The organism is Rhodanobacter sp. LX-99 (assembly GCF_018599185.1).
GTDB lineage: Bacteria > Pseudomonadota > Gammaproteobacteria > Xanthomonadales > Rhodanobacteraceae > Rhodanobacter.
In genome coordinates this window covers 1,803,607-1,858,789 of record NZ_JAHFVL010000001.1, presented here as the reverse complement: position 1 = coordinate 1,858,789, position 55,183 = coordinate 1,803,607, and the positions used below count along the sequence as shown (strand labels likewise).

The 55,183-nt window shown below is 68.8% G+C and carries 53 protein-coding genes and 2 pseudogenes (2 of these 55 running past the window's edge); 28 read left to right on the top strand and 27 right to left on the bottom strand.

All coding sequences use genetic code 11. From position 1 onward, the window contains the following. The 4 genes from KK131_RS08525 to KK131_RS08510 form a co-directional block, all read right to left on the bottom strand. Positions 1-148, bottom strand: partial view of an AHH domain-containing protein gene (locus tag KK131_RS08525; RefSeq protein WP_214556228.1) — the beginning only. Its footprint begins 446 nt before the window's first position; the window shows 148 of its 594 coding nt (coding positions 1-148); the start codon lies at positions 146-148; its stop codon lies off the left edge, out of view. Between the two features lie 239 nt (positions 149-387). Continuing rightward, complete coding sequence (locus tag KK131_RS08520) at positions 388-1,143, bottom strand: LytTR family transcriptional regulator DNA-binding domain-containing protein (protein ID WP_214556227.1); 756 nt, start codon at positions 1,141-1,143, stop codon at positions 388-390. Beyond that, complete coding sequence (locus KK131_RS08515) at positions 1,140-2,225, bottom strand: histidine kinase (protein ID WP_214556226.1); 1,086 nt, start codon at positions 2,223-2,225, stop codon at positions 1,140-1,142. The genes KK131_RS08520 and KK131_RS08515 overlap by 4 nt, the downstream gene beginning before the upstream one ends. A gap of 107 nt (positions 2,226-2,332) precedes the next feature. Then, positions 2,333-3,226 carry a PD40 domain-containing protein gene (locus tag KK131_RS08510; RefSeq protein WP_214556225.1) on the bottom strand — a complete coding sequence of 298 codons (894 nt, stop codon included), beginning with the start codon at positions 3,224-3,226 and terminating at the stop codon, positions 2,333-2,335. A 296-nt stretch (positions 3,227-3,522) separates the two neighbouring features. Here KK131_RS08510 and KK131_RS08505 point away from each other — a divergent pair, with 296 nt between their 5' ends. Continuing rightward, positions 3,523-4,023, top strand: coding sequence for a nuclear transport factor 2 family protein (locus KK131_RS08505; protein ID WP_214556224.1), 501 nt, complete (start codon positions 3,523-3,525; stop codon positions 4,021-4,023). A 40-nt stretch (positions 4,024-4,063) separates the two neighbouring features. Here the strand turns inward: KK131_RS08505 and KK131_RS08500 are convergent, their stop codons facing one another. From KK131_RS08500 to KK131_RS08485, 4 genes are all read right to left on the bottom strand, one after another. Next, the gene (locus KK131_RS08500) at positions 4,064-4,798 is read right to left on the bottom strand and encodes an SDR family oxidoreductase (RefSeq protein ID WP_214556223.1); all 735 of its coding nucleotides are present in this window, start codon (positions 4,796-4,798) and stop codon (positions 4,064-4,066) included. Next, the gene (locus KK131_RS08495) at positions 4,795-6,240 is read right to left on the bottom strand and encodes an efflux transporter outer membrane subunit (RefSeq protein WP_214556222.1); all 1,446 of its coding nucleotides are present in this window, start codon (positions 6,238-6,240) and stop codon (positions 4,795-4,797) included. The genes KK131_RS08500 and KK131_RS08495 overlap by 4 nt, the downstream gene beginning before the upstream one ends. 140 nt (positions 6,241-6,380) lie before the next feature. Next, entirely contained in the window at positions 6,381-9,572 is a 3,192-nt protein-coding gene (locus KK131_RS08490; protein ID WP_214556221.1) for an efflux RND transporter permease subunit, read from the bottom strand. Positions 9,573-9,655: 83 nt separating this feature from the next. Further along, entirely contained in the window at positions 9,656-10,900 is a 1,245-nt protein-coding gene (locus KK131_RS08485; protein WP_214556220.1) for an efflux RND transporter periplasmic adaptor subunit, read from the bottom strand. A gap of 143 nt (positions 10,901-11,043) precedes the next feature. Between KK131_RS08485 and KK131_RS08480 the strand changes: the two genes are divergently transcribed. Continuing rightward, entirely contained in the window at positions 11,044-12,006 is a 963-nt protein-coding gene (locus KK131_RS08480; protein WP_214556219.1) for a LysR family transcriptional regulator, read from the top strand. 40 nt (positions 12,007-12,046) lie between these two features. On the opposite strand, the gene KK131_RS08475 is transcribed toward KK131_RS08480, so the two are convergent. After that, positions 12,047-12,844, bottom strand: a complete 798-nt coding sequence (locus tag KK131_RS08475) for an undecaprenyl-diphosphate phosphatase (RefSeq protein WP_214556218.1) — start codon at positions 12,842-12,844, stop codon at positions 12,047-12,049. Between the two features lie 343 nt (positions 12,845-13,187). On the opposite strand from KK131_RS08475, the gene KK131_RS08470 reads away from it, so the two are divergent. The 6 genes and pseudogenes from KK131_RS08470 to glnA (KK131_RS17655) all read left to right on the top strand — a co-directional run. Continuing rightward, positions 13,188-13,949 carry a TorF family putative porin gene (locus tag KK131_RS08470; protein ID WP_284731449.1) on the top strand — a complete coding sequence of 254 codons (762 nt, stop codon included), beginning with the start codon at positions 13,188-13,190 and terminating at the stop codon, positions 13,947-13,949. Positions 13,950-13,974: 25 nt separating this feature from the next. Then, on the top strand, positions 13,975-14,313 hold the full coding sequence (locus KK131_RS08465; RefSeq protein ID WP_214556217.1) for a P-II family nitrogen regulator: 339 nt from the start codon (positions 13,975-13,977) through the stop codon (positions 14,311-14,313). Between the two features lie 21 nt (positions 14,314-14,334). Next, positions 14,335-15,666: an ammonium transporter gene (locus KK131_RS08460; RefSeq protein WP_214556216.1), complete on the top strand. Its 1,332-nt coding sequence runs from the start codon at positions 14,335-14,337 to the stop codon at positions 15,664-15,666. A 189-nt stretch (positions 15,667-15,855) separates the two neighbouring features. After that, a complete protein-coding gene (gene glnA, locus KK131_RS08455; protein ID WP_214556215.1) occupies positions 15,856-17,265 on the top strand; it encodes a type I glutamate--ammonia ligase in 1,410 nt (469 codons plus the stop codon). 203 nt (positions 17,266-17,468) lie between these two features. After that, the gene (locus tag KK131_RS08450) at positions 17,469-18,311 is read left to right on the top strand and encodes a Bro-N domain-containing protein (protein ID WP_214556214.1); all 843 of its coding nucleotides are present in this window, start codon (positions 17,469-17,471) and stop codon (positions 18,309-18,311) included. After that, positions 18,286-18,531 (top strand): annotated as a pseudogene (gene glnA, locus KK131_RS17655) (glutamine synthetase); the annotation flags it as partial. The gene KK131_RS08450 and the pseudogene glnA (KK131_RS17655), both read left to right, overlap by 26 nt. 70 nt (positions 18,532-18,601) lie before the next feature. Here the strand turns inward: glnA (KK131_RS17655) and KK131_RS08440 are convergent. From KK131_RS08440 to KK131_RS08415, 6 genes are all read right to left on the bottom strand, one after another. Further along, positions 18,602-19,921 carry a carbohydrate porin gene (locus KK131_RS08440; RefSeq protein WP_214556213.1) on the bottom strand — a complete coding sequence of 440 codons (1,320 nt, stop codon included), beginning with the start codon at positions 19,919-19,921 and terminating at the stop codon, positions 18,602-18,604. Positions 19,922-19,926: 5 nt separating this feature from the next. After that, positions 19,927-21,327 (bottom strand): cytochrome c, encoded by a 1,401-nt coding sequence (locus KK131_RS08435; protein WP_214556212.1) that lies wholly within the window; start codon positions 21,325-21,327, stop codon positions 19,927-19,929. Then, on the bottom strand, positions 21,324-22,967 hold the full coding sequence (locus tag KK131_RS08430) for a GMC family oxidoreductase (RefSeq protein ID WP_214556211.1): 1,644 nt from the start codon (positions 22,965-22,967) through the stop codon (positions 21,324-21,326). The genes KK131_RS08435 and KK131_RS08430 overlap by 4 nt, the downstream gene beginning before the upstream one ends. 14 nt (positions 22,968-22,981) lie before the next feature. After that, entirely contained in the window at positions 22,982-23,509 is a 528-nt protein-coding gene (locus KK131_RS08425; protein WP_214556210.1) for a sugar dehydrogenase complex small subunit, read from the bottom strand. A 187-nt stretch (positions 23,510-23,696) separates the two neighbouring features. Beyond that, the gene (locus KK131_RS08420; protein ID WP_214556209.1) at positions 23,697-24,269 is read right to left on the bottom strand and encodes an NADPH-dependent FMN reductase; all 573 of its coding nucleotides are present in this window, start codon (positions 24,267-24,269) and stop codon (positions 23,697-23,699) included. Positions 24,270-24,319: 50 nt separating this feature from the next. Next, positions 24,320-24,931: an NAD(P)-dependent oxidoreductase gene (locus tag KK131_RS08415; RefSeq protein WP_214556208.1), complete on the bottom strand. Its 612-nt coding sequence runs from the start codon at positions 24,929-24,931 to the stop codon at positions 24,320-24,322. A gap of 141 nt (positions 24,932-25,072) precedes the next feature. On the opposite strand from KK131_RS08415, the pseudogene ygiD reads away from it, so the two are divergent. Both ygiD and KK131_RS17645 read left to right on the top strand, forming a co-directional pair. Then, positions 25,073-25,540: pseudogene (ygiD, locus tag KK131_RS17650) on the top strand (4,5-DOPA dioxygenase extradiol); the annotation flags it as partial. Between the two features lie 103 nt (positions 25,541-25,643). Further along, positions 25,644-25,853, top strand: a complete 210-nt coding sequence (locus tag KK131_RS17645) for a hypothetical protein (protein ID WP_250887126.1) — start codon at positions 25,644-25,646, stop codon at positions 25,851-25,853. A gap of 58 nt (positions 25,854-25,911) precedes the next feature. On the opposite strand, the gene KK131_RS08405 is transcribed toward KK131_RS17645, so the two are convergent. The 8 genes from KK131_RS08405 to KK131_RS17640 form a co-directional block, all read right to left on the bottom strand. Next, on the bottom strand, positions 25,912-26,295 hold the full coding sequence (locus KK131_RS08405; RefSeq protein WP_214556207.1) for a TraR/DksA family transcriptional regulator: 384 nt from the start codon (positions 26,293-26,295) through the stop codon (positions 25,912-25,914). 103 nt (positions 26,296-26,398) lie between these two features. After that, a complete protein-coding gene (locus KK131_RS08400) occupies positions 26,399-27,709 on the bottom strand; it encodes a S8 family serine peptidase (protein ID WP_214556206.1) in 1,311 nt (436 codons plus the stop codon). Next, the gene (locus KK131_RS08395; RefSeq protein WP_214556205.1) at positions 27,706-28,341 is read right to left on the bottom strand and encodes a zf-HC2 domain-containing protein; all 636 of its coding nucleotides are present in this window, start codon (positions 28,339-28,341) and stop codon (positions 27,706-27,708) included. Before KK131_RS08395 ends, KK131_RS08400 begins: the two co-directional genes overlap by 4 nt. Continuing rightward, entirely contained in the window at positions 28,338-28,922 is a 585-nt protein-coding gene (locus KK131_RS08390; RefSeq protein ID WP_214556204.1) for a sigma-70 family RNA polymerase sigma factor, read from the bottom strand. The genes KK131_RS08395 and KK131_RS08390 overlap by 4 nt, the downstream gene beginning before the upstream one ends. Positions 28,923-29,006: 84 nt before the next feature. After that, positions 29,007-29,825: a hypothetical protein gene (locus KK131_RS08385; RefSeq protein ID WP_250887018.1), complete on the bottom strand. Its 819-nt coding sequence runs from the start codon at positions 29,823-29,825 to the stop codon at positions 29,007-29,009. 201 nt (positions 29,826-30,026) lie between these two features. Beyond that, a complete protein-coding gene (locus KK131_RS08380; protein ID WP_214556203.1) occupies positions 30,027-30,437 on the bottom strand; it encodes a c-type cytochrome in 411 nt (136 codons plus the stop codon). A gap of 5 nt (positions 30,438-30,442) precedes the next feature. Beyond that, positions 30,443-31,780, bottom strand: a complete 1,338-nt coding sequence (locus tag KK131_RS08375) for a cytochrome C (RefSeq protein WP_214556202.1) — start codon at positions 31,778-31,780, stop codon at positions 30,443-30,445. Positions 31,781-31,832: 52 nt separating this feature from the next. Then, the gene (locus KK131_RS17640; protein WP_345777199.1) at positions 31,833-32,339 is read right to left on the bottom strand and encodes a cytochrome b/b6 domain-containing protein; all 507 of its coding nucleotides are present in this window, start codon (positions 32,337-32,339) and stop codon (positions 31,833-31,835) included. A gap of 334 nt (positions 32,340-32,673) precedes the next feature. On the opposite strand from KK131_RS17640, the gene KK131_RS08365 reads away from it, so the two are divergent. From KK131_RS08365 to KK131_RS08285, 17 genes are all read left to right on the top strand, one after another. Further along, positions 32,674-33,111 (top strand): FdtA/QdtA family cupin domain-containing protein, encoded by a 438-nt coding sequence (locus KK131_RS08365; RefSeq protein WP_214556200.1) that lies wholly within the window; start codon positions 32,674-32,676, stop codon positions 33,109-33,111. Next, the gene (locus tag KK131_RS08360; RefSeq protein ID WP_214556199.1) at positions 33,096-33,761 is read left to right on the top strand and encodes an acetyltransferase; all 666 of its coding nucleotides are present in this window, start codon (positions 33,096-33,098) and stop codon (positions 33,759-33,761) included. The genes KK131_RS08365 and KK131_RS08360 overlap by 16 nt, the downstream gene beginning before the upstream one ends. A 7-nt stretch (positions 33,762-33,768) precedes the next feature. Next, the gene (locus tag KK131_RS08355) at positions 33,769-34,722 is read left to right on the top strand and encodes a hypothetical protein (RefSeq protein WP_214556198.1); all 954 of its coding nucleotides are present in this window, start codon (positions 33,769-33,771) and stop codon (positions 34,720-34,722) included. Next, on the top strand, positions 34,709-35,641 hold the full coding sequence (locus tag KK131_RS08350) for a GNAT family N-acetyltransferase (RefSeq protein WP_214556197.1): 933 nt from the start codon (positions 34,709-34,711) through the stop codon (positions 35,639-35,641). Before KK131_RS08355 ends, KK131_RS08350 begins: the two co-directional genes overlap by 14 nt. Before the next feature lie 29 nt (positions 35,642-35,670). Further along, on the top strand, positions 35,671-36,783 hold the full coding sequence (locus tag KK131_RS08345) for a DegT/DnrJ/EryC1/StrS family aminotransferase (RefSeq protein WP_214556196.1): 1,113 nt from the start codon (positions 35,671-35,673) through the stop codon (positions 36,781-36,783). Further along, positions 36,780-38,030, top strand: coding sequence for an O-antigen translocase (locus KK131_RS08340; protein WP_214556195.1), 1,251 nt, complete (start codon positions 36,780-36,782; stop codon positions 38,028-38,030). The genes KK131_RS08345 and KK131_RS08340 overlap by 4 nt, the downstream gene beginning before the upstream one ends. A gap of 2 nt (positions 38,031-38,032) precedes the next feature. Further along, on the top strand, positions 38,033-38,977 hold the full coding sequence (locus tag KK131_RS08335) for a glycosyltransferase family 2 protein (RefSeq protein WP_214556194.1): 945 nt from the start codon (positions 38,033-38,035) through the stop codon (positions 38,975-38,977). Further along, complete coding sequence (locus tag KK131_RS08330; RefSeq protein ID WP_214556193.1) at positions 38,974-40,152, top strand: hypothetical protein; 1,179 nt, start codon at positions 38,974-38,976, stop codon at positions 40,150-40,152. The genes KK131_RS08335 and KK131_RS08330 overlap by 4 nt, the downstream gene beginning before the upstream one ends. Beyond that, positions 40,139-40,981 (top strand): Wzz/FepE/Etk N-terminal domain-containing protein, encoded by an 843-nt coding sequence (locus KK131_RS08325; protein WP_214556192.1) that lies wholly within the window; start codon positions 40,139-40,141, stop codon positions 40,979-40,981. The genes KK131_RS08330 and KK131_RS08325 overlap by 14 nt, the downstream gene beginning before the upstream one ends. 216 nt (positions 40,982-41,197) lie before the next feature. Beyond that, entirely contained in the window at positions 41,198-42,007 is an 810-nt protein-coding gene (locus KK131_RS08320; protein WP_214556690.1) for a class I SAM-dependent methyltransferase, read from the top strand. 3 nt (positions 42,008-42,010) lie between these two features. Then, positions 42,011-43,243: an amidohydrolase family protein gene (locus KK131_RS08315; RefSeq protein WP_214556191.1), complete on the top strand. Its 1,233-nt coding sequence runs from the start codon at positions 42,011-42,013 to the stop codon at positions 43,241-43,243. After that, positions 43,243-43,941 carry a class I SAM-dependent methyltransferase gene (locus KK131_RS08310; protein ID WP_214556190.1) on the top strand — a complete coding sequence of 233 codons (699 nt, stop codon included), beginning with the start codon at positions 43,243-43,245 and terminating at the stop codon, positions 43,939-43,941. Before KK131_RS08315 ends, KK131_RS08310 begins: the two co-directional genes overlap by 1 nt. A 24-nt stretch (positions 43,942-43,965) precedes the next feature. Further along, positions 43,966-45,480, top strand: a complete 1,515-nt coding sequence (locus KK131_RS08305) for a cobalamin-dependent protein (protein WP_214556189.1) — start codon at positions 43,966-43,968, stop codon at positions 45,478-45,480. 13 nt (positions 45,481-45,493) lie between these two features. After that, positions 45,494-46,609 (top strand): glycosyltransferase family 4 protein, encoded by a 1,116-nt coding sequence (locus tag KK131_RS08300; RefSeq protein ID WP_214556689.1) that lies wholly within the window; start codon positions 45,494-45,496, stop codon positions 46,607-46,609. Beyond that, positions 46,606-47,712 (top strand): glycosyltransferase family 4 protein, encoded by a 1,107-nt coding sequence (locus KK131_RS08295; RefSeq protein WP_214556188.1) that lies wholly within the window; start codon positions 46,606-46,608, stop codon positions 47,710-47,712. Before KK131_RS08300 ends, KK131_RS08295 begins: the two co-directional genes overlap by 4 nt. Continuing rightward, positions 47,709-48,866 carry an acyltransferase gene (locus KK131_RS08290; RefSeq protein WP_214556187.1) on the top strand — a complete coding sequence of 386 codons (1,158 nt, stop codon included), beginning with the start codon at positions 47,709-47,711 and terminating at the stop codon, positions 48,864-48,866. Before KK131_RS08295 ends, KK131_RS08290 begins: the two co-directional genes overlap by 4 nt. Positions 48,867-49,369: 503 nt before the next feature. Continuing rightward, positions 49,370-50,311 (top strand): alpha/beta hydrolase, encoded by a 942-nt coding sequence (locus KK131_RS08285; protein WP_214556186.1) that lies wholly within the window; start codon positions 49,370-49,372, stop codon positions 50,309-50,311. Between the two features lie 20 nt (positions 50,312-50,331). Here KK131_RS08285 and KK131_RS08280 read toward each other — a convergent pair whose 3' ends face one another. The 4 genes from KK131_RS08280 to KK131_RS08265 form a co-directional block, all read right to left on the bottom strand. After that, a complete protein-coding gene (locus KK131_RS08280; RefSeq protein ID WP_214556185.1) occupies positions 50,332-51,255 on the bottom strand; it encodes a flavin reductase in 924 nt (307 codons plus the stop codon). 1 nt (position 51,256) lies between these two features. Continuing rightward, positions 51,257-51,856 carry a methyltransferase domain-containing protein gene (locus KK131_RS08275; protein WP_250887019.1) on the bottom strand — a complete coding sequence of 200 codons (600 nt, stop codon included), beginning with the start codon at positions 51,854-51,856 and terminating at the stop codon, positions 51,257-51,259. A gap of 122 nt (positions 51,857-51,978) precedes the next feature. Then, entirely contained in the window at positions 51,979-53,223 is a 1,245-nt protein-coding gene (locus tag KK131_RS08270) for a nucleotidyltransferase family protein (RefSeq protein ID WP_214556183.1), read from the bottom strand. Between the two features lie 7 nt (positions 53,224-53,230). Beyond that, positions 53,231-54,709, bottom strand: coding sequence for a radical SAM protein (locus tag KK131_RS08265; RefSeq protein WP_250887020.1), 1,479 nt, complete (start codon positions 54,707-54,709; stop codon positions 53,231-53,233). 259 nt (positions 54,710-54,968) lie between these two features. On the opposite strand from KK131_RS08265, the gene KK131_RS08260 reads away from it, so the two are divergent. Further along, positions 54,969-55,183, top strand: partial view of a serine kinase gene (locus tag KK131_RS08260; RefSeq protein WP_214556181.1) — the start only. The gene runs 808 nt beyond the window's last position; 215 of the gene's 1,023 nt are visible here — the first part of the coding sequence; it begins with the start codon at positions 54,969-54,971; its stop codon lies beyond the right edge, outside the window.

Below are 55,183 nucleotides of genomic sequence, written 5' to 3'. Positions count from 1 at the left end.
GTCGCTGCAGCAGAAGTTCGTTCCTGAGCTCGTAGGCATTGGCACCCGCGTCGCCTGAAACGATCAGATGGGTCTCGATCGTCAGGTCGAGAATGTCATTCGCCGTGTCTGTTGGCGGTACGACGAGATTCGGACTTCCTTTGTCCATGTTCTTCTTCCCGTTGTGCATCAGCAATGAACTTGAGAATCGCTCGCCGGAGCAAACGCCCCAACCTGGAACAAGGTTAGTGTGTCAAGCGGTCTTGTGACAATTGCCACATGAGCGGAAGTGTCAGGACATTGGCCCCAGCTTTGGAACCCGATCATATACGCCATGCATCGATCCCGACGATCACCTTGCTGATGCTCTTGTCCGGCGCCCACATCAGCTGATGCATGGAGATGCCTTCAGGGCAAGCCCAGCACGCTGCGCGCACCAGCGCGAAAGCGCCGACTCAGATCCAGCCTGGTGCCGTCATGCAGCACGACTTCCGCGCCGCCCTTGAACAGCGGATGCACCTCGCGGATGCGCGACAGGTTGACCAGGGTGCCGCGGTGGATGCGCAGGAAGCGCGCCGGATCGAGTTGCGCCAGCAGGTGGCGCAAGGTGTCGCGGTGCAGGTAGCGCACCGGGCCGACGTGGATGTGCAGGTAGTTGCCGTCGGCGCGGATCCAGTCGATGTCGTCGATGGCGAGCACGCGGATATGCTCGCCGTGGCGCACGCTGAGGCGTTGCACGTAGCCATGGGTCGGCGCCGGCTCGTTCGTACTGCCGGTCGTCGCATGCAGGCCCTGCCAGTGCCGGTTCACCCGCGCCATGGCCTGGTCGAAGCGCGCCTGCTCGATCGGCTTGAGCACGTAGTCCAGCGCCATCGCATCGAACGCGCGCAGCGCGTGGTCGGCGAAGGCGGTGGCGAAGACCACCAGCGGAAGGCGGTCGGGCGCCAGTTCGTGCAGCAGCTCGAAGCCGTCCATGCCGGGCATCTGGATGTCCAGGAACAGCAGGTCCGGACGCAGCACGCGCACCGCCTGCATCGCTTCGGCGGCGTTGCCGCATTCGCCGACGATTTCCACTTCGTCATGCGCGGCCAGTGCCTGGCGCAGCGCGAGGCGCGCCAGCACTTCGTCGTCGACCAGCACGGTGTGCAGGCGTGGCGTGTTCATGCGGCGTGCTCGGCGAACGGCAGGCGCACTTCGGCGCGGGTGCCGCCGCCGGGGATCGGGCTGAGTTCGAGCTGTGCCGCGTCGCCGAACAGCATGCGCAGGCGCGAGCGCGTATTGCCCAGGCCGATGCCTTCTGACGTGCCGGCCAGCGGCAGGCCGAGGCCGTCGTCGTCCACGCGCAGCTGCAGCTGGTCGCCGTCTCGCCGCGTGGAGACGCGCAGGGTGCCGGCGCCGGGTTTGTCCTGCAGGCCGTGGCGCAGCGCGTTCTCCACCAGCGGCTGCAGGATCAGGTTGGGCACCGCCGCGGTGAGCGTGTCGTCGGCCACGTCCAACTGGGTGCTGAGCCGATCCTGGAAGCGCACCAGCTGGATGCCGAGGTAGCAGGCGAGGAACTCCAGCTCGCGCGCCAGTGGCACCTGCGGCGCGTGGCGTTCCTCCAGGGTGAGCCGCAGGAAGTCGCTCAAGCGAGCGATCATCAGCCGCGCCTGCAGCGGGTCGGCCAGCGCCAGCGCCGAGATCGCGTTGAGCGTGTTGAACAGGAAGTGCGGTTGCAGCTGCATGCGCAGCGCCTGCAGTTGCGCCAGCGCCAGCTGCGTTTCCAATTGGGTGCGGCGCAGGCGCTCGTCGCGCAGGTGCCGGCGCGACTCCATCCCGCGCAGCGCCGCCAGGATCACCCAGTAGGTCAGCACGGCGAGGTGGAAGCTGTAGGCGAGCTCCATCTGCAGGTATTGGCCCAGCGTGTGCACCGGCATGCGCCCGGGCCCGCTCAGGTACCAGAACACCATCAGGTGCGCCAGCATCTGCACCATCGCCACGGCCAGGCTGGCCGGCACCTGCAGGGCGAAGAAGCGGCGCCAGCTGCGTCCTGCCGTCTGCCGACCCAGCCAGCCGACCAGCGGCACCAGCGCCATCCACAACCAGAAGTTGCCGAGGTTCCAGCTGAGCGCGCGCAGCCAGCCGGGCGGGTTGCCCTCGCTGATCGAGGACAGCCCGCCGCTGAACGCGTAGGACAGCGCCAGCAGGGTCCAGAAGCCGAATGCCAGGGCGAATCGTTTCCAGCGTGGGGTGTCGTGGTCGGTCACGCGATGCTCCCGGGCGCCGGCCATGGGCACCCGGCGCGCTATCGCCACAGTGTGTGGCGACAGCGCCGCGCGGAACAGTGCTGGAGGCCATGCGTCGGCCATCGCGCTCAGCGGGTCGGCCGGGGCGGCGGCAGCCAGGGATCCAGCGACATGCGGTGGATGCGCTGGTCGGCAGCGCTGAAGTGGAGCGTGGCGCGATCCGGGCCCAGGCGCGCCTCGTTGCCGGCGACGCCGAGGTCGCGCGGCGTGCTCCAGCCGCCGGGCGTGGCGAAGGCGATGTACAGGTGGTCGCCGTCGGGCGGCGCCGGCGCGCGGTCGGAGCTGAACACCAGGAAGGACGCGTCGGGCGCCACCGCCGGGTCGTAGTCGGAATGCGCCGCGTCGCCGCCCAGCGCCAGCGGCTGTGCCGTTGCGTAGCTGCCGCGGACGAAGCGGCTGCGATAGAGCCGGAACGCGCCGCTGGCCGGATCCGCGCGCATGAAATACACGCTGCCGTCGCTTGCCACCGCGGGCGAGAACGTCGAGCTGTCGGCATTCACCGCATCAGGCAAACGATGGGGCGTACTCCAGCCATCGCCGATGCGATCCACTCGCCACAGGTTGCCGCCGCGGCCGGGCCACGTCTTGCCGCCCCATTGGCCATCCAGCGCTGTGCCATCGCCACGCGCCGGTCGGTTCGAGACGAATACCAGGTAGCTGCCGTCCGGCGCCATGGCGGGCTCGATGTCCATCCAGCGGTCCGAGAACGGCGCGGGAGCCGGCGTCGACCACGCGGTGCCGTGGCGGTGCGCCACGACCAGGTGACGGTCCGCACCGCGGCCGCGGGTGAACACCACCGTGTCGCCGTCCGGCGTGAAGGCGGGCGAGGCGTCGCGTGCCAGCGTCCACGGCCCGGCGGCGGCAGGCGGCGCGGCGCTCGCGGCCGTCGTTTGCGCCGATGCGGCGGTGATGGCACCGCCCAGGATCAGGGCGAGGGCCGGCAGCAGGTAGTGGCGACGCATGGAGCTTCTCCCGGGCGGAAAACGCGCAAAGGAATGTGCCGCTGGCGGCAGCGCTGTGGGCAGGTTCCGCTCAGGCTGGCAGCGGCAGGCGGTGTCGTCGCCATCCTTGTGACCATCGGCGCAGCGGCGATGGCGAACGGTCGATCGGCCGAGGCAGGTGGTCCGCCGGCCGCTGGACGGCGCATTCCTGCCGCTGGTCATCGTGTCGCGTGCGCTTGTCACGCAGGTGCTGCGGCCCCGCATGTGGCCGCGCAGGCTGGATTGGCGGCGATCCTGCCGTGGACGAGGACAACGACATGCGCAAGCAAGGTCTCTTTCAGGTGGGCATGGCGTGCCTTGCCGTGCTGGTGCTGGCTGCCGAAATGACGATCGCGGCGACCGCCGCCGCCAGCGCGGCCGACGTCGACGAAACCGGCAGGAACGAGGCGGCGGTGATCGCGGTCGACCAGCATTGGCTGGAAGCGGAACTCGATGGCGACACCGCCTGGCTCGACGACCTGCTGCTGCCCGAGTACCGCTCGGTCGGCGCCGACGGCGCGGTGCATCCGAAGGCCGCGATCGTGGCGCACGCGGCGAAGAACCGCGGCAACGATGCGCAGCGGCGCAAGGTGGAGGCGTGGCTGAAGGCGCACCCGTCGGGCCAGTCGGTGGTGATCCGCGGCGATACCGCGATCCTCTCGTTCTACGACCCGATGCTGGGCGCGGCCAACGGCGTGCGCTCGTCCGACATCTTCGTCTACGTGGACGGCCACTGGCATGCGCTGTACTCGCAGCACAGCGCGGTCGGCAAGGGCTAGCTCATGCGAGATTGGGTCGGGTTGATTCGTTCGGCCCGGTTCACCACGGGATCACCTGGCCGTCGCGGAAGAAGCGTCCGGTCGGTGCCGGTGCGGGCAGGCTGGCGGCCCACACGATGCCAGCGGCACCGGCAGCGATGGGACGGCCGCCGGGGCCGCCGAGTTCGGTGGCGACCCAGCCGGGACACACGGCGTTGACTACGATGCCGCTGCCGTCCAGTTCCGCCGCCAGCGTGCGGGTGTACGCGTTGAGCGCCGACTTGGAGGTGCGGTAGGCCACGCAGTGGCTGCTGGTCGAAGCGCTGGCGCCGCAGCCGCTGGAGACGTTCACGATGCGGCCGTAGCCATGCCGGCGCATCAGCGGCAACAGTGCGCTGCACAGCCGCCACGTGCCGAACAAGTGCGTTTGCATCGCATCGATCGCCGGCGCGAGGTCGGCGTTGCTGGCATGTGCGTCATGGTCGTAGTGGCCGCCGGCGTTGTTGACCAGCACGTCGAGCCGGCCGTAGGTGATCTCGATCCAGCGCGCCAGCGTGTCGACCTGGTCCTGGCGGGTCACGTCCAGCTCCACCGCGATCACCTCGCCCGGCGCGCCGGCCAGCTGGCGCGCCGCGTGCAAGCCCTTGTCCAGGTCGCGTGCGCCGAGCAGCACGGTCATGCCGCGTTCGCTGAGCTGGCGCGCCACCTCGAAGCCGAGGCCGCGGTTGGCGCCGCTGACCAGGGCCACGCGATAGACCGGCGTCGCCGCCGGCAGGCGCCGGGCCGGGCGGCTCATGGCGCCGTGCTGGCCGCGGCCACCGTGCTGCAGCGCTCGTCGCCGCAGGCCTGCCAGCCGCCGCCGAGCGCCTTGTACAAGGCGACGGCGCGCGTGTTGATCGCCGCCTCGGCCTGGGCCAGGTCGTCCTCGGCGGCGAGCTGGGTGCGTTCGGCATCCAGCAGTTCGAGGAAGCCGGTGGCGCCTTCCTGGTAGCGCACGCGCGCCAGTTCGGCGGCGCGTTTGCTCTGCGTGCCCTGCTCGATCAGGCGGTCGACGCGCACGCGCTGCTGGTTGAAGCCGGTGACCGCGTTGTCGATGTCCTCGATCGCTTCCAGCACGGTGCGCTGGTAGTTCGCCTGCGCCGCATCGGTGCGCGCCTCGCTGGCGTGCAGGTTCGCCCGCACGCGCTGCACATTGAGCCCGGCCCAGCTGATGCTCGGCGCCAGCGACCACGCGCGCGTCGACGGGCTGCCGAAGTCGTTGCTGCGTCCGGACAGGAAGCCGAGGAACCCGCCCAGCGTGATGTGCGGGAAGAAGTCCGCCTTGGCCACGCCGATGCGCGCGGTGGCGGCGGCGTATTCGCGTTCGGCCATGCGCACGTCCGGACGGCGCGCCAGCACGTCGCCGGCGTCGCCGATCGGCAGGCTCGCCGCGATCGGGGTGAAGCTCTTCGGCGACACGTCGATGTCCAGCTCGCCGGGGCGTTCGCCGAGCAGCACGGCGAGACGGTATTCGCTGGCGCTGGCCTGGGTCTGCAGCAGCGGCAGCTGCGCCTGCACCGCGGCGAGGCGCGCCTTCGCGCTGGCCACGTCCTGTTCCGCGCCGGAGCCTAGCTGCTGGCGTACCTCGGTGAGGTGCACGGTCTGCTGCTGGTTGTCGATGTCGCGGCGCGCGATGTCCAGCCGCAGCTGGCTGCCGCGCAATTCGAAGTAATTGCGCGCCACCTCGGCCAGCAGGCTGACCTGGGCGTCGTGCAGCGCCGCCTCGCTGGCGCCGAGGTCGGCGCCGGCCGCTTCCACCGAACGGCGCACGCCGCCGAACAGGTCCAGTTCCCATGACGCGTCGAAGCCGGCCTGGTACGTGGTCACCGTTTGCCGCTGCGTGCCGAAGCCGGGCTGCTGGCCGCGGCTGCGCGTGTAGTTCACGTCCGTGTCGATGGTCGGCAGCTGCTCGGACTTCGCGCCGCTGAGCAGCGCGCGCGCTTCATGCAGCCGCGCCACGGCGATGCGCAGGTCGAGGTTGTTCGCCGCGGCGCGCTGGATCAGCGCATCGAGCGTGGGGTCGTTGAACTGCTTCCACCACGCGGCCTGGAACTGCGCGCTGTTTTCCTGGGCGGCATCCAATCCCTGCAACTGTGGCGCGGCGATCTTCGCGGCGTGGTAGTTCGGGCCCACGCTGGCACAGCCGGCCAGTGCGAGGGCGGCGGCCAGCAACGACGCTCGAAGAACCACCATCGTCATCCCGGCGCTCTTGGCCGTCATCCCGGCGGAGGCCGGGATCGCACTTGCCTGTTTGCTGGTGCGTGCGCCAGTGCGATTCCTGCCTTCGCAGGAATGACGAGTGAAAGTTTCCCGCGCGGGGTTGCGAGTGAAGATTTTCATCAGTGGTTCTCCAGCGCCGGCAGCGCATGCGCGGCGGCACGTTCGGCCGCGCGCGCCTCGCGGCGCTCGACCAGGGCGCGAATGACGACGTAGAACAGCGGCGTGTAGATCAGCCCGAAGATGGTCACGCCGAGCATGCCGGCGAACACCGCCACGCCCATCGCGTGGCGCATCTCGGCGCCGGCGCCGTGCGAGGTGACCAGCGGCACCACGCCCATGATGAAGGCGAACGAGGTCATCAGGATCGGGCGCAAGCGCAGGTGGGCCGCTTCCAGCACCGCCTCGTGGCGGCTCATGCCTTCATGCTGGCGTTCGCGGGCGAACTCCACGATCAGGATCGCGTTCTTGCACGCCAGTCCGACCAGCACGATCAAGCCGATCTGGGTGAAGATGTTGTTGTCGCCGCCGGACAGCCACACGCCGGCGATCGCGGACAACAGCACCATCGGCACGATCAGGATCACCGCCAGCGGCAGCGACCAGCTCTCGTACAGCGACGACAGCACCAGGAACACCAGTAGCACGCACAGCGGAAACACCAGGATCGCAGTGTTGCCGGCGAGGATCTGCTGGTAGGTCAGCTCGGTCCACTCGAAGCTGACGCCGTTCGGCAGGTTGTCCTTCGCCAGCTTTTCCATCGCTGCCTGCGCCTGGCCCGAGCTGAAGCCCGGCGCGGGGCCGCCGTTGATCTCGGCGGTGGGATAGCCGTTGTAGTGCTGCACGCGATCCGGGCCGGCGCCCTGTTTCACGGTGACGAACGAACCCAGCGGCACCATCTGGCCCTGCGCGTTGCGCGTCTTCAGCTGCATGATGTCTTCGGGCGTGTGGCGGAACGCCGGGTCGGCCGAGACGTTCACCTGGTAGGTGCGGCCGAAGCGGTTGAAGTCGTTGACGTAGAGCGAGCCCATGTAGGCCTGCATGGTCTGGTACACGTCGCCCAGGTTCACGCCGACGGTCTTGGCCTTCTCGCGGTCCACGTCGGCGTCCACCTGCGGCACGCTGATCTGGAAGCTGGAGAACAGCCCGGCGAGTGCCGGATCCTTGCGGCTGGCGGCGATGAGGTTCTGCGTCTGCTGGTACAGCTCGTCGAAACCGCGGTCGCCGCGGTCCTCGATCTGCATGCGGAAGCCGCCGATCGTGCCCAGGCCCATCACCGGCGGCGGCGGGAACACCGCGATGTAGGCGTCCTGGATCGCGGCGAACTTCTGGTTCAGCGCACCGGCGATCGCGCCGGCCGACAACGATGCGTCACGGCGTTCCTCGAACGGCTTCAGCGTGACGAACACGATGCCGGAGTTGGTCGAGTTGGTGAAGCCGTTGATCGACAGGCCGGGGAACGCCACCGCGTGCTCCACGCCCGGCTGCTTCAGCGCGATCGCGCCCATGCGCTGGATCACGTCCTCGGAACGGTCGAGCGAGGCCGCGTCGGGCAGCTGCGCGAACGCCACAAGGTACTGCTTGTCCTGGCCCGGCACGAAGCCGGTCGGCACGTGCGAGAAGCCGAACCAGGTCAGCGCGATCAGGCCGGCATACACCGCCAGCGCCAGCTTGCCCTTGCCGACGATGCGCCGCACGCCGCCGACGTAGCGCTCCGAGCCGCGATGGAACAGCTTGTTGAACGGACGGAACAGCCAGCCGAACGCGCGGTCGATGCCGCGCGTGAGGCGGTCCTTCGGCGCGTCGTGGCCCTTCAGCAGCACCGCGGCCAGCGCCGGGCTCAGGGTCAGCGAGTTGAACGCGGAGATCACCGTGGAGATCGCGATGGTCAGCGCAAACTGGCGGTAGAACTGGCCGGTGAGGCCGCTGACGAAGGCGGTCGGGATGAACACCGCGCACAGCACCAGCGCGGTGGCCACGATCGGCCCGGTGACCTCGTGCATCGCCTTGCGCGTGGCCTCGCGCGGCGTCTGCCCGAGCTCGATGTGCCGCTCCACATTTTCCACCACCACGATCGCGTCATCGACCACGATGCCGATCGCCAGCACCAGGCCGAACAGCGACAGCGCGTTGAGCGAGAAGCCGGCCAGGTACATCACCGCGAACGTGCCGATCAGCGACACCGGCACCGCCACCAGCGGGATGATCGAGGCGCGCCAGGTCTGCAGGAACAGGATCACCACCAGCACCACCAGCAGGATCGCCTCCAGCAGCGTATGCGCCACCGCCTCGATCGAGCCGCGCACGAACACGGTGGGGTCGTACACGATCTGGTAGTCGACGCCCTGCGGGAACTCCTGCTTCAGCTGCGCCATGGTGGCGCGCACCTCGTCGGAGATCTGGATCGCGTTGGAGCCGGGCCGCGCGAAGATCGGCAGCGCCACCGCCGGCTTGTTGTCGAGCAGGCTGCGCAGCGCGTAGTTGTTCGAGCCCAGGTCGACCTTCGCCACGTCGCCCAGATGGGTGACGCCGCCGTTCGCGGTGGTGCGCACGATGATGTTGCGGAAATCGTCCTCGCTGACCAGCCGGCCGCGCGTGTTGATGTTGAGCTGGAACGCCGAGTTGCCCGGGCCCGGCGGCGCATTCAGCGCGCCGGCGGCGACCTGCACGTTCTGCTCGCGGATCGCGTTGATCACGTCGCCGGTGGTGAGCGAGCGCTGCGCCAGCTTCTGCGGGTCCAGCCACACGCGCATCGAGTATTCGCCGGCGCCGAAGATCTGCACGTCGCCGACGCCGTCGAGCCGACCCAGCACGTCCTTCACGTGCAGCCGCGCGTAGTTCGACAGGTACAGCATGTCGTAGCGCTGGTCCGGCGAGGTGAGATGCACCACCATGGTCAGGTCGGGCGAACTCTTCTGCGTGGTGACGCCGAGCCGCTGCACTTCCTCCGGCAGTTTCGGCAGCGCCTGCGCCACGCGGTTCTGCACGTCGACCTGGGCGGTGTCGAGGTTGGTGCCCAGCGCGAAGGTCACGGTCAGCGTCATCGCGCCGTCGCTGGTGGCCTGCGAGGAGGTGTACAGCATGCCCTGCACGCCGTTGATCTGTTCCTCCAGCGGCGTGGCGACGGTCTCGGCGATCACCTTCGGGTTGGCGCCGGGGTAGGCGGCGCGCACCACCACGGTGGGCGGCACCACTTCGGGGTATTCGCTGATCGGCAGCTTGAACACCGCGATGGAGCCGGTGATCACGAACAGCAGCGACAGCACGGCGGCCATGATCGGCCGGTCGACGAAGAACTGGGCAATGTTTTTCATGCAATGAATCCTCGACGAAGCCGCGGCGCGGCCTCGGTCTTCTTTGCTCCTCCCCCTGCATGGCAGGGAGAGGGCGAGTGTGTTCAGCCTTGCGGCGTCGCTGGGGTTGCCGTATCGGCCTGCGCGGTGCGCGAATCGGCGCCCGGTGCGTCGCCGCGCTCGACCAGCGCCTTGTCGGCGTCGTCGAGGCGGTAGCTCATCGCCACCTTCTGCGGATTCACCTCGACCCCGGGGCGCACGCGCTGCAGGCCGTTCACCACCACCAGGTCGGTCGGTGCGATGCCGCTGTCGATCACCCGCAGGCCATGGAACAGCGCGCCGGTGTCGACCTTGCGGTATTGCACCTTGTGCGCCTTGTCGACCACGTAGACGAACTGGTTGCCGAGGTCGGTGCCGATCGCACGGTCGTCCACCAGCACGCGCGGGCGGGCCTGGCCGCTCTGCAGCTGCACGCGGGCATACAGGCCCGGCGTGTACAGGCCGTCGGCGTTGTCGAACACCGCGCGCAGGCGCATCGTCCCGGAGCCGGTGTGCAACTGGTTGTCGACGAAGTCGAGGCGGCCGTCATGCGGGTAGCCAGATTCGTCGGCCAGGCCCATCGCGGCCTCGATCCGCGCGTTGCCGCCGGCCTGCTTCGCGCTGGCGCGCAGGTGGTCTAGCTTGAGCCAGGTCTGCTCGTCCACGTCGAAGTAGACGTAGACCGGGTTGACCGAGACCACGCTGGTCAGCACGTCGCTGCTGGTGACCAGGTTGCCGGGAGTGACCCGGGCGTTGCTGACGCGGCCGTCGATCGGCGAGCGCACCTGGGTGAAATCCAGGTTCAGCCGTGCCGCGGCCAGTGCGGCGGTGGCGGCGCCGAGCTGGGCGCGCGCGCTCTGCGCGGTGGTGGCCTGGCGGTCGGCTTCCTGCTGCGCGATCGCGTGCTGGGCCAGCAGCATCTCGGCGCGGCGCTGGTTGGTTTCGGCCAGGCTCAGCTCGGCCCTTGCCTGTGCCTGGTTGGCGGCCAGCCGGTCGACCTCGGCCTGGTACGGGCGGGCGTCGAGCTGGAACAGCACGTCGCCCTTGTGCACCAGCGCGCCTTCCTGGAAATGCACCGACTCCACGAAACCGCCGACCCGCGGCTGCACCTGCACCGTATTCACCGCTTCCAGCCGGCCGGTGAACTCGGCGCTGTCGCTGACCTTGCGGGTCAACGCCTGCGCCACCGTCACTTCCGGCGGCGGCCCGCCGGCGGGGCTTTGCGCATGGCTGTCGTTGCCGTGCAGGAGAACCCAACTGCCGAGCACGCCGACAGCGATCAGGGGGACCAGCATCCATTGTTTTTTCATCTTGCGCTCCCAGAACCTCGTAGGCCGGGCACGAGGCTCCGGCGAAGGGTCGAGAGAATAGGTGTACTTTCCGGTATAGAAAATCCGTTTCTTGCGCACTACACTCGTGCGCCGCAGTCACGAATCGACGAGGAATTGAAACAATGGAAGACTTTTCCGCCATTTCGACCTTCGTCCGCGTGGTCGAGGCCAAGAGTTTCGCCGCCGCCGCCAGCCAGCTGGGCATGACCCCGTCCGGCGTCAGCCGGGCCGTCTCGCGGCTGGAGAGCCAGCTCGGCGCGCGGCTGCTGTTCCGTTCCACCCGCTCGCTGCGGCTGACCGACGACGGCGCCTCGTTCCACGCGCGCTGCAAGGAGATCCTCGCCGACCTGGCCGAGGCCACCGAGGCGCTGAACTTCGCCAACAGCAAGCCGACCGGCAAGCTGCGCGTGGGCATCTCGCTGTCGGTGGGCCGCGCTGCGGTGATCCCGCGGCTGAGTGAGTTCGAGCAGCGCTACCCGGATATCCGGCTGGAGCTGTCGATGAGCGACTCGCCGGCGGATCTCAACGGCGAGGGCCTGGATTGCGCGATCCGCGTCGGCCAGCTGGAGGATTCCAGCCTGATCGCGCGCAAGATCGGCTACCTCAGCAACGTGGTATGCGCCTCGCCCGAGTACCTGCGCAAACACGGCGCGCCGCACAGCATCGAGGATCTGAAGGATCACCGTTGCATCAACTACGTCTACCCGAACGGCCGCCCGCGCCAGTGGCAGTTCGACACGCCTGGCGGGCAGGTAAGCGTGGACATCGACGCGCACATGCTGATCAACGACGGCGAGTCGGTGCTGCAGGCGGTGGCGTCCGGCCTGGGCATCACCCAGATGCCGCGCATGATGGCCGCCTGCATGCTCGACAAGGGCATGCTCGAACTGGTGATGACCGATACCCGGTCGACCGGCAAGCCGGTGTGGATCGTCTACCCGCAGAAGCGCCACCTGTCCGCCCGCGTGCAGGCCTTCATCGAGTGGGTGCGCGAGCTGTTCGACCGCACCAACCAGTGCACGGTCGCCACGTCGAAGGCCATGCCGAAATCGGCGCGCAAGGACGCGCTGGTCGAAGCGGCGTAGACGCCGTGCCCGGCCGTGGCCGCACGTTCGGCCCGGCGGGTCAGCCGCCGGCCGGCACCAGCAACAGCAGCGCCACGCCGAACGCGATGCGGTAGATCGCGAACGGGGTGAAGGTGTGGCTGCGGATGTAGCCGAGCAGCCACTTCACCGCGACGAACGCCATGATCGCCGAGACCACGAAGCCGACCGCCAGCGCGGTCCAGTCCTCATGCGCGGCGCCGCCGCCCTTCACCACCTTCAGCAACTCGTAGCCGGTCGCCGCGTACATCGTGGGAATGCCGACCAGGAAGGCGAACTCGGTGGCCGCCGCGCGGTTGCTGGTGCCGAACAGCATCGCCGCGAAGATCGTCGCGGCCGAGCGCGAGGTGCCGGGAAAAATGCCCGCGATCATCTGCGCGATGCCGACCAGGATCGCCACCTTCCAGGTCACCTCGCTGCGCTCCGGCTGGCGCGCGGCCAGCCGCTCGGCGGCGATCATCCAGAAGCCGCCGATCACCAGCGCCCAGGCCACCGGGGTCACCGTCTCGGGCAGCTTGAAGCCCAGCTTCACCGCGATGAAGCCGAGCACGGCGGTGATCAGGAAGGCCACCACCAGCTTCAGCAGGTAGTCGCGGTTGGCCGGCTCGCGCCACTGCGTCAACAGCTGCCAGATGCGCTTCCAGTAGATCAGCGTGACCGCCAGGATCGCGCCGGCCTGGATGCCGATGTTGAACAGGTCCGAGCGCGCGCCCAGCCCGAACTTCTCGGCGATCAGCAGGTGGCCGGTCGAGGAGATCGGCAGGAATTCGGTGATGCCTTCGATGATGCCGAGCAGGATGACGTGGAGCAGGTCGGTCACGGGCGGGTCCGTTGCGGGATGGGACGGGCCGGCGAACGGACCGCCGGCGTGAAGCGCCATAGCTTACGAGGTTTGCCGCCGCGAGGGACCGCCGCCGGCCGAGCGGGCCGCCGATCCGGCACGCACTGGAACAGTGCAAACCGTCGGTGCCGGCGGGTGTTGCTGGTGCTAACGCAGCCGCGGCCGATGCGCTCCCGTCCGGCGGATGCCGCTGCAGCAACGTTTGCCCGCCGTGGCACGGGGCTTGCTGAGACGGCTTGAGCGCCATGCGAACGCATGGTTCATGAATGGACGTCTGGACGTCTGTTTACCTGCCCGTCGTTTTCCCAGGGAAGCCGAACTCATGAGGCGATGCTGGATATCCGTGGTTGTCGCTGCCCCGATGGTCATGGCATCCGCCCTGGCGCCGGCACTGGCGGGCGAGGCTCCGGCCAGCAAGTGGGTCGGCAGCGCCGGCATGGTCAACGACTACCTGTTCCGCGGCATTTCGCAGACCGATCGCAAGCCCGCCGTGCAGGCCGGTGTCGAGTTCGACCACGCCAGCGGCGGGTACCTGGGCGGCTGCGGCAGCAATGTCAGCTGGCTGTCCGATGCCTCGACCTCCGCCGCGCCGATCTCCAGCAGCCTGGAGTTCGACCTCTACGGCGGCTGGCGCGGCAGTTTCGGCGGCGACTGGAGCTACGACGTCGGCCTGTATCGCTACCAGTACCCGGGCAGCTATCCGGCGGGGTTCACCCTGCCGAATACCACCGAGGCTTATGCCGCGCTGGCCTGGAAGAGCGTGTCGCTGAAGTACTCGTATGCCTTCACCAATCTGTTCGGCTATGCCGACAGCGAGCACAGCGGCTACGTGGACTTGTCGTGGAACCAGGCGTTCGCGCCGGGCTGGCTGCTCAACGCGCATGTCGGCCGCCAGCAGGTGGAGAACGTCGCCGGCGCCTCGTACAGCGACTGGAAGCTGGGCGTGACCCGGAATTTCGGCAGCGGCTGGTCGGCGGCACTGGGCTACTACGACACCAACGCGAACGCGTCGGTCTACACCAATGCGCGTGGCCACTACCTGGGCCGCGCCACGGCGGTGCTGAGCCTGGCCAGGTCGTTCTGAAGACATTCCACCGGTGGAGTCACCCATGAAAATGATCACCAGCATCATCCGTCCGTACAAGCTCGACGAGGTCCGCGATGCGCTCGCGCGTGCCGGCGTGTCGGGCATCACGGTGACGGAGGTCCGCGGCTTCGGCCGCCAGAAGGGCCACACCGAGCTGTACCGCGGCGCCGAGTACGTGGTCGATTTCCTGCCCAAGCTCAAAGTCGAGGTAGTGGTGCCAGACGACCTGCTCGATGCCGTGCTGGAGGAGATCCAGCAGGCCGCCCGCACCGGCAACGTCGGCGACGGCAAGGTCTTCGTCACCGGCGTGGACCAGGTGATCCGCATCCGCACCGGCGAGCTCGACGCCGACGCCCTCTGACCGAATCACGCGAGGTATGCCATGAAAAATCTGAAGCTGTTCCGCGGCATCCGCACGTGGTTGCCGCTGCTGTTGCTGGGCCTGGCCGCGCCGCTGCTGCATGCCGAGGCCGCCGTGCCGGCGGTCGACAAGGGCGATGTGGCGTGGATGCTCACCTCGACCCTGCTGGTGCTGCTGATGACGGTGCCGGGGCTGGCGCTGTTCTACGGCGGCCTGGTGCGCTCGAAGAACGTGCTGTCGGTGCTGATGCAGGTGATGACGGTGTTCTCGCTGCTGCTGCTGTTGTGGGTGGCGTATGGCTACAGCCTCGCGTTCAGCGGCGGCGGCGCGGTCATCGGCAACCTCCACAAGATGTTCCTGCACGGAGTCGGCAAGGACAGCCTGGCGGCGACGTTCACGGCCGGCGTGTCGCTGCCGGAGTACGTGTTCGTGGCGTTCCAGTCCACCTTCGCCGGCATCACCGGGGCGCTGATCGTGGGTTCGTTCGCCGAACGGATGCGCTTCCGCGCGGTGCTGCTGTTCGCGGCGCTGTGGTTCACCTTCGCCTACCTGCCGATCGCGCACATGGTGTGGTCCGGGCCGGACGGCTATTTGTTCGCGAAGGGTGCGCTGGACTTCGCCGGCGGCACCGTGGTGCACATCAACGCCGGTGTCGCCGGCCTGGTCGGCGCCTGGTTGGTCGGGCCGCGGCTGGGCTTCGGGCGCGAGCCGATGAAGCCGCACAACGTCACCTTCACCATGGTCGGCGCGGCGCTGCTGTGGGTGGGCTGGTTCGGCTTCAACGCCGGTTCCAACCTGGAAGCGAATTCGGGCGCGGCGCTGGCCTTCATCAACACCTTGCTGGCCACCGCCGCGGCGGTGCTGGCGTGGCTGGCGGTGGAGGCGATCATGCGCGGGCATGCGTCGATGCTGGGCGGCGCTTCCGGCGCGGTCGCCGGCCTGGTCGGAATCACCCCGGCCTGCGGCACGGTGGGGCCGCTGGGCGCGATCGTGATCGGCGCGCTGGCCAGCGTGTGCTGCGTGTGGGGCGTGACCGGGCTGAAAAAACTGCTGCGCGCGGACGACGCGCTCGACGTGTTCGGCGTGCACGGCATCGGCGGCATCGTGGGCGCGCTGCTGACCGGCGTGTTCACCGCGCCGGCGCTGGGCGGCACCGGCGCGGCGGGTTTCTCGATCGGCCGCCAGCTCGGCGTGCAGGCGCTGGGCGTGGGCATCACCGTGCTGTGGAGCGGCGCGGTCTCGGTGCTGGCCTATCTTGTGGTCAAGGCGGTGTTCGGCCTGCGCGTGCCGTACGAGGCCGAACGCGAAGGGCTGGACATTACCTCGCACGGCGAAAGCGCCTACGATGTCTGAGCAGGGCATCGCCTGGCGCGACCGGACGATCCATGATGGTGCAATGCGGCTGTCGTATTGCACCATCATGCTTCTTTTCGGCTCGTTCGATACGCCGAAAACGTCCGTCAACCGTTGCCGCGCCACGGTTGCTCGCGCTGGCACGAGGCTTGCTCCGACCAGCTCACCATTCATCGCCGAGGTTGTTCCATGTCCGCCAACAAAGTGCTCGACCTGATCCAGGAACACGAGGTCGAGTTCGTCGACTTCCGTTTCGCCGACATGCTCGGCGTGCATCACCACGTCACCTTCCCGGCCCACGCGATCGACGAGTCGACGTTCGAGGACGGCAAGATGTTCGACGGCTCCTCGATCACCGGCTGGAAGGGCATCAACGAGTCGGACATGATCCTGCTGCCCGACCCGGACACCGCCCATCTCGACCCGTTCAGCTCGCATGTGCAGCTGATCCTGCATTGCGACGTGCTGGAGCCGAGCACCATGCAGGCCTATGGCCGCGACCCGCGCTCGATCGCCAAGCGCGGCGAGGCGTACCTGAAATCCACCGGCATCGCCGACACCGCGTTCTTCGGCCCGGAGCCGGAGTTCTTTATTTTTGACTCGGTGCGCTGGCAGAACGACCCGGGCCGCGTGTTCTACGAGATCGGCTCCGAGGAAGCGGCGTGGTCGTCGCGCTACAAGTACGACGGCAGCAACAGCGGCCATCGTCCGGGCGTGAAGGGCGGCTACTTCCCGGTCAGCCCGGTCGACTCGCTGGGCGACCTGCGCGCGGACATGTGCAAGGTGCTGGAGTCGCTGGGCCAGACCGTCGAAGTGCACCACCACGAGGTGGCGAACGCCGGCCAGTGCGAGATCGGCGTGAAGTTCAACACGCTGGTGAAGAAGGCCGACGAGCTGCTGACGATGAAGTACGTCATCAAGAACGTGGCGCACCAGAACGGCAAGACCGCCACCTTCATGCCCAAGCCGCTGGTCGGCGACAACGGCAGCGGCATGCACGTGCACCAGTCGCTGGCGAAGAACGGCGAAAACCTGTTCGCCGGCGACCTGTACGGCGGCCTCAGCCAGACCGCGCTGTGGTACATCGGCGGCATCTTCAAGCACGCCCGCGCGATCAACGCGTTCGCCAACTCCACCACCAACAGCTACAAGCGCCTGGTGCCGGGCTTCGAGGCGCCGGTGATGCTGGCGTACTCCGCGCGCAATCGTTCCGCGAGCTGCCGCATTCCGTACGTGGCCAGCCCGAAGGGCCGCCGCATCGAGGTGCGCTTCCCCGACCCGATGAACTCCGGCTACCTGGTGTTCACCGCGCTGATGATGGCCGGCCTCGACGGCATCCTGAACAAGATCGACCCGGGCGCGCCGGCCGACAAGGACCTGTACGACCTGCCGCCGGAAGAAGAGAAGAACATCCCGCAGGTGTGCTCCAGCCTCGACGCCGCGCTGGAAGCGCTGGACAAGGACCGTGAGTTCCTGAAAGCCGGCGGCGTGTTCACCGACGACTTCATCGACGCCTACATCGAGGTGAAGATGAAGGAAGTGACGAAGTACCGCGCCAGCACCCATCCGCTGGAGTTCCAGATGTATTACTCGCTGTAAAAGTTGGGATTCGGGAATCGGGATTCGGAAAGGCGGCAGGTTGCATTTTCCTGATCCCGGGAGAGATCACGGGCGCTGCGGCGCCCGTTGTCTTTCGGGGTGGTCGCTGACGCGCAGGACTGGCGTGCCCCCGCATTCGCTGCGACACATGCCGGGTACGATGCCGACATGTTTGTCGTCCGCCTGTGCCAGGAGAGTCGGTGATGCAGCAGCTGCCCGCCCAGTTTGAGGATCGTGCCATCCGCCGCGTCTACGACGAGGAGCGCGAGACGTGGTGGTTCTCGGTGATCGACATCATCCAGGTGCTGACCGGGCAGGCGGATTACCAGACCGCACGCAAGTACTGGAACAAGCTGAAGGAGCGTCTTGGCAAGGAGGGCAGTGAGTCGGTGACAAAATGTCACCGACTGAAACTGCGCGCGGCCGACGGGAAGAACTATCTCACCGACGTGGCCACCGCCGAGACCCTGCTGCGCCTGGTGCAGTCCGTGCCCAGCCCCAAGGCCGAGCCGATCAAGTTGTGGCTGGCCAAAGTCGGTTACGAACGCATGCAGGAGCTGGCCGATCCGGCGCGTGCGCTGGACCGCGCCCGCGAGACCTGGCAGAAGCACGGCCGCAGCGAAAAGTGGATCGCCCAGCGCATGATGGGGCAGGAGACCCGCGCCAAACTGACCGACTATTGGGCCAGTCACGAGGTCAAGCCAGGCCACGAATTCGCCATCCTCACCAACCTGATCCACGAGGAGTGGTCCGGCTTGGGCGTGAAGGAGCACAAGCAGCTCAAGGGGCTGAAGGCGCAGAATCTGCGCGACCACGCGGGCCAGCGGCGTCGACGCCAACAAGGTGGCGGCCAGGACCGGTGGCTCGATTGCGCGCAAGGCACGGCAGGATCTGGAGGCGAAGACCGGTCGGCGGGTCGTGTCGGGAGAAAATTATCTGCCGCCGTCAACGGGTGGGCGCCGGAAGGGCATCAACAAGTGACCGGCCATTCGGTGCCGAGGGGTTGTGGCGCTCGATCGACAGATCGATCCCGGCGCGCCGGCTGACAGGGACCTGTACGGCCTGTCGCCGGAAGAGGAGAACAACATCCTGCGACTGTGCTCCAGCCTCGGCGCCACGCTGAAAGCGCTGGACAAGCACCGTGACTTCCTGAAGGCCGGCGGCGTGTTTACCGGCGACTTCATCGACGCTCGCATCGAGGTGGGGATGAAAGAAGTCACCAAGTACCGCGCCAGCACGCATCGGCTGGAGTTCCAGATGTACTACTCACTCCGAACGGGTGTAAACGCAACGGGCGCCTTGGCGCCCGTTGTCGTTGGCGGATACCCGATTGTGGTCAGAACGTCACCTGCGTGTACAAGCCGATCACGAAGGCATCGGGGATGTCGCCGGTGCCGCCGGGGTGGATCACGTATTGCAGGTTGGGGCGCAGGGTCAGCCAGGGGGTGAGCCTCGCGCCGTAGTCGATTTCGGCGACGCTTTCGTAGCGCTGGATGCCGACGCTGCCGGGGGCCACGCGGTTGCGGTCGCGCTGGTAGCGGGTGAGGCGCGGGTTGGTGCGGCCGCTGGCGAGCATGAACGAGACCACGTCGCTGTCGCGGCCGGCGAAGGTGCCCTGGTAGTGGCCGCCGATGACCCAGAAGTAGCGGAAGCGTGCGGTGGCCTCGTCGCCGACGCCGGCCATCGCGCCGAGGGTGAGCCCGCGGTTGGTGTCGGGCCCTTCGCGGTAGACCATCTTGTCGGCGATGAAGTAGCCGCCCGAGCGGCCGTCGTGGTGTTCGAACGCCGCGCCGGTGAGGCCGGCGGGCTGGCCGTTGACGTCGCTGTACACATCCGGCGTGCCGGAGGTGTTGTAGTACGCGCCGAGCTTGAGATCGCCCGGCAGCTGTCCGCTGCCGCGGCCGGTGGCCCAGCCCACTTCGACCGGCACGAACACGCCGCGGTGCTTGAGGCTGAGGTTCCAGCCCTGGTCGCGGTTGCCCCCGTTGGGGTTGTCCAGGTAGGCGCCGACGGTGGCGTAGAAGTCCGGCGTTACGTGCCACTTCACGTGGCCGCCCCATTGCGCGGTGGGGAAGTTGTGCGCGCCGCTGTTGGTGGTCATCGCGTTGGCATGGCCGCAGATGATGCCGTTCTGGAAATTGCAGAACGCCGGCAGCCGCGCGAAGTCGTCGCCCACCGGCGACCAGCCCAGCTGCAGGAAGATCCGGCGGTCGAGAAAATCCTGTTGCCAGTTCAGCTCGGCCAGGCGGAAGTTCTGCCCCGCGCCGTACAGTTCCTGCACCGAGAACTGGTTGCCCAGCGCGTCGTTGCTGAGGCTGCGGCCGCGGCGGTCGGTGACGGTGAACTGGATCTTCGCGTCCGGCACGCCCCACAGCTTGTCGAGGTCGAAATCCGCGCCGGCGTCGAGTTGCTGGGTGTAGCGCGCGGTCTGTTCGTGTCCACCGGACAGGTTGCCCGCGCTTTCGGTGGTCCAGTGCGCGCGCAGGGCGATGCCGTCGTCCTGCAGTTGCGTGCGCGTGCCGCCCCAGTCGCCGGTCAGCGTGGACCGGGCAAGCCAGCCGCCATCGCTGGACTGTTGGGCCATGAGCGGCGGCATGCACAGCCACAACACGCCGCAGAGCGCCAAGCCGTGGATCGTGCAGGAAGGATTGCGCATGAGGGTCAGGCCTGGCCGGAAGAAGTCCGGCGCCGCCTGCGCCGGCGCCACAGAACGAGGATGGCGAGGATCAGCGCCACCACCACGACCATCGCCAGCCGCGCCAGCGCGACCAGGTGCGACGGCGCGCCGCCGGCGCGCAGGTTGGCGACCTGGGTCGCCGTGATCCGTGCGGCGGGGTTGCCGTAATGCAGCGTCAGGTAATTGCCCAGAGTGGCGATCCGCTGGTCGCTCAGGTCGCCCGCGAAGCCCGGCATGCGCACGCCGGAGTCGCCGGTCTGCCAGCGGATGCCCTCGAGGATCACCAGCACCAGATTGTTCGTGTCGGTGCGGCCGGTGGCGGTGTTGTGGAACAGCGGCGGCAGGCCGCCGTCGAAGCTGCCTTCGCCGCTGGCCTGGTGGCAGCTGGCGCAGTGCGCGTCGTACAACTGCGCGCCGCTCCATTGCTCCGCGTCGTCGGGCAGGGCGGTGCCGCGCTGGTCAGCCATCCCGTCGAATGCGGCGCCCCAGCGGTCGACGGCGCGGGTATCGGCCGGGCCGTGTTGCGCGGGCACCGTCTTCAGATAGGTGGCGATCGCCTGCAGGTCGGCGGGTTCGAGGTGCTGCAGGCTGTGCTCGACCGCCTCGGCCATCGGCCCGGCGGCCTGCGCCTTGCCGCGGGCGTGGCCGAGCTGCAGATAGTCGACCAGGTCCTGTTCGCTCCAGCCGCCGATGCCGCTGTTCGCGTCGGAGGTGATGTTCGGCGCCACCCAGGTGCCGACCATGCCGCCGGCCAGCTCACGCGACGACCGTTCGGCCATCAGCAGGTTGCGCGGCGTGTGGCAGGTGCTGCAGTGGGCCAGTCCGCGCACCAGGTAGGCGCCGCGGTTCCATGCCGCGCCTTTGGCCGGATCGGGCGCGAACGGTTTGCTGTCGAGGAACAGCAGGTTCCACCCCGCCATCGAAAAGCGGAGATTGAACGGGAACGGCAGCCGGGTCGGCGCCGGCTTGCTGTCCACCGGCGCCACGCCGTGCATGAAGTACGCGTACAACGCATGCACGTCGTCGTCGGTGACCTGCGCATACGACGTGTACGGCATCGCCGGATACAGGCGGGCGCCATCGGCGCGGATGCCTTTGCGCACGGCATCGCTGAATTGCTGCTCGGTGTAGTGGCCGATGCCGGCCGTGGTCGACGGCGTGATGTTGGTCGCGATGATGTTGCCGATCGGCGTGGGCACCGTCAGACCGCCGGCGTACGGCTTGCCGCCGGGCGCGGTGTGGCAGGCCACGCAGTCGCCTGCTGTGGCCAGGTATTGGCCGCGTTGCAAGAGTGCGGCGTCGGGGGTGTCGGCGGCGCCGGCCGGCGCGGTGACGAGCAGGCCGAGCAGGGCGAGCAGCGGGAGGCAACGGGTCGGCGTGTTCATGCCAGGCTCGCCTCGCGGCTGCTGCGCGCGGTGGCCGCGTGTGCGTTCTTCGCCGGCAGGATGTGCTCGGCGGTGCGCAGCGCCAGCGCCACGCCGGTGAGCGTGGAGTTCATCGTCGCCGCGGTGGGCATCACGCCGGTGCTGCAGATGAACAGGTTCTCGTGGTCGTGCGTGCGGCCGAACGCGTCGACCACCGAGCTCGCCGGGTCGTTGCCCATGCTCATGGTGCCGGTGATGTGCTGGTTGTTGGCGAACTGGCCCTCCGCGCTGTAGCGCAGGCCGGTGCCGCCCATCAGTTCGGCGATGCGCGCGAAGTCGGCCTTGGACACTTCCGCGGCGCGGCGCGTGTAGTCGTCGATCGCGTAGTGCGCCTCCGGTTTCGGGATGCCCATGGCGTCCTTCTCCGCGCTGAGCGTGATGCGGTTGTTCGGGTCGGGCAGCACCTCCAGCACGTTCTTCACGTTGACCTGGCGCGCGGCACGCCAGCGCAGCTGCTTCTCGAACTCCGCGCCGTACACGCCTTCCTTGATCAGGTCGTTGGTGACGTTGAGCACCTGCGAGATGTTGGTGAAGTCCAGCCGGTACGGTGCGTGCCGCGCGCGGAACGGGCCGTCGCGCAGGGTGTTGATCGAGCTGGGGCTCTGCGGGCCGCGGCCCAGCCACAGCTCCTCGTCGGCGTAGAAGGTGAGCGAGGTGCTGGGGTGGTCCATCAGGTGGCGGCCGACCATGCCGGAGCTGTTGGCCAGCCCGTTCGGATACTTGTCGCTGGCCGACAGCAGCAACAGCTTCGGGCTCTCGATGCCGTTCGCGGCAAGGATGAACTGCTTGCCGGTGACGCGGTGCTCGCTCTTGTCCGGCGCGTAGTAGCGCACCGCCGCGATGCGCCCCTTGGCGTCATGCTCGATGCGGAAGACCACCGCATTGGGCACCACCTTCGCGCCGGCGGCCTCGGCCGCCTCCACCGCGTTGATGCCCAGGTACTGCGCGTTGACCGGGCAGATCGGCTGGCAGCTGTTGTTGCCCACGCAGGCGGGCCGGCCGTCGTAGCCGCGGCTGTTGCGCGCCACGGTGTTGGCGACCACCGGATACGCCGGGGCCAGTCGTTCGCGGAAGCGGCGCATCGACCACGGCTCGGCCACAGGCTCCATCGGGAACGGATGCTGCCGCGGCGAGCCGGTATTGTCGGCGCCGGCCACGCCGAGAATCTCCTCCGCCTCCTGGTACCACGGATCGAGTTCGTCGTAGCTGAGCGGCCAGTCCACGCCGACGCCGTACAGGCTCTTGATGCGCACGTCGTTCGGCACCAGCCGCCACGCCTGCGCGGCCCAGTGCCAGGTGGTGCCGCCCACCGCGCGGATGTACTCGGCCGGGTAGGGATACGGCCCGGCCTGCTTCAGGTAGCCGTTGTCCTTCGGCGTATAGATTGGATGCGGCGCCCACGGCGAGGGCGGATACGGCGCCATCCAGTTGCCCTTGATCGGCGAGTTGCGGAACGCGGCGACGACGCGGGCGCGTTCCAGCCGCGGCCCCGCCTCCAGGATCAGCACCGAGGTGCCTCGCCGCGCCAGCCGCCGTGCCGCCAGCGCGCCGATGATGCCCGAGCCGATCACCACGATGTCAGCCGATAGCTGTCCGGACATCGGATTGCACTCCTTCAGAGGGGTTTGCTGGTCCAGCTGCCGTAGGCGCCGTAGGCGTAGGTGGGCGGCTTCAGCACGTCGGCCACGATCACCGCGTTGAGCGCGGTCTCGTAGGCGACGCAGCGCGCGTTCTCGCCGCTGCCGACCACGCCGAGCGCCCAGGCGCCGACGATCTGCCGCGGTAGCGGCGCCAGCGGCGAATGCTCGCCGTCCAGCACGCCCTGCAATTGCAGCGGGTCGATGTGACGTTCGTTGATCAGGGCCAGCAGGGCCTGCACGTCCGCCGCAAAATTCGGATGGGCGGCGACGAGGACGTCGTAGAGACGCGCCGCCTGCGCGGCATCCAGCGCCTGCCGGCCGACCAGGATCGCGGAGAGCGCGGTGAACGCGCCGAGGTCGGCGCGCGGCGCGGGTTGCGCCAGTGCCCAGGGAATCAACGAGGCGGTGTACGCGGTGAGCAGGCCCGCCAGCAGGCGCCGCCGCGCAGGGTCGGCGAGGTCGTCGCGATCGGGTGCGACGTCTCCGAGTTCATGCATCGCCATGGCTGTCGTCCCCCTGCAGGCTTGCAATACCGACGCTGGCCGGAGCCACCGACGGTGCAACGCTACTCCACCGATTCCGCAAGAGCGCGTGAATGCCCGGCCCGGTGCCGGCGGTTGATGAAGGCGCGACGTCGCAGGAATCCGCGGAAAGCCGCGACGACAAATCTTTGTCGTCGCTTGCGCCGGCTCAACCCCCGCGCGGATGCACGGTCAGCACGCGCTCGACGAACAGGTGCAGTTCCTTCATGTAGTTGCCGAGGAACTCGGCGGTGGAGTCGTTGGTAACCGTGCCGTCTTCGGTGATCAGGCCCGGGCTGAACTGGATATACGCCTCCATCGTGTTCATCAGCGGTGAGTTGCAGAAGCACATGACCCCCCGCAGCTGTTGCTGGGCGACCGCGGTGCCGATCGAGCCGGGCGAGGTGCCGATGATTCCGGATGGTTTGCGCGCGAACGAGTTCTTGCCCCACGGCCGGCTGGCCCAGTCGATCGCGTTCTTCAGTGCGCCGGGGATCGAACGGTTGTACTCCGGCGTGACGAAAAGCACGCCGTCGACCTCGGCGATGGCTTGCTTGAACGCGCGTGCCACCGGCGGGAAGTCGGCGTCGTAGTCGTAGCTGTACAGCGGCAGGTCCTTGATCGGGATTTCCACCAGTTCCAGTCCCGGCGGTGCGAGGCGGGTGAGTGCCTTGGCCAGCAGGCGGTTGATCGAACCCTTGGCGAGGCTGCCGACGAGGTAGCCGACTTGGTAGGTCTTCATGCGCGTGTCGTCCTGGTGGGTGAAGTGGAGTGGCTGATCGGGTGGCGCGGTCAGTAGCCGACGGTGAAGCGCCGCCGCGAGTGCTTTGGCGTCTCCAGTTCGTCGACGAGGGCGATCGCGAAGTCTTCCATCGATATCCAGCTGCGGCCGCTCGCGTCGGTGAGCAACTGGTCGCCGCCGAGGCGGAATGTCCCGGTGCGTTCGTCCGGGACGAATTCGACCGAAGGCGACAGGAAGGTCCAGTCGAGCTGCTGTTCCTTGCGCAAGGCATCGAGGAAGCGTCGCCCGGCCTCCGCCTCCGGCTTGTACGCCGCCGGGAAGCCCGGCGTGTCGACCAGCGCCTGGCCCGGCGCCACCTCCAGGCTGCCGGCGCCGCCGACCACCAGCAGCCGATGCACGGCGGCCTGCTTCAGCGCAGCGATCAGCGCTGCCGCATCGGACGTGGCGAATTTCGTGGCGCTGATCACCGCCTCGTGACCGGCCAGCAACGGCGCCAGCTGCGCCGGCCGGGTGGCATCGCCGTTCTTCAGCCGCAACTGCGGCCGTGCGGCCACGCTGCCGGTGTCGCGGGCAATGCCGGTGACTTCGTGCCCGCGCCGGAGCAGCTCCGCCAGCAGATGCGAACCCACCAGTCCGCTGACGCCGATCAATGCGATCTTCATGCCTGTCTCCCGGGCTTGCACCATGGCATGGACGTCCATCCGCCATCGCCGGCACTCACGCCAAGCTAACGCGTCGAATGTCATCACTGCGTGGATGCGGGCGCTCACGAGGACCCGCACGGCGAGGCTGCAGGTCATGCCATGAATGCACGTATGCCGACGATCTTCTTCGGGCACGGCAACCCGATGAACGCGCTGCACGACAACGACTGGAGCCGGGGCTGGGCGGCGCTCGGCCAGCGCCTGCCGCGGCCGCGCGCGGTGCTGTCGGTATCGGCGCACTGGTACCTGCCGGTCACCGCGGTCACCGCGATGGCGGCGCCGCGCACGATCCACGATTTCGGCGGCTTCCCGCGCGAGTTGTTCGAGGTGCAATATCCTGCGCCCGGCGATCCAGGCCTGGTACGCCGCGTGCGCGAACTGCTGCAGCCGCTGGACGTGCGCGCGGATCTTTCGTGGGGGCTGGACCACGGCACCTGGTCGGTGCTGCGCCACGTGTTTCCCGCTGCCGACGTGCCGGTGATGCAGCTGTCCATCGACGAGTCGCAGCCGCCGGCGTTCCACTACGGGTTGGGCCGGCTGCTGCGGCCGTTGCGCGACGAGGGCATCCTGCTGATCGGCAGCGGCGACGTGGTGCACAACCTGCACAGCTTACGCCTGGGGCCGGCATCCGGCGGAACCGTTCGACTGGGCGCTGCGCTTCGAGGCGCGGGTGCGCGAGCTGATGCTGCGGGGCGACCACGAGTCGCTGGTGGACTACGAGTCGCTGGGCGCGGACGCGGAGCTGTCGGTGCCCACACCCGACCATTACCTGCCGCTGCTGTACGTGCTCGGCGCCAGCGGCGAAGGCGACGCGGTGATGTTTCCGGTGGAGGGCATGGACGGCGGCTCGATATCGATGCTGTCGGTGCAGTTCGGCTGAACGCGTGCGGGCGCGTTCAGGCCGGCTCATGGCTGGCCCGTTTCAGGCGTTGTCGGGGTCAGCCGCGGGCTTCGCGGTCGCGCTCTTCCTGCACGGTGAGGATTGCTTCGGGCACGGTCTCGAGCCGGGCCTTCGGAATCGGCTCGCCGCTCAGGTCGGACAGGCCGTAACTGCCCTCGGCGATCTTCTGCAAGGCGCGCTCGATGTTCGCCACGCGGCGATCGTCCACATCGTGCAGGGCCTGGTCGACTTCCCGCTGCGCCAGGTCTTGCGCGTCGTCCTCCTCTTCCCCGGCCTCGTCGCCATGCTGCAGCTGGAACGCCCGCTTGCTGGCCAGGTCGTTTTCCTCGCCGCCCAGCAGCTGGTTGCGCAGCGCGACCAGGCGCTGGCGTTGCCGTTCGATGAATTCCCGGCTCAGGCCGGCATGCTGTTCCGACGACATGGGATGCTCCTGCCCGCGGCACCTGTTCGCGCGCGTCTGCGCACATTGGAATCAGCCGGGTGAATGCGCTGTAAAAAATCGTCGGGCGAACGGCCGCCCCGGATCAGCGGGTGGCTTTCGGCGTGTCGCGCAGCTCGGTCAGGGCCGAGGCGGCGTTCACCTGCAGGACGCCGCCGGAGACCTTGCTGCTGCGTAGCAGGAGGTCATGGATCGCGCGTGCATCCAGCCCCGGCGCGAGGGACAGCAGCAAGGCGGCCATCCCGCTCACGTGCGGGGCCGCCATCGACGACCCGGAAGTGAAGTCGTAGCCACCCCCGGGCTGGGTGGTCAGGATGTCGTCGCCGGGGGCGCTGAGGACACCGGGCGGGGCCGCCGACATGCCGCTGACGCGGACCAGGATGACTCCCGGCGTGTTGTCGGGGAATCCGTCGACGTTTCCTTCCGGGGGAATGGCGGCGACCACGATGCGGCCCTGTTCCAGGATCTGCGCCAGCAGCAGGTTGAGCAGCGGATCGGCGGGGCCGCCCAGGCTCAGGTTGATGATGCGGGCGTCGGTGTCGATGATCGTCGCCAGCGCCTTGGCCAGCGTGAAGGAATTGCAGCGCGCGCCGGCGTTCGGCGCGGGCGGGTACCAGCAGGCCTTGTAGACGCTGAGCGTGGCCTTGGGCGCCACCCCCACGATGCCCTGGTGGTTGTCGCCATCCGCGGCGATGACGCCGGCGACTTCCGTGCCGTGGCTGTCGCGGTCGAACGCCGCCGCGTCGTCGTCGACCATGTTGTGCGCATCGTGGATGCGCCCCTGAAGGTCGGGATGCGTCATGTCGACGCCGGTGTCGACGATCGCGATGCGGACCCCGCTGCCCTGGCTGAAGTCGTGTGCCAGCGCGGCATCGGTTTCGACGAAACCGCGTTGCAGGCTGACGTAGGGGTCGTTGTAGCGGTGTGCCGCGTCGGCGGACCGTTTGCCGTAAACGGCATAGTCGTGCAGCGGCTGCGCGAGCCGCACACGGCGGTCCCCGGCGAGCGCCTTGAGCAAGGCGTCGCGGCTGATGCCGGGCGGCGGCTGCAGCACGATGCAGTACAGGTCCAGGGTCTTGATCGGCCAGCCGGCGAGTTCGTTGAACGCGTAACTCTTCTTCAGCGCGGCCAGGATGGATGCCGCGTGCTGGCCGGCGCCGTAATACCTGGACGGGGCATAGCCGAGCAGGCTGGAGCCGGCGTGTATCGGCGGCGGCTCCAGCGGGTTGGCGACGGCCAGGATGATGTCGCGCCGGCTGTCCATCGCGGACGCGCTGGCGACCGACATGCGGCCGAGGCCGGCGTGGTTGTCCGGGGTGGTCACGGAAGGCGTGGACGCGCACGCGCCCAGGGCGGCCGCGGCGACGACGAGAAGGAGGAGGCGGCCGTACTTCATGGCGTGACGGCGACAGGCTCCGCCAGCAGGATGCCGCGTGTGGTGCGCAGCTGCTGCAACGCATGTTGCGCCGTCGAGGCGGAGCTCACCGGGGCGACCGTGTAGGCACCGACATCGTTGGGGCCGCTCACTACCTGCAGCCGCAGGGCGTGCAGCAAGGCGTTCCAGTCGGCCAGCGTCATGCCCGCGTCAGGCACCACGCGGATCGCGCCCGGAGCCGCGGGCAAGGTCTCCTGGCTGAGCGTGCGATACGCCGTATTGCCGCCCACCGACCACAGCTTCACGCCCAGCACGCCGATGCCGAGCGCCTGGACCAGCACGGCGGCGACCAGCGCCCGGCTCAGCCAGCTCGCCGGGCGCGAGCGAGGGTGCACCTCCGGCGCATCGGCCGTATCGAGGCGGGCCAGCAGGCGTCCCAGGCCGACGTCGGCGTTGACCGGAACATCCGGCGGCAGCGACAGCGCAAGCCGCAGGCGGCTCTGCTGCGCGAACTCCGCGCGGCACGGTTCGCATTGCGCCAGGTGGCTTTCCAGCCACGCGCCCTGTTCCTGCGTGGCGCTGCCCTGCAGGACCCACGGCATCATTTCCCAGGCGTGGACGCAGTCCTTGCCGGAATCCATCGGGAACGTCATGGTGCGTTCTCCGTGCGTTGGGGCGAGTCTCCCGCCAGCGTCGGCAGCACGTTGCGCAGCTTCACCCGCGCGTGGAACAGGCGCGCCTTCACCGTGCCCACGGGACACTGCATGATCACGGCAACGTCGTCCAGGGTGTGGCCCACGCCGTAGACCAGCTCGATCACGACCCGCTGATCCACCGACAGGCGCTCCAGCCCCTTGCCCAGCCAGTCGCGCAACTCGCGGTCTTCGTCCAGGTCGTGGGCGGGGCTGCGTTCTTCGTGCCGGGGGTCGTCTTCGACGGGTTCGTCGCCGTGCTGCCGCAGCGCCTTCAGCCCGCAGCGGTAGGCGATGCCCATGAGCCAGGTGGAGACGCGCGAATCCCCGTGGAAAGTGCCTGCCTTCTGCCAGGCGATCCAGAAGCAGTCGTTGATGACTTCCTCGATGACGTCGGCGCGCCGCGTCAATCGGGTCAGGAAGCGGCATAGCCTGCCGTGATAGCTGCGGTACAGCACTCCCAGCGCGACGCGGTCACCCGCGGCCATGCGCTGGAGCAGCATGCGGTCGGTGGCGTCGGAGTCGGTAGCGTCGTCGTTCATGGCCTTGGAGAAGGTATGCCGGACTCGGTGGGTTCGCGATGTTGGGTGTGGGTACCGGATCGGCGCGAAAAGGTTGCCTCCGGATCAGAAGGACCACGAAACGGTGGCCACCCAGGGCGAGGCGCCCATGACATCCCATTGCCAGCGTGTTTCCGGGTCGGCCAGGATGCGGTCGAGCTCGATCCGCCAGGGGCCGCGGCTCCACAGCAGCCCCACGTGACCGTAGCTGTGGAAGTCCGCGCTGCGGCGATGGCTGTAGGAACCCGCATGGCCGTATTCGTGGGAACCTGCGTGACCGTAGCCGTAGGCGTCGTAGGGCGCAATCGGGGACTGCGCGATGCCCGCTCCGGCGGCAAGGGAAAAGTGGCGCGCCAGCGGCCAATGCACACTGATGTCCGCGGCGCCGCGCAGCCGGTGCCGGCTGTGGCTGCCGACGACGTGGACGGCCGACAGGCCGAGGGTCAGCACGTCGCGGTAGCTCCAGCTGAGCCCGGTTTCGACGCGGTCGAAGGCCCTGGAACGGGCCGTGCCGGCGTAGCGGTAGTAGAGCAGGTTCGCCTGCATCTGCCAGTCGCCGGCAAGCGACCAGTGGCGGGAGGCCTGCGCCAGGGCGGCCACGAGGCGGCCGGGCGAGCGCGCTTCGGCGCTGCCGGACAGGCCGAGCGACCAGCCGGCCGGGAAAGTCCAGGAGGCGGCCCCCTGCAGGATGGGCGTGTTGGAAGTCATCGCCTGCCCACGGTCCACCAGCTGCGAGCTGAGTGCCGCGGTGCCGTTGAAGGCGGTCGACTGGGCATGCAGTGGCGACGCCAGGCATGCGCCAACGAGCAGTGCCGCGAAGCCGGCCCGGAGGGCGGCATGGCCGGGGCGAGCGGAGCGGGCAGGACCGCGATGCGAACGCATCATGGGCGGGTCAGCCGCATGCCGTCCACGCCCGCGGAAGCGCACCGGCGCCCATGGCGCGAGGCGATCCAGTAATGCTTGCCAGAGTGTCGTCAAGCCCATCGGTTCGTGATGAAACGGCCAGTGTTGACGCCGGCGGCGTTCGCACCATCCCGGACAGAATGGTGCGGGGAGTTTCCAACGATCTGCGCTGGCCGAAGCATGTCATGGATGGAGGGTGCGGAGGTATGCAACAAGATCGTCCAGATCCCGGGGGGCGGCAAGGCCGTCGTATTTCATCCTGGTGCCGGGATTGGCCTTTCGTGCCGGTTGCGACAGGTAGCCGTGCAGCTTTTCCGGCGTCCAGGTCCAGCGGGCTGCCCGCAGAGCATCCGAGTAGTCGTAGCCCGGCAAGGTTCCCGCCGCGCGCCCCACCACCGCGAACAGGCTGGGGCCCTTCTTGTTGCGTCCTTCCCGGACGCTGTGGCATTCGGCGCATTCCGCCTTGAACACGTCCGACCCGGCGGCGACGTCGCCGGCATGGGCGAGCGGCGGGGCCAGCGCCCCGCCCAGGCAGAGTCCGGCGACGGCGGCGCCGCGCAAAAGCAATCTGGTCACGTTCCGGCTCCCGTGCATGTTTTCTAGAAGGCCGCGCTCAGGGAAAGCGAGAACGCATCCAGGTCCCGCGCGTCGGTCGCCGGGACGGCCGACCCCGGCGCGGCGCCGAAGACGTTCGTGCGGCTGCCGTTGAACCGGGCGAAGCGGAACCAGGTGGCGGCGATCTTCAGGTTCGCCACCGAGGTGTACGAGTCGTCCTTGCCGAACGGCGCCCAGAACACGCCGACGAGGTTGCTGGTGGTGTCGGGCACGCCGTACGGCGTGTAGCGAACCGCATCGCGGCTGCCGCTGTTCACCAGGTGGGAGAGGGTGATCCCGTAGCTCTGCCGGAAGGTGTAGGTCAGGCTCGTGGTCTGGTCGCGCACGACCCCTCGGGGGCGCGCGGCGAGCGCCGGGCCGGCGGGCGTGCTGCCGTAGCGGCGCTTTTCGAGGATGTTGGTGTAGCTCAGCTGCACGATGTGTTCGCGGTTGCCGAGGAACTGGTAGGTCAGGTCGTAGCCGAGGTCGGTGATGTCGTCGCGCGGCCCGCTGCGGGGGAGCTGGCGCCGGGTGCTCAGCGCGACCACGCCGGCCGAGAAGAACTGGCGCCTGAGATCCTTCATGTAGGCGAAGCGGAAATAACCGGTATCGCTGAGCTTGCCCGGGTCGCCCGAAGCGGCGTAGCCCAGGTGATCCTGCTGGGACGTCGGCAAGGAGGCGTAGGAGCCGACTTCGCCGTACCAGGTCGAGTCGTACAGGCCGTAGACGCTGGCGCCGATGACACGGTGGGCCAGCGCGGACAGGTTGAGCAAGCTGCCGGAAACCGACGGCGGCCCGATGCCCGCGGCGCCCGGCAAGGCGGCGATCGGATCCTGGAAGCCGGGGTTGTTGTTGACGCTCACGCCGAGCGTCGCCTCCTTGTCGCCAAGCTTGAGGTCCCTGGCGACGAAGCGCAGGTCGACGTTGTTCAGCCGGGTGCGGAAGGTGTTGTTGCCGGTGTTGCTGTTCTCGACCTTGACGTAACCGCCGACCTGGTCGGTGAGGCGTCCGGCCAGGTAGAGGTCGGCCTCGGTCAGCCGCATCGTGCTCTCGCCGCGGGCGGGCACGGAGCGCGTGGCGATGAGCTGCGCGGCCAGCGGAATCTTGCCGCCGCTGCCGTCGGTGTCGGTGTAGCCGTTGAGCTTGAAGCGCATGCCGTAGGGCGTCAGCGCGGGGCCGTAGGCGCCGGCGTGGCAGTCCGCGCAGGCGGCGCCGGTCTGGCGGGCATAGCTCGGCACCGCCTGCGCGGTGCTGCTGGCGAACAGCAGGAGCGCCGCCAGGCCGTACCACAGGTGCGTGTTCCCGGGCCGGCGTCGCGTGCGTCGGTTCAGAAAAGACAACATGGAGTCTCCTTGTTGGACAGGGTGCCGCGGCAAGCGAAACGTCGTATGCCCATCAGCGGCGGGGTTTCGGCAACATCATGCGCAGCACGCCGTCGCGCAGCACGAAGTGGTGCCACAGCGCTGCGGCCGCGTGCAGCAGAACCAGCCCGAGCAGCAACCAGGCGGCATCCTGATGCCATGCCAGGAGTGTGTCGGCGAGATCCTCATCGGCCCCCACCAGTGCCGGCAGCGCCACGCCGAGCAAGTGGGCCGGCTTGCCCAGCGCATCGTTGAGGGCCCAGCCCAAGAGGGGCAGGGCGAGCAGCAGGACGTACAAGGCGGCGTGGACCAGCGCCGCGGCGATGCGGGCGAACCGTGGCGGAGCGCCTTCTGGCGGCAGCTTGCCCGAGCGGATGCGCAAGGCCGCGCGGGCGACGAAAAGAAGAAGCACGAGCACCCCGAAATGGCGATGTCCGTCGAGCAGCCACTGGCGCATGGCGCGTCCGGCGACTTCGTCGCGGAGCAGGATCAGCGCCACCCCGGCAACCACACAAAACAGGGTGAGCCAGTGCAGAACCACCAACCCCCCAGGGCGCGTGGATGCCCCCTCACCGTTTCCCCGCGGCGGGGTTCCGTTCTTCAACCGCATGCCCGAATGCCCTTGCTTGTTGCCGTCATCAAGCCGATTCCCCTGCGCACTCCATCGCCAGCCTTGCCCTCGGCGAGACTCGGGCGCGAACGGGGGAGTGATCCGAAAAACATGAGTGCCGGTCGGGCCGTGAAAGGTTGCGTCCGCGCCAGGCGTAACCCGCCGCGGCTTCCTCGATGCGCCGCGGGTGCCGACGCAACCTTTCGCCCGCCAGGCGGCACCCAGATGAGTCGGTCGTCCCCGAAACCATCGCCGGGTCCGGAACATGGAAATCGAACGCATCCAGTTGCAGAAGCACGGCGACAGCCGCGGCATGCTGATCGCCTTGGAGCAGGATCGGAACGTGCCCTTCGTGATCCGGCGCGTGTACTACCTGTTCGCCACCCACGACGGCGTGCACCGGGGCCGGCACGCGCACCGCCATCTCAACCAGCTGGCGGTGGCGGTACGCGGCTCCGTCACCTTTCTGCTGGACGACGGCAGCGGGCCGGTGGAGGTCGTGCTCGACGACCCCTCGTACGGCCTGCAGCTCGGCAGCATGGTGTGGCGCGAGCTGTACGACTTCAGCGAGGACTGCGTGCTGATGGTGCTGGCCGACCACCTGTACGACCCGGACGACTACATCACCGATTACGACGCCTTCCTGAGCGAGGTCCGCGGCGTCGTCTACCAGGAGGGCGTGGCGGCGTGCCAAAGCCTCTAGTCCTCATCGGCGCGGGCGAGTTCGCGCAGATCGCCTGCGAGTATTTCGAGCACGACAGCGGGCGCGACGTGGTCGCCTTCAGCGTCGAACGCGAGTATCTCGCGCAAGCCATGCTGGCCGGCCGCCCGGTGGTGGCATACGAGACGCTGGAAACGGACTACCCGCCGGCGGACGTCGACGTGTTCGTCGCCATACCGGCCAGCCTGCTCAACCGCCTGCGCACGCGCCTGTACCAGGATGCGAAGCGCCGCGGCTACCGCTTCGCCACCTACGTCAGCTCGCGCGCTTTCGTCTGGCGCAATGCCGAGCTGGGCGAGAACAGCTTCATCTTCGAGGGCAACGTGGTCCAGCCGTTCGTGCGCATCGGCAACAACTGCATCCTGTGGAGCGGCAATCACGTGGGGCACCGCACGGTCGTGCACGACAACGTGTTCGTCGCCTCGCATGCGGTCATTTCCGGTTACTGCGAAATCGGCGACAGCAGCTTCGTCGGCGTGAACAGCACCTTCAACGACCACGTGAAGGTCGCGTCCGACAACGTGATCGGCGCCGGCGCGCTGGTTACCCGCGATACCGAGCCGGGCCGGGTCTACGTCGGCTCGCCGGCCCGGGCGGTAGCCGGCCGGTCGAGCTTCGACGTGAGGCTTTGAACAGCGCATGTTCGAATGGACCAAGAAGGGCCTGGTGTTCGAAACCGCGCGGCAGGGCGTGGGCGGCTGGATGCGGCACTCGGCGCTCACGCCGACGCCGTACCGGATCGACGACGAGCTCATCCGCGTCTATGCGGGGTTTCGCGATGCCGACGGCGTCAGCCGGATCGGCTACGTCGACGTGCGTGCGGACGATCCCGCGGCGGTCGTGCGGGTCAGCGCCGAACCGGTGCTGGACGTCGGCCGCGCCGGCTGCTTCGACGACAACGGCATGATCCTGGGCGACCTCGTCGACGCGCCGGGCGGCCTGCACATGTTCTATGTCGGCTTCCAGCGCGTGGCCAGGGCCAAGTTCCTGGCCTTCACCGGCCTGGCCGTTTCCCGCGACGGCGGGAACAGCTTCCAGCGCACGCAGGAAACCCCCATCCTGGATCGCGCACCCGGCCGCAGCACCATCGGCGCGGTGCATTCGGCCATGTACGAAAACGGCCGCTGGCGCCTGTGGTATGCGGTGGGCGACGACTGGGAGAGCATCGGCGGCCAGCCGTTTCCGCGCTACCACATCCGGCATGCGCAGACGCCCGACCTCGCCGCGATCCCGCGCGCGGACCATGTCTGCCTGCGCCCGCAAGGCAGCGAATACCGCATCGGCCGGCCGCGCGTCTACCGCCTCGGCGGCCGCTACGTCATGCTCTTCACGCGCGGCAATGTCACCGGCGAATACTTTCCCGGCGTCGCCGTGAGCGACGACGGCATCGCGTGGGAACGCCGCGACGAGATGCTGGGCATCGCCCTGTCCGCCAGCGGCTGGGATTCGCGCACGCTCTGCTATCCCGCCCTGATCCGCCGGCGCGACACGCTGCTGATGTTCTACAACGGCAACGACATGGGCGTGGACGGCTTCGGCGTGGCCGAAGCGCACGACAGCCACGGCGACGGTGATGCCGATGTGCAGCGTTAGGCCCTACGCCCCCGCCGACGTGAACGCCTGGGATGCGCTGGTCGGGCGTTCCCGCAACGGCAACCTGCTGCACCGGCGCGGCTACATGGATTACCACGCCGACCGTTTCGTCGACCAGTCGCTGATCGTCGAGCGGCACGGCGAGCCCGTGGCGGTGTTCCCCGCGAACATCCGGGACAACGTGGTGACCAGCCACGGCGGCCTCACCTATGCCGGCCTGGTCACCACGCATGCCTTGCGCGCCGAGTCGACGCTGGCCGTGTTCGAGCAGATCGCCAGCCACTACCGCGCGCTCGGCGTGGAACGGGTGATCTACAAGGCGGTGCCGCACATTTTCCATGCCTATCCGGCCGAGGAGGATCTGTACGCCCTGCACCGGCTGGGCGCGCGGCTGCAGCGGCGCGACCTCTCCTCGGCCATCGCGCTGCGCGAAACGTTCCACTTCACGCAGGGACGCCAGCGCGCCGTCAACAAGGCCAGGAAGGCCGGCATCGGCTTGCGGACCAACGCCGATCCGACGGATTTCCACGCGCTGCTGGTGGAGGTGCTGCACAAGCACGACACCCGGCCGACCCACAGCCTGGCGGAGTTGCGCCTGCTGCAGGCGCGCTTCCCGCAGCAGATCGTGCTGCACGAGGCGCGCCGCGACGGCGTCCTGCTGGCGGGCGTGCTCGTCTACGATTTCGGCAAGGCCGTGCACACCCAGTACATGGCCGTCTCGGAGGAAGGGCGGCGGCTGAGCGCGCTGAGCTTCCTGCTGGCGGAGCTGGTCGGCGGCGTCTACGCGGAGCGGACGTATTTCAGCTTCGGCATCTCGACCGAACAGGAGGGGCGGGTGCTCAACGGCGGCCTGGTCACGCAGAAGGAATACTTCGGCGCCCGCGCCGTGGTGCACGATTTCTACGAGTGGCCGCTGTGATGGCTGGCGCGCTGACGGAAAACGAACCGATGGACGTCCCGTTCCTCGACGTCAGGGCGATCAATGCGCGCCATGCCGACGAACTGAAGGCGGCCGCCGCGCGGGTGATCGACTCGGGCTGGTACATCATGGGCGAGGAACTGGCGGCCTTCGAGCGCGAGTTCGCGGCTTATTGCGGCGTGTCCCACGCCGTGGGCGCGGGCAACGGGCTGGATGCGCTGTCGCTGATCCTGCGCGGCTACAAGCAGCTCGGCGCGCTCGGCGAGGGCGACGAGGTCATCGTGCCCGGCAATACCTTCATCGCCAGTTTCCTCGCGATCAGCGAAAACCGGCTGGTGCCGGTGCCGGTGGAGCCCGATCCGCTGAGCTTCAACCTCGACCCGGCCTGCGTGGAAGCGGCGATCGGGCCGCGCACGCGCGCGATCATGGCGGTGCACCTGTACGGCCAGCTGGCCGACATGCCGGCGCTGGCGGCGCTGGCCCGGCGGCACCAGCTGCTGCTGATCGAGGACGCGGCGCAGGCGCACGGCGCGGCGAGCGACGGCCGCAAGGCCGGCGCGTTCGGCGATGCGGCGGCCTTCAGTTTCTTCCCCGCCAAGAACCTGGGCGCGCTGGGCGACGGCGGCGCGGTGGTGACCGCCGACGCGCGGCTGGCGCAACGGGTCGCGGCGCTGCGCAACTACGGTTCCGAGGCGAAGTACCGCCATCTTTTCCAGGGCGTCAATTCGCGGCTCGACGAACTGCAGGCGGCACTGCTGCGGGTGAAGCTGCGCCATCTCGACGAGGATGTCGCCTGGCGCCGCCGCGTGGCGCGGCGCTATCGCGACGGCATCCGCCACCCGCAGATCCGGCTGCCGCAGGTGGCGCACGAGGAGCAGCACGCCTGGCACCTGTTCGTGGTGCGCTGTCCCCATCGCGATGCGCTGCAGCGGCATCTGCTGGCGCACGGCATCCACAGCCAGGTGCACTACCCGGTGCCGCCGCACCGGCAGCCGGCCTACCCGGCCCTGCACGATGTCCGACTGCCGCTGACCGAGCGCCTGCACGATGAAGTGCTGAGCCTGCCGATGGGGCCGACCCTGGGCACGGATGCGGTGGAGCGGGTGATCGCCGCCTGCAACGCGTTCGCGTGTCCGCCATGAACATCGTGCGCGCCGGCTTCTATTCCGCCATCGCCACCGGCGCGCGGCTGCTGGCGGCGCTGGTCGTGATCAAGCTGGTGGCATGGTTCGCCGGGCCCGAGGGTGTGGGCAAGCTGGGCCAGTTCACCAGCCTGATGTCGCTGCTGGCCGTGCTCGCCGGCGGCGGCATCAGCGCCGGCATCGTGAAGTACGTCGCCGAATACCGCCACGATCCGCAGCGGCTGGCGCGCCTGCTGGCTGCCGCGCTGTGGTACGCGCTGTGCGCCTCCATCCTGATGGGTTGCCTGGCGCTGCTGTTCAGCCGGCAGCTGGCGCAATGGCTGCTGGACGACCCCGCCTATGCGGGCCTGATCCGCGTGCTCGCGGTGGCCCAGCTCGGCATCGCGCTGGTCAACTACATCCTGGCCGTGATCAACGGCTTCATGGACGTGCGCCGGCTGGCGCTGATCCAGGTGCTGGGCTCGCTGCTCAGCATCGTGATGGTGGTCTGGCTGGCGCGCTGGCTGCATCTGTACGGCGCCCTGCTGGCCCTGATCGTGAGCCAGCTGCTGTGGCTCGTCGTCGGCCTGCCGGCGTGGTGGCGCAGCCCGTACTTCCAGCGCAGCATGCTGCGGCTGCGCTTTGACCGCGAAATGACCTTGCGCCTGGCGGCCTTTTCGGTGATGACGCTCACCGCCGCCCTGGTCTCGCCGCTGGTGAACATCGCGGTGCGCGATCATCTCGCGCTGCAGCTCGGCTGGGAGCAGGTCGGCTACTGGCAGGCGGTGAGCAAGGTGTCGGATGCCTACCTGCTGTTCCTCACCGCGGCCATCAACATCTACTACCTGCCCAAGCTGGCGGCGATCCGGGAGCGCGCCGCGCTGGTGGCCGAGCTGCGCAACGCGTACCGCTACATCCTGCCCGTGGTGGTCGCGCTGGCGGCGGCGGTGTACGTGCTGCGGGAGTGGGTGACGCGCCTGCTGTTCAGCGCGGACTTCGCGCCCGCCAACGCGCTGTACGCGCCGCAGCTGGCGGGCGACGTGGTCAAGATCGCCTCCTTCATCCTTTCCTACGTGATGCTGGCCAAGGCGATGACGCGGCTGTTCGTGATCTCCGAGTGCGTGTTCGCGGCCAGCTACCTGGCGCTGGTCTACGTGTTCACCGCGCACTTCGGCCTGGTCGGCGCGATGTACGCCTTCGCCGCCAACTACCTCGGCTACCTCGCGTTCAACGTGCTGGTCGTGCGGCATTACCTGGGAGGGCTGTGACGATGGCGTCCGACGTATCCAAGGGCACGGCGCCGCCGCTGGTCTCGGTGCTGATCCCGGCATACAACCACGAGCGCTTCGTGCGGCGCTGCCTGGACAGCGTGCTGGAAGACCCCTATCCGGCCAAGGAGCTGATCATCATCGACGACGGCTCGACCGACCGCACCGGCGCGCGGATCGCCGACTGGGTGGCGACGCATTGCATGGACATTCCCATCGAGTACGTGCAGCGGGAGAACCGCGGCATCGCGGCGACCCTCAACGAGCTGGCGGCGCGCGCGAACGGCGAGTTCCTGCGCCCGGGTGCCAGCGACGACTACCTGTTGCCCGGTGGGCTCGAAGCCCAGGTCCGCTACCTGCAGGCGCACCCCGGCAAGGGCGCGGTGATCGGCGATTCGGTCGTGGTCGACCAGGACGGGAAGAAGCTGCACGACAGCGGCATGTGCGACCTGCACGGCGCCGACAAGAACCTGTACCGCTCCGACGACGGCATCCGCCGCGCGGTGATCCGGCAGTGGGCCATCGGCGGGCCGGTCGCGTTGATCCGCAGCAGCGCGCTCGACACCGTGGACCGCTGGAGCGAAGGGCTGCGCATCGAGGACTGGGACCTGTTCCTGCGCCTGGCCGCGCGCGATGCGCTCGGCTTCGTCGACGTCAGCGTCTGCGCCTACCGCATGCACGACGCGAACCTGAGCCGGACGCGGCACGCCGAAACCCGCGTCGGCAACCTCATCGAGTCGCGGCACATCGCGCTGCGCCGGGCGAGCCTGTTCGACGAGCCGTACCGGACCCTGCTGCGCGCGCAGTCGCATTACATCGACGCCAAGATCTCGTTCCTGCAACGAAGGCCGGGGCCGCTGCTGCTGCATATGGCCGCCTACCTGTCGCTGGTCGTGGCGTCGAAGACCCGGCTGCCGCCGGCGGCCCGCGGCGTGGAGGGGACATGAAACGGCTGCTGCGCCTTCCCTCCACCTGGCTCGGCCTGCCGATCCTGTTCGCCTGCGGGCTGACCTGGCTCACCTACGATCTTTCCGCCGACTACCTGGAAGGCCTGCTGCTGCTGGTCGTGCTCGCGGCGGCGATCATCCTGTTCGACGTGCAGGCGGGGGTCCGGCTGCCGGAATTCGCGCGGTTCCGCGCGCGCCAGTACGCCGGCACCCGCGAGGCGTTCCTCGCGCTGGCCCTGGCCGCGCTGATCGTGCTGTTCTGCCTGCTCGATCTCACGCTGTTCCCGATCCCGCTGTTCGACAAGCCGTCGGCGTATGCCGTGATGGATGGCGGCCGCGCGCATGTCCGCCACGTTTCGGACATGTGCTGGGTGCTGCCGCCGATCGGCCTGCTCTGTACCCGGAGCCGGCGGCTGCGCATCGCGCTCATCGCCATCGGCTTCGTGTTCCCGGTGCTGGTGATCGACCGCAACCGGCTGTTCGCCACCTTCTTCTCGTTCGCGCTGGTGCTGGTGCTGCGCCGCGACGAGGCGCGGCCGCTGCCATGGAAGACCCTGCTTGGCCTGGCGCTCGCCGGCAGCAGCATCTTCTCGATCCTCGGCATATTGCGCTCGGGGCCGCTGGAGCACATCACGCTGCCGTTCAGCGCGATGTACCACGCCGCGCCGCAGGGCATCAAATGGCTGCTCCTTTACGTCAGCGCGGGTCCCTACAACTTCAGTTCGATCCTGGCCAAGGACTATTCCAACGCCGACTTCCTGATCAACCAGGTGGTGCCGCTGCACGGGTCCGTGGTGACGGCAGGTACGGGCATCCCGCTGGATGCGTCGAACATCAACGTGGGCACGGAGTTCTTTCCCTTCCTGATGGCGTTCGGCCCGTCCGGCGCGGCGCTGGCGGTGTTCGCGCTGTACGCGATGCTGCTGTGGAGCGTGCAGCGGCTGCGCCCGGCGGTGCCGCTGTTTTCCCTGCTGATGTTCCTGCGCGTTTCCTACGTCTGCGTGATGTCGCCGTTCGCGCCGCAGGCCTTCACCTGGACGAATGCCGGCTTCATCGGCATCTGCCTGTTCCTGCCGGTCATGGCGGCATGGCTGCCGAACCGCAAGGCATCGGCCGCCGCGCCAGCCCCGGCTTCACCCTCCCTCCAACGAGTACCGAACCATGGAACACGATGAAATCTATCTGATCGACCTGTGGCGGATCTTCACCCGCGAGTGGACGTGGTTCGTGCTCGTGCTGGTGCTGACCCTGGCCTGCACCTATGCCTTCGCGCACCTGGTGAAGCGCCAGTGGGAGGCGACCGCCTGGATCCAGATCGCGCAGGTCGGGCAGGTGCCGTCGGGCCAGGATCCGAAGGTCGAGCCGCTGCAGCGCGTCACCGAGCGGCTGCAACTGGTGCCGTTCAAGAACGAGGTGCTGGCAAGCGCCGGTTATGCGAAGACGTCGCCGGTGGCCCAGCTCTACCGCAAGAGCCTGAAACTGGAGCCGATGCTCTACGCGGGCTCGCTGGTCAAGTTGACCGTGCGGGCCTACTCCCGGCAGCAGGCCGGCGAGCTCGCCGCAGCGACGGTCGCCCGGCTGCGTGCGATCCACCGGGGCCTGGAAGAGGCGCCGCTGAAGTCGGCGCGCGCGCGCCTCGCCCAGATCGAGTCCGACCTGCAGACCGCCGAGGCCGACCGCGCCCGCTATCAGCAGGCGGCCGCGTCGGGAAGCAAGGGCGAGGCAGGCGGCAAGGACATGGCGAACCCGATGCTGGCCAGCCTGCTGCTGGCCAACAAGAACGAAGAGATCCGCGGCTTGCGGCAGGCGCGGAGCGATCTCGTCGAGCGCCTCGGCCCCACCTATACCTATGAAACATCGCTGATGTGGCCGGTCTACGTCCCCGACAAACAGGCGTTTCCGAATCCCGAGCTGACCTATGGCATCGGCCTGCTGCTGGGGCTTTTCCTGGGCTCGTCCGCGGCCCTGGCCAGGAACGTCGCGCGGCGGTCCGCGCGGAGCTGATTCGGGTTCGTCGGCCGGGCATTCAACCAAAGCGGCCGCTGCCGGCACTCACCGGGCAGGACCAGAAGATGCCGGCCGCGGTTGGCCCGGTGCGTCGTGGCGAATCGCGGGCGGCATGCCGCTGGAACAGAGATCGACATGAACGGGCAGCACGAACTTGAAAGCGGTGATCTGGGCGGACTCGTCCCGGACGTTCGCCGGCCGCGGCGCGGAGGCATGCCGCTGGACGAGGCGCAGCTGCTCGACACGCAGCGCGCCTTCGACAGCGTCGCCGCCGACTACGACGGCCCGCGCGGCAACAACGAGCTGATCCAGCGCATGCGGCTGACCTTGTGGAACACCGTGCAGCGCGAATTTCCGACCGCTGCGCGCCTGCTCGACCTGGGCTGCGGCACCGGCATCGACGCGCTCGAATTCGCGCGGCGCGGCCACCAGGTCGTCGCCAGCGACTGGTCGCCGCAGATGGTCGAGCGCACGCGCGCACGCGCGGTCGCCGAGGACCTGCAGTCCCGCGTCAGCGCCATCCATCTCGGCATCCAGCAGCTCGACCGGCTCGACGACGCGTTCGACGGCATCTACTCGAACTTCGGGCCGCTGAACTGCGCGCCGGATCTCGGTGCCGTCGCGGCCGAATGCGCGCGCCTGCTGCGGCCCGGCGGCCGCCTGGTGTTTTCGGTGATGGGCCGGATCTGTCCGTGGGAACTGGGGCACTACGCGCTGCGCGGCCGCTTCAGGCGGGCCGGCGTGCGCGCGGCGCGCGGCGCGACCGCGGTGGGCATGAACCAGCACACGATCTGGACCCGTTACTACCTGCCGCGCGAGTTCTACCGCGCCTTCGCCGAACACTTTTCGCTGACGGGCTACCGCGCGCTGAGCTTGTTCATGCCGCCGCCCTACCTGGTGGACTACTACCGCCGCCACCGCCGCTGGTGCGAACGGCTGGGCGGACTCGACGACCGCTTCGGCGCGCTGCCGCTGCTGCGCGGCATGGGCGATCACTTCCTGATCGTGATGCGGCGGCGCTGAGCCATGGACGTTCTCCAGGCCGCGTTGGATATCAGCCTGTGCCGCGCGATTTCGGTCACGCCCACCGGCGCCTCGCGCGCGCCGCTGCCGATCCGCGCCGGGCGGATCGGCGCCTCGCTGGCCGCGCGGGCCTGGCGGATCGACCTGCGCGACCATCTGATCTTCCCCGGCCTGATCAACGCGCACGAGCATCTGCACATCAACGCCGTGCCGCCGCTGCGCACCGCTGCGCCGTTCCCCAACAGCTACGCCTGGATCGCGGCGTTCCAGGCGCATTTCGCGGAACCGGCCGTCGTCGCCGCGCTGCAGGTGCCGAAGGCACTGCGGCTGCGCCACGGGGCGCTGAAGAACCTGCTCGCCGGCACCACCTGCGTGGCGCATCACGACCCGTGGCATGCGGCGCTCGACGCGACGGATTTCCCGGTGGCGCTGCTGCGCGACTACGGCTGGAGCTACGCGCTGGGCTGGCCCGGTTACGGGCCGCCGGTGCAGCAAAGCTTTGCCGCCACGCCCGCCGACCGTCCCTGGCTGATCCACCTGGCCGAGGGCACCGACGCGACGGCGCAGGCGGAACTGGATCAGCTGGACCGACTCGGCTGCCTGGCGGCGAACAGCGTGCTGGTCCACGGCGTGGGCCTGCGCGAGCGCGACATCGATCGGGTGATCGCCAGCGGCGCGGCGGTGGTCTGGTGTCCGACCAGCAATCATGCCCTGCTCGGGCGCTCGCTCGATCCGCGGCGGCTGTGCGCGGCGGGGCGGCTGACGCTGGGCAGCGACTCGCGGCTCAGCGGCGCGCGCGACTTGCTCGATGAAATGCGCGGAGTCGCCGCTCGCGGCGAACTCGGCCCGCGGCAGCTGCTGGGGCTGGCCACCGCCGATGCCGCGCGCATCCTGCGCCTGTCCGGGCGCGGCAGCCTCGCGCCGGGCGCGCGGGCAGACCTGGTGATCGTCGAGGACCGCGGCGGCAGCGCCGAGAGCAGCCTGACCGGCATCCGGCGCGGCGACATCCGCGCCGTGGTGCGCGACGGCGTGCCGCGCATCGCCGATCCCGATTTCGCCGAATGGTTCGCGGCCACCGGCGTGGACGCCGTGCCGGTGACGCTGGACGGCAAGCCGAAGCTGCTGGCCGGGCCGCTGGCCGAGCCCGCGTTGCTCGCGCTCGAGCCCGGGCTCGAACGGGTCGCCGGGCGCGACGCGCGTGCGCGCGACGCCACCATCGAAGCCAGGTGCTACTGATGTCCCGCCAGTCGATCCTCGAACCGCGCGAGGCCTACGCACTGTGGGCGACCAGCTATCCGGCGCATGCGCACAATCCGGTGATGCGGGCCGAGGAACGCGCGATGCTCGGGCTGATGCCCGCCGCGTTGCACGGGCAGGCCGTGCTCGACGTTGGCTGCGGCAGCGGGCGCTACATGCTGCATGCGCTGCGCCGCGGCGCGGCGCGCGTGACCGGCGTGGATCTTTCGCCGCACATGCTGGCGCGCGCCGGCGCCGAACTGGCCGCGCTGCACGCCGACGCGCCGGTCGCGCTGATGCAGGGCAGCCTGGCCGCCCTGCCGCTGCCGGATGCGCGGGCGGACCTGACCGTCTGCGGCCTGGTCGTCGGCCATCTCGACGACCTGCGGCAGTCGCTGGCCGAGCTGCGCCGGGTGACCCGGCCCGGCGGCACGCTGCTGTGCAGCGACGTGCATCCGATCGGGCACGCGCTCGGCTGGCGGCGCGATTTCAAGTCCGGCGGCCTGAGCTACGCCGTGCGGCACACCCGGCACCTGTACAGCCATTGGCACGCCGCCTGCGCCGGACTCGGGCTGCGCATCGAGCAGGTGCTGGAGCCCATGCTCGACCCGGCCGACATCCCCGCCGGCGCGCACTTCGACCGCATGGCACTGGAGGTTCCCGTCGCGCTGGTGTTCCAGCTGCGCCGGGTGCCTTGATTCCACTTGCCCGCAGGCCTTCCCATGACCCACCCGCCGCGCACCTTGCTGATCAACCCCACCATCACTTCGCGCACGAGCGCGCGCTTCCCGCTGGCGCTGCTGCATCTGGCGGCGGCGCTGGACCGCAGCGGCAGCAGCCGCATCATCGACGGCAACGTGGACCGCGACTTCGTCGACGACACGCTGCGCGCGCTGGAAGAGGACCGCTTCGACGCGGTCGGCATCGGCGTGATGGGCGGCCCGCAGGTGGCGCCGGCGATCGCCGTGTCGCAGGCGATCCGCGCGCGCTTGCCGGCACTGCCGATCATCTGGGGCGGCTACTTCCCGACCCTGCACACGGACGCGACGCTGGCCGCGCCCTACGTCGACTACGCGGTCCGCGCGCAGGGCGAGGACACCCTGTCGGAGCTGGTCGCCACGCTCAGCGGCAGCGGCGGCCCCGCGCTGGAACAGATCGCCGGGCTGTCCTGGAAGAACGCCGGCACGGTGGTTCACAACCCGGGTCGCCGCATCATGCGCAACGACCCCGCGGGGCTGCTGCCGTACGACAAGCTCGGCGATCCGCGCCGCTACCTGGCGCGCACCTACCTCGGCCAGCGCACCGTCGCGCACCAGGCGGCGATCGGCTGCCGCTACCACTGCACCTTCTGCGGCGTGGCGGCGATGTTCGGCGGCGCCACCTTCCTGCCGGCTGCCGCGCGGCTGGAACGCGAGCTGAGCTACCTCAAGCATGAGCTGGGCGCCGATTCGGTGCAGTACTTCGACCACAACTTCTTCGACCGCGAGGCGGACATGGTGCCGCTGCTCGAAGTGATGGCCCGGTTCGAACTGCCGTGGTGGTGCTTCGCCCGCGCGGACGCGCTGCTGAAGCTGTCGGAGCGTTCGTGGGAACTGGTGCGCAAGAGCCGGCTGCGCATGGCCTACATCGGCGCGGAGTCGCCCAGCGACCAGATGCTGCACGACATCCGCAAGGGCACGCGCCCGGACCAGACCCTGGCGGTGGTCGAACAGTGCCGCCGCTACGGGGTGATTCCCGAGCTGTCGTTCATGGTCGCGCCGCTGGAGAACACCGAGGAGGAGACCGAGCGCACCTTCGAGTTCATCCGCGAGCTGAAGCGGATCAACCCGCAGACGGAAATCGTCATCTACGTCTACACGCCGCTGCCGGAGCACAGCCGCCACGAGAAGGACCGCAGCAAGCGGCCGGGCGCGCCGCTGCTCGGCCTCGACGGCGAACCGGTGGTGTTCCCCGCCACGCCGGACGAGTGGACCCAGCCGCGCTGGGTCAACTACGCCTGCCACGTCGATGCGCCGTGGCTCACCGACAAGCTGCGCCATCGCATCAACGACTTCGTCACCGTGCTGCGCTGCCGCTATCCCACGGTGCAGGACCTGCGTGCGCCGCCGTGGGCCAAGCGCAACCTGAGCGCGATGGCCGGGTGGCGCTACCGTTTCCGCAAGTATGACCGGCCGTGGGAACTGAACCTGGCGAACCGGCTGGTGCGCCTGCGCATGCCGCAGGTGTCGGGCCTCTAGGCGCGTGCCGGCCGTGCATGTCGCGCAGATCAATTTCCTGCCGGTGCCGGCGGGCCTCGCCTCGGCCGACATCTTCGAGCAGTGGCCCACGCTGGCCGACGTCGCCGAAGCGGTGGCCAGCGCCGGCACCCGCGTGTCGGTGATCCAGCTGGCGACGCAGCCGGAGCGCGTGCTGCGCAACGGCATCGACTACCGCTTCGCCGCGGTGCCCGATGCGCAGCGGACGCGCCGCCTCGCCGAGCTGCTGGACGAGATCCGGCCCGACGTGCTGCACGTACACAGCCTGGGTTTCGCCGCGGATGCGTTCGCCCTGGCGCGCCGCCTGCCGCAGCTGCCGATCGTGATCCAGGACCACGCCGACCGGCCGCCGCGCCGGTGGCGGCGGCCGTGGTGGCGGCGCTGGTACGGGGCGGCCGCGGGCATCGCCTTCACCGCCGCCGACATGGCGCTGCCGTTCACCCGTGCCGGCCTGTTCGCGCCGCGCACGCGGCTGTTCGCGATACCCGAATCCAGCAGCCGTTTCACGCCGGGCGACCGTGCCCGCGCGCGCGCCGAGACCGGCCTGCACGGCGACCCCTGCGTGCTGTGGGTCGGCCACCTGAACCCGGGCAAGGACCCGCTGGCGGTGCTCGACGGCGTGGCCCAGGCCGTGCAGCGGCTGCCCGGCCTGCAGCTGTGGTGCGTGTTCGGCAATGCGCCGCTGCTCGACGTGGTGCAGCAGCGCATCGCGCACGATCCGCGGCTGGCCGGGCGCGTGCACTTGCTCGGCAAGGTGCCACACGCGCGGATCGAGACGCTGATGCGGGCCGCGGACCTGTTCGTGGCCGGCAGCCATGCGGAGGGCTGCGGCTATGCGCTGCTGGAAGCCTTGGCCTGCGGCGTGGCGCCGGTGGCCACCGACATCCCCGCGTTCCGCGCGCTGACCGGCGAGGGCCGCATCGGCCGCCTGTGGCCCTGCGGCGACGCCGCGCAGCTGGCCGAGGCGCTGGTCGATGTCGCGGCGAACCGGCCGTCGCCGGCGCAGGTGCGCGCCCACTTCGACGCCACGCTGTCGTTCGCCGCGCTGGGCCGCCGCTGGGCCGAGGCCTATGCGCAGGTGCTCGACGACCGGCTGTGGAGGGCGGGATGAAACTCGCGCTGGTGGTGCCGGGCGGAGTGGATCGCAGCGGCGAGTTCCGCGTGATCCCGGTCTTGCTGGCGTTGATCGGGCGGCTGGCGCGCGCGCATGAAGTGCACGTCTTCGCGCTGCACCAGGAAGCGGCGGCCGGTCGCTGGGAATTGGCCGGCGCCACCGTGCACAACATCGGCGACGGCTGGACGCGGCTGCGCGCGATCGCGGCGATCCGCGCCGAGCATCGCCGCGCGCCGTTCGACCTGGTCCAGGCGATCTTCTCCGGTTCCTGCAGCCTGGTCGCCGTCGCCGCGGCGAAGCTGCTGCGGCGGCCGAGCCTGGTGCATGTCGCCGGCGGCGAGCTGGTCGCGCTGCACGCGATCGGCTACGGCGGCCGGCGCAAATGGAAGGGTCGGCTGCGCGAGGCGGTGGTGCTGCGCGGCGCCGATGTCATCACCGCGGCCAGCGCGCCGATCATCGACGCGCTGGCCGCGCTCGGCCTCGAGGCCCGGCGCGTGCCGCTCGGCGTCGACCTGCGCGGGTGGTCGCCGCTGGCTCCGCACGGGCGCGGCGCGGGGCCGGCGCGGCTGATCCACGTCGCCAGCCTCAACCGGGTCAAGGACCAGCCGACCCTGCTGCGCGCGCTGGCGGCGCTGGCCAAGGCAGGGCTGGCCTTCCGCATGGACATCGTCGGCGTGGACACGCTGCACGGCGAGATGGAGCGGCTGGCCTGCCGGCTGGGACTGGAAGGCCGCGTCCGTTTCCACGGCTTCAAGACGCAGCGCGAGCTGCGCCCGATGATGGAGTCGGCCGACCTGCTGGTGCTGTCCTCGCTGCACGAGGCCGGCCCGCTGGTTCTGCTCGAAGCGGCAGTGGCCGGCGTGCCCGCGGTCGGCACCGCGGTCGGCCACCTGGCCGAGTGGACGCCGTCGGCGGCGCTGGCCGTGCCCGTCGGCGACTGGGCCGCCTTGGCCGGCGCGATCAGCCGCGTGCTGGCGGACGAGGCGCTGCGGCTGCAATTGGCCGCCGCCGCGCAATGCCGCGCGGTGCGCGAAGACGCGGATCACACGGCGCGGGCGTTCGAGGCGATGTATCTGCGTTTGCTCGCTGCACGCGCATGAAGGGTGCCACGAACTCGACCGGCGCTCGCATTCCGTCACTGGATGGAATCCGGGCAATCTCGATCCTGATGGTGTGCTACGGCCACCTTAGCGGCACGCGGAACTTTCCCGTCTCGATCACCGCATACGGGCGCTGGTGCGGTGACGTCGCCCACCTCGGTGTGCTGGTGTTCTCCGTGATCTCCGGCTTCCTCATCACTACGTTGTTGATGAGCGAGCGCGAGACGACCGGGGCCATCTCGCTGAAGCGGTTCTACTTGCGCCGGATCGTACGCATCTTCCCCGCGTTCTACGCGTTCATCCTGGTCATGGCCATCGCGACGCTGTCGGGCGCAGTGCACCTGACCGGCCGGGATTTTGCTTACGTCCTCACCTACACGGTCAATGTCGAGCCGAACCGCGCCTTGCAGATCGGGCATCTATGGTCGCTGTCCATCGAGGAGCAGTTTTACCTTCTGTGGCCGCTGACGCTGCTTGCCTTGCGCGGACGTCGCGCCTTGATCGTCGCCGTCGCGGCGATCTTCATCGGCCCGTTGGTGCGCGTGGCCATCCGCGAATGGATTTTCCATGTCGATCCCCATGCGCTCAACGGCATGCTGACGAGCTTTCCGGCGATGTTCGATTACCTGGCCGCGGGCTGTGCCTTGGCTCTGCTGCGGCCATGGTTGCTGACCCAAATGTGGTACCTGCGCCTGACCGCCAGTCCCTGGCTGGTGCTGGCGGTGCTTCTGGTGCTGCTGATCAACCGCATGGGCAGCCATACCGCGGCGATCCTGCTGGGGTCGCCGGTGCTGAACGTGTGCATCGCGTTGCTGATCGAGTCGAGCACGCGTCATGCGGGTTCGTGGGTCGGACGCTTCCTGAACTGGAGGCCCGTGGTATTTCTCGGCGTGTTGAGCTACTCGCTGTACCTGTGGCAATTGCCTTTCCTCGATCACCGATCCAGCGCGTGGACGAACGCATTTCCACAGAACCTGATGCTCGTTTTCCTCGCAGCGCTGGCATCGTATTTCCTGATCGAGCGCCCCTTCGTTCGTCTGCGCGGGCGGATGCGGCGCGGCAGCGGGTTGCCTGCACGCGTGCGCGGCATGGCAGGTGGGGAGTGGACGGCATTGGAAGAAGCGGTGCCGGCTGCAACCCGCCGGCACAAGTGAATGGTGGGCAGATCACCGGTGCGTCGGAATCACGTACTTCGCGTTGGACTGGAATAGAGCGGGGTCAGGCACACGGCTTGCACTCGACGATGATGCCGTCATACAGGCCACCGAATGAAATGCGCCGCAGGCTCGTCGGGCATCCAGACTGCGTTTGCTCGGCGATACCCCGCAACGTGATTGCGCGGAGACGCTGAGAACGTTCAACGCATTCGCACGACCTGAGTCGGGCATGCGTGTGCCGGTCAGCTGTGATCAGCTGTTTTGATCCATATGCATCGGCGTACCGCTCCATATCGCCCGCTGCAGACACCCAATGCCACTCGTCGGACTGGGTGCCGAGCACGTGCGCCGACGGCGCTTTACAGCAAGCCTGCCCGAAAAAATCCACGGGAAAGGCCGCTGCAGGTCCGAGGTGGTGTGCAGGATTCGATAGAGGGGTTCCAACTGATTTCCTTTCTTGATCGTACAGTTTTGGCCGAGCGCCAAAACGGAGGAGCGTCATGAAGCTGTGGACGATGGCCCTGTGTCTGCTGGCGATATGCGGGAGCGTGTCTGCGAAGACGATGGTTTGGATGCCCGCCGCCGGGCACACGCAAATGCCGCTATGGCCCGGAACGGCGCCCGATGCGCAGCCCATGCCAGGGTCGGAAACCGAGGCACTGAGAGCGGAACACCTGATTGCAGGCAAGCCGTGGATGGCGGTGACCAACGTGACGCGCCCCACGATGACGGTTTATCCGCCCAAGGGGAGGAACACGGGTGCCGCGGTCGTCGTGTTTCCGGGCGGCGGCTTCGAGGTGCTGGCCATCGACCTCGAAGGCACCGAGGCCTGCGACTGGCTGACATCTAGGGGCATCACCTGCGTGCTGCTGAAATATCGCGTGCCGAGTGCGCCTTATGACTGGCGATGCCATTGCCGTCCCGACGATTTTGTGAAATCAACGCTGGCGTTGGAAGATGCGCAGAGAACGATGGGACTAGTACGCCTTCACGCCAGGGAATGGCACATCAATCCGCACAAGATTGGCGTAATGGGATTCTCGGCAGGCGGATACCTGGTGGCAGAAATCAGCACGAACTTCGAGCGACGCCTGTATCCACCCGTAGACACTGCCGACAAGGAAAGTGCCCGCCCGGATTTCGCGCTGGCCATCTATCCGGGGCATCTCGCGACCGATGATGACAAGTTCAATCCCAATGTTCCGGTCACCCGCGAGACGCCGCCCACATTCCTGGTGCAGGCGGAAGATGACTACACGGACGGTGTGAACCAATCGCTGGTTTACTACGTCGCGTTGAAGAACGCCCACGTGCCGGTGGAAATGCATCTGTACGCACACGGCGGGCATGCGTTCGGCTTGCGGCGGACGCAGTTTCCGATTACCGGCTGGCCTGGCCTGGCCGATGCGTGGCTGCGCACGATCGGTATGGTCCAAGACTGAGTAGTGCGAGGCAATTCGGGCTAGACCTCCGCAAACGGCATGTTCTGCCGGCGGCGCCAGGTTTGGTGAAAGCCAGCCGTGTGATGCAGCTGGATACCCTCCGCCAAATTTTCGTCGGAAACGATACGGCCAAGGAACAGCGTGTGCGAGCCGATCTCCTGGCTGTGCACGATGGCCAGTTCCCGGATGTGCAGCGCCGCGGCCACGGCGGGTATGCCGAATTCCCGCGACAGTCGAATCGGGAACGGCAGCGCATCCCAGTTCGGCAGCGGCTGCCTGTGATGCTCGGCAAGCTTGTAGACGACCGCCTTCATCGCCGCGGGGATACCGGACAGGGCGACCCGGCGCACGTCGCGCATGATCGGCACGGAGACGTTGGTGCTGCGCAGCGCGAGCGAGAAAAGTCCGCTGCGTTCCAGCGGGCCGATCAGGTCCATTGGGAAGATGTTGCGGTGGCCTGGTGCGTCGACGGAGACGAGGATGACCGGTCGCGGGCACAGATAGGCGATCATCAGCTGCTGTGCCACCGCGGGTTCCATGTTCAAGTGGTTCGACGCGCGGTTCTTCCGCATCAGGCGGTTCTGCAGCCACGCGTTCCACGGGCGCCGCGGCCAGCCGAGACAGCGGTGTTCGCCCGCGGCAACGTGGTAGAGGGTGAGCGATGTGTTTTCGATCGCGACTGACGTGGTCCGCGTCAGTCGCAAGACGCCGAGCAGCCTTCCTGTCGCGCTGTCGCGGTACTCGAGTACGGGACGTTGGCCGGCATCCAGGCTGGTCGCGATCGCGAGCGGCCTGAGCGAAGCCACGGTGTGGTCCGCCGTGACATCTGCCGCTTGGTCGTCCCAGCGCAAGGTGGCGATCACTGCCTGCTGCGGAGGTGCAACGGCCACCACGGACCATTGCGGCAGGGGACGCACGAACGGCCTTATCCAGTCCTTCCACATGTCAGGTCTGCCGGAACAGCAGGAACATGTAGAGATGGACGGCCAGTCCGAGACCCCGCGGAACGAGGCGTTCCAGCCGGAAATACGGTGCTGCCGCCCGCGCCACGACGCGTGGCGCAAAGCGATGGATGCGGCTTTCGCTGTCGATGGCGTAGCGGCCGCTGCGCACGAGGTTGATGACGTTCGCCCGCCACCAGCCGTAACGCGCGTCGCCGAGGTAATAGGGGTTGAGCATGCTGGCCAGGACGAAGCCGCCCTGGCGGACCACGCGCGACAACGCTTCGAAAAGCGCGGCGTGATCCGCGAAATGGTTGAGCACCGCGAAGTTCGCGGTGACCGCCTGCACCTGGCACGCGAGCGGCGACGCCACCGTGATGACGGTCTTGCGGGCGATTTCGTCGCGGCAGTACCGCGCCAGGTACTCGCCCATCGCTGGCGAAGGTTCGTACACGAAAGTCGGGTGTCCGCTGGCGGCATAAGCCTTGGCGTCGATGCCGGTGCCGGCACCGAAGTCGAGCACGTCCGCTCCCGCGGGCAACAGGTCCAGCGCCATCTTCTGGAATCTGTCGCGCACGGCCTGGTCCCGCGGCGAGCTCAGCATGAATTCGTGGTACTGCGCTCCGGTATGCATGTCGTCACTACCTCGCTGACGAACCCGTTGCCCGATGCCCTGTCGCCGCAGCCCGGCGTCGGCGCACCACTCGACTGCACGAACTCCAGACCCTATCGCGAAACGACCAGGGTGAGCTTCTCGCTCGTCTCGGGAGCGAGCGGCTCCAGTGCCGCGCGCACCGCGTACATGATGTCCATCCGCGGTACCGGCCGGGTGAGCCAGGTCAGCACACGCCGCCGATGCGGCGAGGTGACCCAGCCCTGTCCCTGCAGCCAGAGCTGGGTGCGCGCCATGTCGGCGCGCTCCCTGCGCGCTTCGTCCGGGGGGCTCGCGCGATTCCTGAGGTAACGCCCGGCTTCGCCGAGGGAGCGCGACCATTCGATCCCGGCGAACGCGTGCAGCCACAGTTCCGAGCACGACACGCGGGTCAGGCTTTGCCGGCGCGAGATTGCTCGCAGCAGCAGCGGGCAGTCGCGTTCGAGCCGGGCCAGCACGGCGGCGGGGATAGCTTCCGGGTAGTGGCAGGCGGCCAGCCGCAGCGGCGGCAGCGCCCACCACGGCGGCGCGCCGGCGTCGGCCCACAACACCTCCCAGTCGCTGGCGGACAGCCGCATAGCCAGCCGCGCGATGTCGTGCAGGTGCAGCAGGCGCAGGCTGCGTCCGCACATGTTGCCCGCCGCGTGCAGCAGCAGGTGGCTCATCAGCGCGCCGTTCGATGGATAGGGATTCAGGCCGGGCCGCGGCGTGCGCGGATAAATCCGCGCGGTGATGTCGGCCATGGATACGGGCAGCCGTTCGCGGATGCCTGTATGCAGCTCGATGTTGACCGGCGTGTCGCGATGTTCGCCCAGCCCGGCGAATGGCTGGCCGGTGGCCGGCTTGAACACCCGGTGTTTCCATTGCGCGAACGACTCCACGTAGCCGAGCTGCAGCAGCAGTTTGATCGCCGCGGCGGCATCGTCCTCGCGCACCAGCAGGTCGATGTCGGCCATCGGCCGCTCGCCCGGCGTGTAGATGCCCAGCGCGTGCAGCGCCGAACCCTTCAGCGGCACCACCGCCAGCCCGCCGGCGCGGGCGCCGGCGTCGATCTGCTGCAGCAGCGCGGCGATGCGCTGGTGGCGCAGCTCGACGTGGTCGCGCTGGCTTTCCAGGAAGCGCCGCCAGGACTCGTGCTTCCACGCGCAGCAGTGGCACAGCAGCGGCGACACGCCGTGCGCGACGGCGACGGCGGTGGCCAGCCGCCATTCCAGTTCGCTCCACGCCGGCGTGGCGCGGCCCGGCCCGGCCAGTTCCGCGGCGAACGCCTCGGTGATGCGGCGCAGGCCATGCCGGACGATCCTGAGTGGCGGCAGCATGGCGCGCTCAATACAGCGGCAGGGCGATGTGCCGCGTCGGCACGGGCGGCAGCGACGTGGCGTTCCGGTTGCGGTGCGCGCCTTCGCGGGCGATCAGCGCCGCCCATTGCGCGTCGAGTACGGTGTGGCGTTCCTCCCGTTCGGCGGGTTCGGCCTGCTGGATGGCGACCTGCTCGTGCAGCAGGTCGCGCACGCGGCGGTAGAAGTCCGAGTCGTAGGCGCCGCGGAACATCATGGCCAGGTCGCCGCTGTCCTGCCAGTGCGTCTTCGGGCCCAGCTGGGCCTTGACCTGCTCGTAGAACTTCGTGCCCGGCAGCGGGTAGGACACGCTCACGCCGATATCGTCCGGCGCGGCCTGCGCGATCAGCTCGCGGGTCGCCAGCAGGTCGTCCAGCTGCTCGCCGAGATAACCCAGCTGGATGAAGAAGCCCACGCGGATGCCGTGTTCGCCCAGGCGCGCGCGGGCGGTGACGAGGTCGGCGACCTTGGTGCCCTTGTTCATCGCGTCCAGCACGCGCTGGCTGCCGCTCTCCGCGCCGATCCACGCTTCCGCGCAGCCGGCCTCGCCGAGTGCGGCGGCCATGCGCTCGCTGATCAGGTCGGCGCGGGTCTGGATGGTGAACGGCACCGGCCCGTCGGCGGCGTGCAGGTGCGCGGCGAACTGCGCCACCCAGTCGACGCGGAAGCCGAAGATGTCGTCCGCCAGCCAGATGTGGTCCGGCTGGAACGTCCGTTTCAGGTAGCTCATCTCCGCGGCCACGTCCTCGGCGCTGCGCTGGTTATAGTGGTTGCCCCAGATCGGCTTGGCGCACCAGTTGCAGCGGAACGGACAGCCGCGCGACGCCGCCATGTTGAGGCTGAAGTAGCCGTGCCGCTCGTGCCACATCGCGCGGTAGCGTTCGATGTTGACCAGGTCCCAGGCGGGGTGGCCGACCAGCCGCGGGTCCGGCGGCAGCGCGCCGAGCCGGGTCAGCTGCGTCTGCCCGTCGACCAGGGTGGCGACGCCGCCGAGGCCGGCCGTCCAGCCGTCGTCGTCGGCCTGCGGATTCCGCTGCAGCCGACCGATCAGCTCGGCCAGCGCGGCGATGCCTTCGCCGACCAGCACGGCGTGCGCGCCCGCGGCAAGGAAGGCGTCCGGGTGGTCGGAAGCGTCGGAGCCGGCGACGATCACCCGGGCGCCGCCGGCGCGCGCCGCGGCGATCATCCGGCAGGCCGCCTCGCGCATGCGACCGAGGCACATCTTGGTCAGGAAATTGAAGTTGTCCTCGTACAGCACCACCACGTCCGGCCGGGTGGTTTGCAGGGAGGATTCGAAGTCCTCGACGCCATCGGCGAGCATCGCGTCGAACAGGCTGACCGCATGCCCCATCTGCCGCAGCAGCGCGGCGACCTGGATCGTGGCGAGCGGGGGATACGGCTTGCCGCGCTCCCACTGTTTCGGGTCGAACCGCAGGAAGTAGGAGTGGCCGACGTGAATCCTCAGCATCTCGCAGTAGCCTCGATCGTAGCCATGGGGGCAGGCCGCGCGCCGGCGCACGGCCGGCACGTGGGCGCCGTCGTTCGACGCTGCCTGGACGTAAGTGCCCCGGCGCGGGCCTTCGGTTGCCTCGCGCGGCAAAAATATTCGGGCCGCGGGCAGCTGCCCGGTTCAACCTTTGTCCGCCGAAGCCGCACTCACCGGCCAGCGTGTTCGCACTGCGCGGCGCGATGCCATCCACCACGGTTGAAACCCGCGATCGGCGACGATGACCCTGAACCCACACCACGGTGCCCAAGCCGCCGTTTCCGATCCGTTTGGCGAACACTCGCGCCGGCACGCTTCGCTGTGCCGGCAGATCATGGGCGGATGTTTCCACTTCGAAAGCGCCAGCGCGGCGCTGCTGGACCTGGTCGATGCTGCCTACGCCGGCCTGCCGCCGCACCGCCTGCCGCCGGCCGCGCCGGAGTTCCGCATCGAGCT

What these genes read in the sequence shown, in the direction of transcription:
- KK131_RS08295 (WP_214556188.1), top strand. Translation starts at nt 46,606, where the DNA reads ATGAAACTCGCGCTGGTGGTGCCGGGCGGAGTGGATCGCAGCGGCGAG.
- KK131_RS08340 (WP_214556195.1), top strand. Translation starts at nt 36,780, where the DNA reads ATGAACATCGTGCGCGCCGGCTTCTATTCCGCCATCGCCACCGGCGCG.
- KK131_RS08310 (WP_214556190.1), top strand. Translation starts at nt 43,243, where the DNA reads ATGTCCCGCCAGTCGATCCTCGAACCGCGCGAGGCCTACGCACTGTGG.
- KK131_RS08510 (WP_214556225.1), bottom strand. Translation starts at nt 3,226, where the DNA reads ATGCGTCGCCACTACCTGCTGCCGGCCCTCGCCCTGATCCTGGGCGGT.
- KK131_RS08275 (WP_250887019.1), bottom strand. Translation starts at nt 51,856, where the DNA reads ATGCTGAGCTCGCCGCGGGACCAGGCCGTGCGCGACAGATTCCAGAAG.
- glnA (WP_214556215.1), top strand. Translation starts at nt 15,856, where the DNA reads ATGTCCGCCAACAAAGTGCTCGACCTGATCCAGGAACACGAGGTCGAG.
- KK131_RS08490 (WP_214556221.1), bottom strand. Translation starts at nt 9,572, where the DNA reads ATGAAAAACATTGCCCAGTTCTTCGTCGACCGGCCGATCATGGCCGCC.
- KK131_RS08345 (WP_214556196.1), top strand. Translation starts at nt 35,671, where the DNA reads ATGGACGTCCCGTTCCTCGACGTCAGGGCGATCAATGCGCGCCATGCC.
- KK131_RS08505 (WP_214556224.1), top strand. Translation starts at nt 3,523, where the DNA reads ATGCGCAAGCAAGGTCTCTTTCAGGTGGGCATGGCGTGCCTTGCCGTG.
- KK131_RS08430 (WP_214556211.1), bottom strand. Translation starts at nt 22,967, where the DNA reads ATGTCCGGACAGCTATCGGCTGACATCGTGGTGATCGGCTCGGGCATC.
- KK131_RS08465 (WP_214556217.1), top strand. Translation starts at nt 13,975, where the DNA reads ATGAAAATGATCACCAGCATCATCCGTCCGTACAAGCTCGACGAGGTC.
- KK131_RS08425 (WP_214556210.1), bottom strand. Translation starts at nt 23,509, where the DNA reads ATGGCGATGCATGAACTCGGAGACGTCGCACCCGATCGCGACGACCTC.
- KK131_RS08290 (WP_214556187.1), top strand. Translation starts at nt 47,709, where the DNA reads ATGAAGGGTGCCACGAACTCGACCGGCGCTCGCATTCCGTCACTGGAT.
- KK131_RS08400 (WP_214556206.1), bottom strand. Translation starts at nt 27,709, where the DNA reads ATGAAGTACGGCCGCCTCCTCCTTCTCGTCGTCGCCGCGGCCGCCCTG.
- KK131_RS08325 (WP_214556192.1), top strand. Translation starts at nt 40,139, where the DNA reads ATGGAACACGATGAAATCTATCTGATCGACCTGTGGCGGATCTTCACC.
- KK131_RS08385 (WP_250887018.1), bottom strand. Translation starts at nt 29,825, where the DNA reads ATGATGCGTTCGCATCGCGGTCCTGCCCGCTCCGCTCGCCCCGGCCAT.
- KK131_RS08420 (WP_214556209.1), bottom strand. Translation starts at nt 24,269, where the DNA reads ATGAAGACCTACCAAGTCGGCTACCTCGTCGGCAGCCTCGCCAAGGGT.
- KK131_RS08280 (WP_214556185.1), bottom strand. Translation starts at nt 51,255, where the DNA reads ATGTGGAAGGACTGGATAAGGCCGTTCGTGCGTCCCCTGCCGCAATGG.
- KK131_RS08485 (WP_214556220.1), bottom strand. Translation starts at nt 10,900, where the DNA reads ATGAAAAAACAATGGATGCTGGTCCCCCTGATCGCTGTCGGCGTGCTC.
- KK131_RS08495 (WP_214556222.1), bottom strand. Translation starts at nt 6,240, where the DNA reads ATGACGATGGTGGTTCTTCGAGCGTCGTTGCTGGCCGCCGCCCTCGCA.
- KK131_RS08315 (WP_214556191.1), top strand. Translation starts at nt 42,011, where the DNA reads ATGGACGTTCTCCAGGCCGCGTTGGATATCAGCCTGTGCCGCGCGATT.
- KK131_RS08265 (WP_250887020.1), bottom strand. Translation starts at nt 54,709, where the DNA reads ATGCTGAGGATTCACGTCGGCCACTCCTACTTCCTGCGGTTCGACCCG.
- KK131_RS08375 (WP_214556202.1), bottom strand. Translation starts at nt 31,780, where the DNA reads ATGTTGTCTTTTCTGAACCGACGCACGCGACGCCGGCCCGGGAACACG.
- KK131_RS08365 (WP_214556200.1), top strand. Translation starts at nt 32,674, where the DNA reads ATGGAAATCGAACGCATCCAGTTGCAGAAGCACGGCGACAGCCGCGGC.
- KK131_RS08470 (WP_284731449.1), top strand. Translation starts at nt 13,188, where the DNA reads ATGAGGCGATGCTGGATATCCGTGGTTGTCGCTGCCCCGATGGTCATG.
- KK131_RS08480 (WP_214556219.1), top strand. Translation starts at nt 11,044, where the DNA reads ATGGAAGACTTTTCCGCCATTTCGACCTTCGTCCGCGTGGTCGAGGCC.
- KK131_RS08395 (WP_214556205.1), bottom strand. Translation starts at nt 28,341, where the DNA reads ATGACGTTCCCGATGGATTCCGGCAAGGACTGCGTCCACGCCTGGGAA.
- KK131_RS08415 (WP_214556208.1), bottom strand. Translation starts at nt 24,931, where the DNA reads ATGAAGATCGCATTGATCGGCGTCAGCGGACTGGTGGGTTCGCATCTG.
- KK131_RS08460 (WP_214556216.1), top strand. Translation starts at nt 14,335, where the DNA reads ATGAAAAATCTGAAGCTGTTCCGCGGCATCCGCACGTGGTTGCCGCTG.
- KK131_RS08350 (WP_214556197.1), top strand. Translation starts at nt 34,709, where the DNA reads ATGTGCAGCGTTAGGCCCTACGCCCCCGCCGACGTGAACGCCTGGGAT.
- KK131_RS08285 (WP_214556186.1), top strand. Translation starts at nt 49,370, where the DNA reads ATGAAGCTGTGGACGATGGCCCTGTGTCTGCTGGCGATATGCGGGAGC.
- KK131_RS08355 (WP_214556198.1), top strand. Translation starts at nt 33,769, where the DNA reads ATGTTCGAATGGACCAAGAAGGGCCTGGTGTTCGAAACCGCGCGGCAG.
- KK131_RS08435 (WP_214556212.1), bottom strand. Translation starts at nt 21,327, where the DNA reads ATGAACACGCCGACCCGTTGCCTCCCGCTGCTCGCCCTGCTCGGCCTG.
- KK131_RS08305 (WP_214556189.1), top strand. Translation starts at nt 43,966, where the DNA reads ATGACCCACCCGCCGCGCACCTTGCTGATCAACCCCACCATCACTTCG.
- KK131_RS08320 (WP_214556690.1), top strand. Translation starts at nt 41,198, where the DNA reads ATGCCGCTGGACGAGGCGCAGCTGCTCGACACGCAGCGCGCCTTCGAC.
- KK131_RS08440 (WP_214556213.1), bottom strand. Translation starts at nt 19,921, where the DNA reads ATGCGCAATCCTTCCTGCACGATCCACGGCTTGGCGCTCTGCGGCGTG.
- KK131_RS08380 (WP_214556203.1), bottom strand. Translation starts at nt 30,437, where the DNA reads ATGCACGGGAGCCGGAACGTGACCAGATTGCTTTTGCGCGGCGCCGCC.
- KK131_RS08500 (WP_214556223.1), bottom strand. Translation starts at nt 4,798, where the DNA reads ATGAGCCGCCCGGCCCGGCGCCTGCCGGCGGCGACGCCGGTCTATCGC.
- KK131_RS08390 (WP_214556204.1), bottom strand. Translation starts at nt 28,922, where the DNA reads ATGAACGACGACGCTACCGACTCCGACGCCACCGACCGCATGCTGCTC.
- KK131_RS08335 (WP_214556194.1), top strand. Translation starts at nt 38,033, where the DNA reads ATGGCGTCCGACGTATCCAAGGGCACGGCGCCGCCGCTGGTCTCGGTG.
- KK131_RS08405 (WP_214556207.1), bottom strand. Translation starts at nt 26,295, where the DNA reads ATGTCGTCGGAACAGCATGCCGGCCTGAGCCGGGAATTCATCGAACGG.
- KK131_RS08330 (WP_214556193.1), top strand. Translation starts at nt 38,974, where the DNA reads ATGAAACGGCTGCTGCGCCTTCCCTCCACCTGGCTCGGCCTGCCGATC.
- KK131_RS08450 (WP_214556214.1), top strand. Translation starts at nt 17,469, where the DNA reads ATGCAGCAGCTGCCCGCCCAGTTTGAGGATCGTGCCATCCGCCGCGTC.
- KK131_RS08520 (WP_214556227.1), bottom strand. Translation starts at nt 1,143, where the DNA reads ATGAACACGCCACGCCTGCACACCGTGCTGGTCGACGACGAAGTGCTG.
- KK131_RS08270 (WP_214556183.1), bottom strand. Translation starts at nt 53,223, where the DNA reads ATGCTGCCGCCACTCAGGATCGTCCGGCATGGCCTGCGCCGCATCACC.